The following is a 57,671-nucleotide window of genomic DNA, read 5'->3' on the forward strand; positions in this document are numbered from 1 at the left end:
CTCGGTCATCGTGATTGTCGAAGCTCATGGTGCTCTCCCATCGCCCGCACGGGGCTGACAAGCGAGGAGAGCGGAGCGGGCGACGATTTATTCCCGGCGAATGCAGGTCTTTGCGAGATGACGCGTTCGTGATCCTGCCTTTGATGGCACGCGGTTCGCATACTCAAGCATGATATCGGCCGGGCAGCGCATGGACTATACAACGGCCAGCGGCAGCGTAGCTGCTGATGTTGGATGCAAAGCCGATGCATGACCGCCTGACCCCGAATGTCCAGCAGGCCGACATGGCCAGCGGCCGCATCGTGCCGCTCGACCGCGCCCGAACCTTCATCACGCTGTCGGTCGTGCTGTATCACTCCGCCATCAACTACACTTATTTCGGCCAGGGCGGCGACCGCATGCACTGGCTCGGCTTCGATCTGGTCGCGCTGTTCAACGACAGCTACTTCATGTCGTGCATGTTCTTCCTCTCCGGCCTGTTCGTACCGGCGAGCCTGGAGAGGAGGGGCGCCGGAGGCTATCTCGGCCGCCGCACGCTGCGACTCGGCGTGCCCTACATCGTGTCGATCTTCGTGATCATGCCGATCGCCTACTACCGCTACTACGTGGCGGAGGATCAGTTCACGACGGTGTGGGAGCGCATGATATCCACGGGCCCGTGGCCGTCGGGCTCGGCCTGGTTTCTCGGCGTCTTGCTGATCTTCGACCTGTTCGCTGCCCTTGCGTGGACTGTTGTGCCTCGGGCGATCCCAGCATTCGGTCGGTGGGCCGGCACGCTGCTGCGCTCTCCACTCACGGGTTTCCTGATCTTCCTGGCCATCGCCAACGCGGCCTATCTGCCGCCGCATCTCGGCTTCGGCGACGGGCTGTGGTTCATGCCCGGCCATTTCCCGTTGCCGCTGCAGGCGAGCCGATCGCTGCTCTATCCGGCTTTCTTCATCGCCGGCATCGCCATCGGCGCAGCGGGCCTGCGGACCGGCCCCTTGGCGCAGGACGGCGCGCTGGTACAGCGCTGGGCCGTCTGGTTTGCATTCTCCTACGGCTGCTACGGCCTGATCCTGTTTCTCGCCTACGCCCACCACAATTGGATCGCCGATTTCGACTCGCCGCCGCTGTGGTGGCGGGCCGCCTATGGCAGCGCCGTGGCCAGCTTCTGCGCGTCGATGGCATTCGGCGTGCCGAGCTTCTTCCTGCGCTGGGCGCATGCGCCGCTGGCGCTGATGGACCGCATGCAGCCCTCGGCCTACGGCATCTATCTGTTGCACTTCCTGCCGCTGCTCTGGTTGCAATATCTGGTGTTCGATCCCGCGTGGCCGGCCGCGGTGAAGTTCGCCATCGTGCTGGTGGGGACGCTGATCGTGAGCTGGGGAGCGGCTGCGCTGTTGCGGCGAGTGCCGTTGGTTGCGCAGATCATCTGAAAGCAGAGAGTTGGGTTGGGCCCTGGATTGCTTCGCTTCGCTCGCAATGACGATTGTGGCGGGCACCGAGCGCCGCCACGAACGCCGTCATCGCGAGCGTAGCGACGCGATCCAGGGGCCACGGACGCGACTGTTGAATGCGTCCGGCGTTTCGTCGCCGTGGCAATCATCTGCCGTACGATGGTGGGCTCGCGCCGCTTTTCGGCGTCGCTTTGCCTACCCTACGTATTCGCGGCATAAAGTGACGACAGGCGGATGACGGCTCAGACGTTATTCCCGCTGTCCCGCATCGCGTCCGATGCTCGCGCGCTGTCAGAGACGTGTCAGCTTGGGCCGTTAAACCTCCCGTCGGTTCGCACGGCGTAAGCGTACAGCCCCTCGTCAGGAGTTCGATCTCGCGTCATGCCGCCCGTGACAGGCGGGCGGCATGGAGATCGTCAGCGCCCATCCTCCAAAATCATCGACGCTGCCTTCTCCGCGATCATCGCCGTCGGCGTGTTGGTATTGCCTGATGTAATCGTCGGCATGATCGAGGCGTCGGCGATGCGCAGGCCGTCAAGACCGCGGAAGCGCAGCCGTTCGTCGACCACCGCCATCGGATCGTCAGCAGTGCCCATCTTCGCCGTGCCGACGGGATGGAAGATCGTGGTGCCGATGTCGCCGGCGGCCTTGGCGAGCGCGGCGTCGTCGTCGCCGACAGCGGGGCCCGGCAGATACTCCTCAGGCTTGTAGGCGGCCAACGCGTTCTGCTTCATCAGTCGGCGCGTGACGCGGATGGCGTCCGCTGCCACTTGGCGGTCGTCCTCGGTCGCCAGATAGTTCGGCGCGATCGACGGCGCCTCATCCAGCTTGGCGGAGCGGATGCGCACCGTGCCGCGCGAGGTCGGGCGCAGGTTGCAGGCGCTGACGGTGATCGCCGGAAAGCGATGCAAGGGATCGCCGAACTTGTCGAGCGACAGCGGCTGGACGTGGAACTGGATGTTGGCGCGATCGCGCCGGGGGTCGGAGCGCGTGAAGATGCCGAGCTGCGACGGCGCCATGGTCAGCGGGCCGCGGCGGCGGAGTGCGTAGTCGACCCCCATCAGGCCGCGCCTGACCAGCGAGTAGTAGGTCTCGTTCAGCGTCTTCACACCCGACACCTTGTAGATCGCGCGCTGCTGCAGATGGTCCTGCAGGTTTCGACCGACCCCGGGCTTGTCGATGACGACATCAATGCCGAGTTCGCCGAGCCAGTCCGCCGGCCCGATGCCCGAGCGCTGCAGCACCTGCACCGAGCCGATCGAGCCGGCGCTCAGGATCACCTCGCCCTTGGTGCGCGCCTCGATGGTCTCGCCGTTCTGCTGGAATCGGACTCCGACCGCGCGGCCGTTTTCGACGATCAGCCGCTCGACCAGGACGTTGGTCTCGAGCCGGAGGTTTTGCCGGTTCAGCGCCGGCTTGAGGAAGCCGCGCGCGGACGACCAGCGCCGGCCGCGCTTCTGGTTGACGTGGAAATAGCTGATGCCTTCATTGTCGCCGGTATTGAAGTCCGGGATGCGGCGGATGCCCATCTGCTCGGCGGCGTCGCCGACCGCGTCCAGCACCGCCCAGGACAGCCGCGGCGCCTCGATCCGCCAGCCGCCACCCACGCCGTGGTGCTCGCTCTCGCCCAGAAAATGGTCCTCCAGCCGCCGGAACACCGGCAGCACGTCGGAATAGGACCAGCCGGACAGGCCAAGCTGGCGCCAATGGTCGTAATCGGCGGCCTGGCCGCGCATCGAGATCATGGCGTTGATCGCCGAGCAGCCCCCGATCACCTTGCCGCGGGGGTAGGCAAGGGAGCGGCCGTTGAGGCCCGGCTCGGCCTCGGTGCGAAACATCCAGTCGGAGCGGGGATTGCCGATCGCAAAGAGGTAGCCGACCGGAATATGGAACCATATCCAGTTGTCGTTGCCGCCGGCCTCGAGAATCAGCACCCGCGTCTTTGGATCGGCCGACAACCGGTTGGCGAGGATGCAGCCGGCGGTGCCGGCGCCCACCACGATGTAGTCGTAATCCCCCGCGAGCTGGCGTCCCATCGGCATTCCCTTCCCAATCTTTAGGCCAGCTTTTAGTCAGCCGGCACGGCGGCGGACAAGCGCCACGTTCATGGCTGGTTGACCGAGCCATGAGACAGGCGCAGCCCAGATCCTGGCTAGATCTTGGGCGGTGCGACTTTTGCATGCTAGAACGGCTCAAATCCCTTCTGGAGTTACGAGATTTCCCATGCCCATCGTCAACCGCGTCGCCGATCTGCAGCCCGATATCCAGGCCTGGCGGCGGGATATCCATTCGCATCCCGAGCTGCTCTATGAGGTGCACCGGACCGCGGCCTTTGTGGCCGACCGGCTGCGCGAGTTCGGCTGCGACGAGGTGGTGACCGGTCTCGGCAAGACGGGCGTGGTCGGCGTCATCAAGGGCCGCAAGCCCGGCAATGGCGATGTGAAGGTGCTCGGCCTGCGCGCCGACATGGATGCGCTGCCGATCGAAGAGATCACCGGGCTGCCTTATGCCTCCAAGGTCCCGGGCATGATGCACGCCTGCGGCCATGACGGCCACACCGCGATGCTACTCGGCGCCGCGCGTTATCTCGCCGAAACCCGCAACTTTGCCGGCGAGGTCGCCGTGATCTTTCAGCCCGCCGAGGAGGGTGGCGGCGGCGCCGATGCGATGATCAAGGATGGCCTGATCGAGCGCTTCAAAATCGACCAGGTCTACGGCATGCACAACGGCCCCGGCCTGCCGGTTGGCGCCTTCGCCATCCGCCAGGGGCCGCTGATGGCCTCCACCGATTCGGTCGACATCACCATCGAGGGCCATGGCGGCCACGCCGCCAAGCCGCACAACTGCATCGACTCGCTGATGGTCGGCGCCCAGCTCGTCACCGCGTTGCAGCAGGTCGTCGCCCGCAACGTCGATCCGCTGGAGGCGGCGGTGCTGTCGATCTGCGAGTTCCACGCCGGCAATGCCCGCAATGTGATTCCGCACAGCGCGGTGCTGCGCGGCACGGTGCGCACGCTGACGCCGAAGGTGCGCGAGCTGATGGAAAAGCGCGTGCGCGAGGTCGTCGCCGGCGTCGCCCAGATGACGGGCGCCAAGATCGACCTGGCCTACACCCGCGGCTATCCCGTGGTGGTCAATCACGCCGAGCAGACCGAGATCGCGATCCGCGCCGCCAAGGAAGTCGCGGGCGATGCCAACGTGCACGAGATGCCGCCGATGATGGGCGGCGAGGATTTTGCCTACATGCTCGAAGCCCGCCCCGGCGCCTTCATCTTCGTCGGCAACGGCGACAGCGCCGGTCTGCATCATCCGGCGTACAACTTCAACGACGAGGCGATCGTCTACGGCACCTCGTTCTTCATCAAGGTGGTCGAGAACACGCTGGCGGCGTAAGCCGCAACGCGCGGCGACACGCTCGTCGTCGCCGCATCGCTCCGACAGGATCGAAGGCCCGCGCGGAATGCGCGGGCCTTTTTTGCATCTTTATGCACGTTGATCTTCACGACTCGAGAGTGAGGCGCGGGGCGCGGCGGCGGGAACCGGATGCGACAAGATGTCATGCGACGAGCGCCAAAGACTCGATCTGCCGATGCGCAAGGCCGATCAATGGCGTGAGCTGATTGCAGTGCGTCACAGTGGTGGCAATCAGCAGGTGTATCTGAATGACTACTCTATTGTGCACCTAATAGCTTCATGTTAGCGTTTCACGACTTCGACGTTTCTGAGCATGAAGACATCGGCGAAGTCGTGAGCGTAGCAAAACGACGCTAAGGCCAGCTCAAGTGTTGCAGTCCTGTGAGTTCGGGGCGCGAAATCACAGGCGTGTACCGGGACGGTGCTATTTCCTTTCTGAATGAATGGCGGTTCTCAACCGACTGGGAGTTTTAGGAATGGCTGATCGCGATCCGGCGGAAATGCGCAAGAAGGTCGATCTGGCGCTGAAATCCGTAGTTGACTCCGAAATTGCAAGAGCGGCCCTCAAGGTCGACCAAATAGCCGATGGGGGCGTTCCGTTCTCGCGCGGTGCGATCTTCAGCAAGACCAATCCCTTCTCGCGCGGCATCGTCTTCAGCCGCCTCGCTGCGATGGAGCGTTTCGACGAAATGGAACGCGAAATCGCCAGCGACCCAGCCGTTCTCGGTGCGCTCGCGGAGCGCCTCACGCAGGTGAGAGCCGTGAAGGAGCTGAAGGGCCAATTCAGCCTGTCGCAGTCACCGGCCGCGCAGAAGTTGACACGCCGAACCGAATAATCGCCGGCAGGCCATCTGCCGACCAGAGCCTCGCACTCCGATCGTCTGATCTGACGTTGTTCCGATCTGCGTCGGGGTGAGCGCGCTCTGCCGCTTGGAGGATGCATGACGGACGCTGTCCCGTCATGCATCGATCCTCGCAATGCGCAATGGCTGATCTTTCTCGTCTTTGTTGAGGCCCGCATCGGTTGCGGTCCCGCCCGCGCGGCGGGCGCATCGCGGCCGGCTGCGTCATTGAAGTGGCGGAGGCATGCTCGATCATGAGTGACGCGTGGACCTGGCGGCCGTCGAAATCGGCTTGGCATGAGAAGCTCGGCGACAAGATCCTGCGATGGCAGCCGGAGGAACGTCTCGGCCTGGATTGCGCGCCGCTGAAGGCGTCGCTGATGGAGGCCAATGCGCGTGAGGCAAACTGGCTTCGCCATCCCTGCATGAATGCGATCACCTACGAGGGACATGACAAGAGTCCGCAGCGCGATCTCCAGGCCGCGATCTGGACGGCGGCCAATGCGACGACGGAATCCACGTCGCTGACGACGTCGGAGCCCCTGACCTTATGGTCTCCGGTCGGCGGCTATCGCATCGAGGCCGGCGCCTATGACCTTAACGAGCTCGCCGCGCTGCTGCCGATGAAAGAGTGGCCCTATGACATATCGGTCGACGTCGGTTGTCACTCTCTTGGATTTCCGATCCCCGATACCTGGGCCGAGCACGGCGATCTGTCGGACGACGAGCAGGCCCAGATGATGCGAGAGGTCACGAACTCGCTCGAGATCCTCGTGACCGCGGCGAAGAAGTTTCCCGACTGCGTGAATTGGGTGTCGGATGTGACGCGGGTGCTGATCCCGCTGCGCAGCAGCGAGCGATCGTATTTCCGCAGCGGATCGCAGGCCGACGTGCCGGGAATGGTCTATGCCGATCTGTTCGGCGGCCTGATGCAGGTGATGGAGGCGATCGTCCACGAATCCGCTCATCTTCACCTCTTCATGGCCGAAGCGTCGGGACCCCTGGTCGATCCGCAGCACCACGACCGCTACGCCTCGCCGCTGCGGCCGGAGCCGAGACCGTTGCGCGGGATCCTGCTGGCCTTCCACGCCATCGCCTATATCTGTGCCTTCTATCGCGAGGCCGAGAGGAAGGGGTTCGGCGCATATCCCGAGTTCGATGCCGAACTCGGCAATATGCTCACCAAGCTCAAGGAAGCGCAGGTCGTGCTGGACGGCGCGCGGCCGTTCCTCACCGAGCATGGCCGCATCTTCGTCGATCGCACCGCTGAGATCGCCTACCAATGACGGACGGTCCCCATCTCCATTTCGTGTTCAAGGTCGCGTCGCGTTGCAATCTGAACTGCTCCTATTGCTACGTCTACAACAAGGGCGACAACACCTGGAAGGAGCGCCCCGCGATCATGGACGACGATGTCGTCGACATCGCGATCGAGCGCATCCGCCGTCACTGCCTGAGAACAGGACAGAGCTATCTGACGATCACCTTTCACGGCGGAGAGCCCTGCCTGGTCAAGCAGGAGCGTTTCAGCTCCTGGTGCCGGGCCATCAAGGAGAGGCTCGCCGGCGTCGCGCGGGTGCAGCTCTGCATGCAGACCAACGGCACCTTGCTCGACGACGGGTGGGCCGAGATCATCAAGAGGTTCGACATCGACGTCGGCATCAGCATCGACGGAACCCCCGACGTGCACGACTCCCTGCGTGTCGATCATGGCGGACGCGGCTCCTATCGCGACGTCGAGCAGGGGCTCGCGGTGCTGCGCAGGGCAGGAATTCCGCTGCGGTTCCTCTCCGTGATCCAGCTCGGTGCGAACGGCGCCGAGGTGCATCGCCACCTCACCAGTTTAGGTCCGGCCTCGATCGACTACCTCCTGCCGGACTATACCCACGACACCATCGGTGCCGTTCGCGACCGCTATGGACCCACGCCATGCGCCGATTTCCTGATCCCGATCTTCGAGGATTGGTGGCGCGAGGGCACTCTGGATCTTCGCATCAAGATCTTCTGGAACATCGCTTGGCTGGTGCAGGGCGGCGAGAGCCGCATCGACATGCTCGGCAACCAGCCCCTAACATTCCTGTTCGTGAACACCGACGGCGAGATCGAAGGGCTCGACGTGCTGCGTGTCTGCTACGACGGTGCCGCCCGCACCGGCCTCAATGTCCGGACCTCCGACTTCATGGACGTCCGGAACGCCGGCGCGTTTCATCGCGCCGCCGTGTTCGACGGCATGAAGCGGCCCGACGGCTGCAGCGCATGCCGTGAACGGGACACCTGCGCGGGCGGCTATCTTCCGCATCGCTATTCGTCCCAGACGGAGTTCAACAATCCGTCCGTGTGGTGTGCCGACCTTCTGAAGCTGTTCGATCATGTCCGTGAACGGCTGGGCACCTCGGTCGAGGAGACCAGGCTCCGGCGGGCGCATTTCATGGATGCGGCGATGCGGCAGGCCATGAGGTTTCAGCATGATGCGCCGACGACCGGCTGACGCCGGATCGCGATCGTCGGACTTGCGCGCCGATATGAGAGCCGGCGGAAGCGGCCCGGTCGAAGGAGTCTTGCGGAAGGAGTTTGCACGATGACGATCACCCAGATGCCTGACGTCCTGCGCTGGAACGACTATGAGGCGGTGTGTGACGGCGTGCTCGCCACCTATGGCGACCGGCTCGCGGAGAAGATGGGCGAAGCGCTGGGCGAGATCTGCCGCAGCGATCCGGCGCGCGGAGAGCAACTGCGCAGCCTGATCGATCGGGTGGCGGACGAGGGCTTCATGCGGGTGCTCGACGCCCCCGAGACCTCGTTCCGCCTGCTGTCGACCCCGGGCCGCCGCTCCGATGACGAGGAGCCGTTCCTGTCCGCTTCGTTCCTGGCAGAGGCCCTGCGCCAGGGCCTCGACATCAGCGCCGACCGGGAGGTCTGGACCGCGCTCGGCGATCGCGGCTATTCGCCCACGGGGAGCTGCATCTGGCCGCAGGTCGAGGGCATGCCCGTCACCGACTATGGCAGCCCGCATGCGGTCAGCGTCGATCTGTCGGGGCAGGACAGGCCGGACCCGCCGTCACGTCCGGCGTTTTCCGAGGTCGAGATCGACCGGCTTCATCAGTTGTTGCAACGGTCACGGTCTGCGCTCGAGCGAACCGAGGCGGGGCTTCCCCGTTTCGTCACGCGCTTCAACATCGCGCTCATCCTGCAGAAGGATCCGGAGAGTCCCACCAGCTTCTCGTCGGGATCGAATGGCTACTATATCGGACGCACCTTCCTGGCCAATCCGCATCTTCCGGAGATCGACGAAGCCCACATCGCCGATGCGCTGGTCCATGAAGGCATTCATGCGCTGCTCTATATGCAGGAGTACGAACAGCCCTGGTTCCTCGATCCCGCGGCCAAGGGATCGCTGCCGCGCATCACCTCGCCCTGGAGCGGCAGCCGGCTGCCATTCCCATCGTTCCTGCAGGCGTGTTTCGTCTGGTACGGGCTGCTGCATTTCTGGAGCCTGGCGATGCAGTCCGGCGCGTTCGAGCCGGGTGTCGCGATCAAGCGCATCCAGCTCTGCCTGCGCGGTTTCTGCAGGCAGCCGCTGCTCGACAGCATCGCCGGATATTCCTCGGTGGTCGATGCCGACGTCCAGAGGGCGATCGAGACGATGCAGAACGTGGTCGTCGGCGCCTTTGCCGATGTTCGCCACGCGGGCTGAGGGAGGGCTGTGGATGGGATCGACAGCGCTGCATCGGGACCGCCTCGCTCGTCCGGTCGAAAAGGCCTTTCGGTCGGGAACGCAACGCTCGGTGCCGCCGTCGCAGACGGTCGAGCGCGTGCGTCCTTTCCTGGGCGAGATGGGCATCACCCGCGTCGCCGATGTCACCGGTCTCGATCGCGTCGGCATTCCCGTGACGATGGTCTGCCGGCCCAATTCGCGCTCGGTGTCGGTGTCGCAGGGCAAGGGGCTCACCCTGGATGCCGCCAAGGCGTCGGGACTGATGGAATCCATCGAGCTGTTTCATGCCGAGACGATCACCCTGCCGCTGAAGCTCGCAACCTATGCCGAGCTGATCCGCGACCACGACGTGGTCGAGGTCGCCGACCTGCCGTTGATTGCCGGCGGCCACTTTCATCCCGATCTGCAGATGCTGTGGATCGAGGGGCGCGATCTGATCGCGGACACCGACATCTGGGTGCCGTTCGAGATGGTGAACCTCTCGACATCGCGGCCCGAAATGCCGGCGGGCAGCTTCATCTCCTCGTCTAACGGCCTCGCGTCCGGCAATCAGCTGATCGAGGCGCTGTTGCACGGCATCTGCGAGGTCGTCGAGCGCGATGCGACCACGCTCTGGCATCTGCGCAGTCCTTCGGAGCAGCAGGGCCGCCGCATCGCCCTCGATACGGTTCGGGACGACGGCAACAGGCGGCTTCTGGAGATGTGCGAGCGCGCGGGTCTCGACGTCGTCGCGTGGGACATCAGCTCCGATGTCGGACTGGCAGTCTGCCAATGTCTGATCTTCGATCGTGACGAGGAACTGGGGCGAGATCTCTATGCGGCGCTGGGGATGGGAGCGCATCTGTCGCCGGAGATCGCCTTCCTGCGCGCGCTGACCGAAGCCGCGCAGAGCCGGCTGACGCTGATCGCGGGGGCGCGCGATGACGTGTTTCGGGAGGAGTATGACGAGAAGGCCTTGGCGGCGCAATTTCTCGACGAGCAGCGGGCGCTGCTGCGAAGCCGTCCGCCGACGCGAAGCCTGCGCGCCGCTCCGTCGCTGGCGTCGGACACGTTCAACGGCGATCTCGCGATGGTGCTCGAACGGTTGCAATCGGCCGGGATCCGGCAGGTGATCGCGGTCGATCTCACCAAGAGCAGGTTCGACATTCCCGTGGCGCGGGTCATCATTCCGGGGCTCGAGACTTTCGACAAGAATCCCGACTACAGCCCCGGCCGGAGGGCGCGAAGCTTTGCCGCCGATCAGATCTCGCGGCAGCAGGCGGCGGGGGGGCCGCAATGACTTGCATCGTGTTCACCGGGCCCACATTGCATCCGCGCGATGCGGCGCTCGAATTTGAGGCCGAGTATCTGCCGCCGGTGCAGCAGGGCGACGTCTACCGCGCCGCGCTGAAGAAGCCCGCCGCCATCGGCATTATCGACGGCTATTTCGAGCAGGTGCCGTCGGTGTGGCACAAGGAGATCCTGTGGGCGATGGCGAACGGCATCCATGTGTTCGGCAGCGCCAGCATGGGCGCCCTGCGTGCGGCCGAGCTGTGTGCGTTCGGCATGGAGGGGGTCGGCAAGGTGTTCGCGGCCTATCGCGACGGCCTGTTCGAGGCCGATGACGAGGTGGCACTGATCCATGGGCCGGCGGAGCTCGGCTTCCCCGCGCTGTCGGAGCCGCTGGTCAATATGCGCTTCACCTTGCGGAAGGCGGTGACGCATGGCGTGATCTCGGAGACGTCACGGCTGATCCTGGAGACGCTTGCCCAGGCGAGCTTCTATCCGGAGCGCAGCTATCCGGCCCTGCTGCACAGCGCGCGCGCCGATGGCCGGCTGGCCGCGCGGGATATCGATGCGCTCGAGGCCTGGCTGCCGGACCATCGCATCGATCAGAAGCGCGAGGATGCGCTGGAGATGCTGCGGACGATGCGGCGCCGGATGGCCGATGAGGTGAAGCCCAAGACGGTCGACTATGCGTTCGAGCACACGCAATTGTGGGACGGGCTGATGCGGGACGCGGAGCGATCGGCGGCCGCTTCGCCGGAGGCCGCGGGGATGGACGGAACGCCTCAACTGATGGACGAGCTGCGGCTGTTGGCTGTGCGCGGCAGCGACCTCTCGGAGAAGGCCATCGCGCGTTCTCTTGCTGCATCGGAAGCCAGGCGCCGCGGCATCAGGGTCGACGCGCAGGCGGTGAGCGCCGAGATCATCAGGTTTCGCCAGAGCAGGGACCTGATGGACCCGGCCCAGCTCGAGGCGTGGATCGCGCGCAACGGAATGAGCCGGTCCGAATTCCTGGAGCTGATGCTGGATGAAGCGCGCATTCGATCGTTCAAGAAGGGGCTCAACGGTTCCGGTCTGAGCGCGCTGGTCGACTGGGTGAAGATCGACGGCCGTTTCGAGGAATTGGTGACGCGCGCGCGCGACAAATGCGACGTGTTGAAACAGACGGAGCTCGACCGCGGCGACGGCAGTCCGGCCGACCATGGCCTGAGCGAGGACGAACTGATGGCCCGCTATCTGCCTGCCGTCGCGGACGATGGCGATAGCCAGGATGACTCGGAACTGGCCCGGTCGCTGGGGTTTTCCGATCGCGCAGCCCTGATCCAGGCCTTGCTGCGCGAGCATGTCTACCTGTCGCGCAGGGCCTGAGGGCGGAGTTGCGAGGGACGGCGGGAATCGGTCGATCCGCGGATCGCGCGGGCCGGCAGCGGGCCGCCGCGCCATTACTGCTCGGCCAGCGTCTTCGCCTTGAGCTGGATCTCGCGCTCCGAGATGACGACCGTGAAGCGGCTCAGGAACGACATGCCGAGCAGGCCGTCGACGCCATCGCCGATGCTCTTGCTGGCGATGATGGTGGGAACGCTGGAGGCGGAGACGCCGGCCAGCTTGACGCTGTCGACAGTCGCCAGATTGGCCGAGGTGGTGCCGTTGGCGGTCTGGATTTCGACCGGGTCGGTCTTGAACATCTGCGGCTTGGCCTTGTCGGCGAAGCCGCGGGTGAGCATGACGAAGCTCGCGCCGGTGTCGATGATGAAGGTGCCGGTGACACCGTTGATCTGCACCTTGGCGGTGGAGACGCCGTTGGAGCGGCGGGGGATGCGCGCGGTGCCGGTCGCATAGGCCTGGCTGCAATTGCCCTTGACGGCCAGCGCGGCGATGCGGCGGAGCAGCGGCTGGGTCGAACGTTTTTCGCTGTCCAAGGCGATATAGGTCTGGATCGGGCCGATCGCCTCGCAGGGACGGTCGAGCTTCTCGTAGCTGTCGGACATGCTGGTGAAGACGTCCGACACGATCAGCTTCGCGTCCGGCATCAGGCTGATGAGCGTCGTATAGTCGTCGATCGACGCTGCATAGCGCTTCAGCGCCTGCTCGGACCGGGCGCGGATCACATAGGGCTTCTGCACCTCGGGGCGGCGCCCGATGACGTCGGAGCTCAGCCTGATCGCCTTCTCGTAGTCGCCGAGCAGATAATACAGCTCGCCGGCGCGCCCGCGCTCGGCGGTGCTTTCCGGGCAACTGTCGGAAAAGCCGTTCAAGAGGTCGGCGGCCGCCCGGGTCTCGCGGCGTTCCTCGAGGGCGACGGAGGCCTGGAAGACGGTCTGCTTGTCGCACGGCTCCTTCTGCAGCATCGCGAGCAGGCCATTGAGCTTGGCGCCGCTCTCGATGCCCGGAGGAAGCGGCGCCAGGCCATAGCGCTGATAGAGGCCGGTGAATCTGCTTTCCAGTTTGACGTCCGGCGCCGCCGCCGGCCGGTCGGGCTCGGCGACCGCGGAGGTGCGGAAGGTCTGGATGACCTGGTCGACAGGCGCAGCGAAGTCCGGCCGCAGCAGATACAGGCTGCCGCCGCCGATCGCTGCGGCCGTGATCAGCCCGAGAAAGATCCGCGGCAGCACGCTGCGCCGCTCGATGAATTCGGTCGTACGATGGTCGCCGGGCTTGAAGTCAGGGGTTGGCGTCGCTGTCCGGCTGTCCGCCGCTTGATCGTTCGTCATCGCCCAGTCTCGACCCCAACCTCATGCGCGACCATGGTCGCGCCATCCCCACACACCTGTGAATGCCGAACGCGGTTCCCGAGATCAAGCAGGACGAGAATGTCGCCCGGGCGCGCGGCGATCTCGATCAGCCCATGGTTGCATTGTCGAGGCGAGACGATGGAGGAAAATGGACCGAACGGCGGGCAGGGGGAGGCTGGGGCCGCCGTTACGCCGCCTGCGCGCGCTTGAGCGCAGCCGCGGCGATCTTCAAATCCTTGACGAACAGCTCGTACTCCCGCGCCTTGGCGTCCGCATCGGGCAGCCGGAGCAAATAGGACGGGTGCACCGTGATCATCGCCTGGGGGCCCTCAGCCAGGTCGACGATATGGCCCCGGTTCTTGGTGACCTGGGTGATCTTGCCGAACACCGCCTGCGCGGCGGTCGCGCCCATCGCGACCACCAGGGCCGGGCGGACGGCGGCGAGCTCGCGCTCGTACCAGGGACGGCAGGCCTTGATCTCCGGCGTGGCCGGCTTCTGGTGCAGCCGGATCTTGCCGCGCGGCACGAACTTGAAGTGCTTGACGGCATTGGTGACGTAGACCTTGGAGCGGTCGATGCCGGCCTCTTCCAGGGCGCGGTCGAGCATCTGGCCGGCCGGGCCGACGAAGGGATGGCCGGCGAGGTCCTCCTTGTCGCCGGGCTGTTCGCCGACCAGCATCAGTGGCGCATGCTCAGGGCCTTCGCCGAACACGGTCTGCGTGGCGTCCTTCCACAGCGGGCAGGCGCGGCAGGCGGCAGCCTCTTCACGCAAGGTCTGAAGATCGGTCGCCTCGACATCACGTGAGGTCTGAGCAGCAGGCGCGGGCGCTTTCGGCTTGCGGGTCATCGCGGTCTCCTCGACGCGTTTCTGCGGCTTGTGCGGTTCGGTGCCGGGCTCTGCGATCATCACGGAGGTGCGCCGGCTGGCTTCGGCGATCAGCGGCTGGATCAGCCTGGCCTCAGGCAGGTTCTGCCAATATTTCTTCGGCATCTCCTTTTCCATCGCCTTCACTTTCAGCCGTGCCGGATTGAAAATGCTGGCGTAATAGCGAAGCCACACCTCTTCGAGCCGGTCTTCGGTCGGCGCTTCAGCCTTGCTCACACCCGGTGTGAAGGAGACGTGGCTGCCGTCCCAATGCGCGCAGAGTTCGGGCGTCAGGATCGACCAGGGCATGTCGGCGAAGCGGCGGGCGAAGAACGGAGCTGCGCGTTCGACGATGTGGTGCTCCGGCTCGAACCAGGCGACATAGCGCGCCTCGCGCTCGCGGCCGACCTCGCGGAAGCGGACGAAGGCGTGCATCTTGTGGACGTCGCGGCGCACGGCGCGGGCAAGCGCGTTGGCCTGGGCGACATCGGGATCGGTCGCGATGTCCATGAGATCGTGGTTGGTGCGCAGACGCCAGAGCAACCGGTAGAGCAGGGCGAAGCGGTTGGAATCGCTGTGCAGAATCGCGCTCTCGGCGAGCTCCATGAAGCTCGCCGGCACCGAGAACGCGCCCTTCGGGACATCGGGGAGCCGTGTCTCCGACTGATCGTCGAACAGATCCGCCGCCGCGCCCTTCACCCGCCAGCTCACATCGGCCGCCCTGACGTCGTTCATCGCCAGCGCCCGCGCCGCCTTGCGCCAGCCATCGAAATCGGTGTCGCTGTCGAGTGTTACGACGTGCATCTGTCTCCTTACGTCATTGCGAGGAGCGGAGCGACGAAGCAATCCAGAGTCGTCGTGTCGCCCCTGGATTGCTTCGGGCTTCGCCCCTCGCAATGACGACTTGGCTAAAATCCAAATCCGAGCTGCTGCGGTTTCGGCTGCAGCCGGGCCCTGAGGCTGGCGCCGTCCAGCAAGGACGGCGACGGCCGGTGGTCCGAGAGAACGATGAACGGCAGCGCCTTGTTCCGGATGACGTTGAGCTGGGCCAGATCCGCGAAGCGGATCGTGGTGGTGCGTCGGGTGGCGAGGATGCGCTGGACGGTGCGGGTGCCGAAGCCGGGCACGCGCAGCAGCTCCTCGCGGCTGGCGGTGTTGATGTCGAGCGGGAAGCGGTCGCGGTGGCGCAGCGCCCAGGCGAGCTTGGGGTCGATGTCGAGCGGCAGCATGCCTTCGTTCTCCTCGACGATCTCCTCGGCGTCGAAGCCGTAGAACCGCATCAGCCAGTCGGCCTGGTACAGCCGGTGCTCGCGCACGAGGGGCGGGGCCTGCAACGGCAGCGCGCGGCTGGCATCGGGAATCGGGCTGAAGGCCGAGTAATAGACCCGCTTGAGCTTGTAGGCGCCGTACAGATTGGCCGAGGTCGACAGGATGGTGCGGTCGTTGGCGGCATCGGCGCCGACGATCATCTGCGTGCTCTGGCCGGCCGGCGCGAAGCGCGGCGGCCGGGCGCGGCGCACCGTCTTCTTCGCCTCCGCCGTCTCGTCGAGCTTGAGCCGCAGGCGGCCCATGGTGCGGCGGATCGCGCGCTGGTCCTTCTCCGGCGCGAGCCTGGTCAGGCTGTCCTCGAGCGGCGTCTCGATGTTGATGCTGAGCCGGTCGGCATATCTGCCGGCCTCGGCGATCAGCGCCTCGTCGGCCTCCGGAATTGTCTTCAGATGGATGTAGCCGCGGAAGCGATGCTCCTCGCGCAGCTTGCGCGCGACGGAGACGACCTGCTCCATCGTGTAGTCGGGACTGCGGATGATGCCCGACGACAGGAACAGCCCCTCGATGTAGTTGCGGCGATAGAAGTCGATCGTGAGCTTCACCACCTCGTCGACCGTGAAGCGGGCGCGCGGCACGTTGGAGGAGGCGCGGTTGACGCAATACAGGCAGTCGAAGTTGCAGGCATTGGTCAGCAAAATCTTGAGAAGCGAGATGCAGCGTCCGTCCGGCGCATAGGAGTGGCAGATGCCCATGCCCGGCGAAGTCGAGCCGAGCCCCTTGCCGTCACGGGAATCCCGCATCTCCGTACCGCTGGAGGCGCAGGACGCGTCGTACTTGGCGGCATCGGCCAGGATCTCCAGTTTGCGCAGCAGCTCCATGCTTTTGAATCCCTTTGATTCCACTCGTTGAATCCGGACCGGGTCAATCCCGATTGACTCTCTCGGACGCGTTAGCTTTATATTAGAACGTATCATGAACAAAGAGGTTCGTCGCGGGTTCAACTGCCTGCATTCATTTTGAAGAACGGCAGCACTCGCACGATGGATTGAAAGGAGCGGCGACGGATGACCGGCGCACGCATGGATACGCTCGCGCGTCTGCGCGGCCGCATTGCCCGTCTCGAAGCGGCCGATGGCGCGCATGATCTGCGCCGGGTCGCGCTCGGCCATGACGAGGCGGACGCGGTGCTGCAGGGCGGGCTCGCCACCGGCGCGCTGCACGAGGTGTTCGCGGAAGGCGGCCGCCAGGCGGCGGCCGCGACCGGCTTCGTGTGTGGCCTCGCCGCGCGCGTCGCCGCACGGAAGCCGCTGATCTGGATCCGGCAGGACTTTGCCGAGCGCGAGGCCGGCGCGCTGTCGATGAGCGGGCTCGCCGAGCTCGGCCTCGATCCGCGCCGCCTCGTGGTCGTGCGCGCGCCCGATCTCGATCATGCCCTGCGCACCGCCGCCGATGCACTCGCCTGCGATGCGCTGGGCGGCGTGATGCTGGAGGTGTGGGGCGAGACGCAAAAGCTCGATCTCGTCGCCAGCCGCAAGCTGACCCTGGCAGCGCAGGAGTCCGGCGTGACCGCGCTGCTGCTGCGCGTCGCCGCGACGCCGGAGCCGTCGACCGCGGAGACGCGCTGGATGGTGCGCACCGCGCCGTCGTCCGAGGTCGCGCCGTGGATGGCGTGGGGCGCGCCGCGGCTCGATGCCGAGCTCATTCGTAACCGTCACGGCCAGACCGGACGATGGATCATGGAGTGGATGCCCGATGCGTGCCGTTTCAGCGAATCGGCGGCGGATCCTCAGCCTGTGGCTGCCGCGCCTGCCCATCGAGCGCATCAAGCGGAGCCGCGTCGCCGATCCGCTTGAGCAAGGCAAGCCGCAGGTCGTTCTTATCAAGGACGCCAATGCGCTTCTGATCCATTCGCTCGACGAGGCCGCGGCGCGCCATGGCGTGTCGCTCGGCCAGCCCTTGGCGAATGCCCGCGCGGTCTGTCCCGACCTCGTCGCGCATGAGGCCGATCTCGCCGCCGATGCCAGGCTGCTGGAGAGCATCGCCGACTGGTGCGACCGCTTCACGCCCTTGGTGGCGCTCGATCCGCCGCACGGGCTATCGCTCGACATCACCGGCTGCGTGCATCTGTTCGGCGGCGAGACAAAACTGATGCAGTCGGTGTGCGATGCGCTGACCGCGCACGGCCTCACCGTGTCGGCGGCGATCGCCTCCAACGCGGTCTGCGCGCGGACGCTGAACCGGCAGGTGCACGGCCGCATCGTTGCTGATGGCGAGGAGGCGGCGGCGGTCTCAGCCCTGCCGGTGGCCGCGCTCGGCGGCAGTGAGGCCATTACGCTCGGCCTGCGCCGCGCCGGCCTCAAGACCATCGGCGACGTCGCCTCGCGCGGCCGCAACGAGATCACCGCGCGCTTCGGCGCCGCCTTCACCCGCGTGCTCGCACAGGCGCTGGGCGAGGCCGATGCGCCGATCAGCCCGCGCAAGGTGCCGCCGGACTACATCGTCGACAAGCGCTTTGCCGAGCCGGTCGCGACCGACACCGTGATCGCGGCGAGCCTCTCCAGCCTTGCGGCGATGCTGGTGGCGGCGATGGCGCAGCAGGGCAAGGGCGCGCGGCGGCTCGAGGCCTGCTTCTTCCGCACCGACGGCTTGGTGCGCATCATCGCCGTCGACACCGGCCAGCCGGTGACGGACGCCGCCGTGATAGACCGGCTGTTCCGCGAGCGGCTGGAGGCCTTGAGCGATCCGCTCGATCCCGGCTTCGGCTTCGACATGATCCGGCTCGCCGCCGGCCGCAGCGAGATCGTGGTGCAGCAGCAGCGCGATCTCGACGCCCATGTCCACGACAATGACGAACTGTCGGCGCTGATCGACCGCATCGCCGCGCGTATCGGCGGCAAACGCGTCGTGGTGCATCTGCCGGTCGACACCTACGTCCCCGAGCGCGCGGCGCTGCCGCTGCCGGCCCAGCACCATCTCGCGGCCACCAGCACCGCCGCCTGGCCCGAACGTACCGACGGCGAGCCGCCGCTGCGTCCTTTGAGGCTGTTCGCGCGCCCCGAGGCCATTCAAGTGATCGCCGGCGTCCCCGACGGCCCGCCCGCCCGCTTCGTCTGGCGCCGCGCCGCGCATGCGGTGGTCCGCGCCGAAGGCCCGGAACGCATCGCGATGGAATGGTGGCGCCCCGACGGCCAGGGCCTGACCCGCGACTATTTCCGCGTCGAGGACGAACACGGCCTGCGCTTCTGGCTCTACCGCGACGGCCTGTATGACCGCGAGTTCGAGCAGCCGCCAAACGGCCCGCCGGTGCAGCCCCTCTGGTACATGCATGGACTCTTTGCATGAGGGCAGGGGACTACGATATTTGCAGCACGAAAGGTGCGCTCCCTCTCCCCGTTCTTCACGGGGAGAGGGCTGGGGTGAGGGGCAGCCACACCCACCGAGCGTGCGGAGAGCCCCCTCACCCGGATTGCATCTGGCGATGCAATCCGACCTCTCCCCGCAAGCGGGGCGAGGTAGGAGCGGCGCCAGCCGCCAGAGATGTGCTCACAATTGTAGGGCATAGCGCCACCTCAGCCTCCGCGGCCGCGCCATGACCCCCGTCGCCTACGCCGAGATCGGCGTCACCACCAATTTCTCCTTCCTGCACGGCGGCTCGCATCCCCAAGCCTATGTGCACCAGGCCGCCGATGACGGCCTCACCGCCATCGGCATCGCCGATCACAACACGCTGGCCGGCATCGTGCGCGCCTATAGCGAGCTGAATAACGACAAGCTGACCTACAGACCGAAACTGCTGTACGGCGCGCGGCTCGTCTTCACCTGCGGCACGCCGGACATTCTGGTCTATCCGCGCGACCGCGCGGCGTATGGCCGGCTGTGCCAGCTGCTGACTCAAGGCAAGCGCGGCAGCGACCTCGACAAGGTCGCCAAGGGTGATTGTCGCCTGACGTTCGAGGATCTGTTCGACTTCATCGACGGCCAGCTCGTGGTGCTGATGCCGCCGCATCGCTTCGACGAGGACGCCCTCGGCAACATCCTTGCTCGTCTGAAAGACAGCCCCGCCGAAGGCGTATGGCTCGCCGGCAGCCTGCTGTACCGCGGCGACGACCGCCGCCGGCTGGCGCGTCTCGCAAGGCTCGCGGCGTCAGCCAAGGTGCCGCTGATCGCCACCAACGACGTGCTGTATCACCACCCTAGCCAGCGCATGCTGCAGGACGTGCTGACCTGCATCCGCGAGAAGGCCTCGATCGAGAGCATCGGCCGCCGCCTGCAGGCCAATGCCGAGCGCCATCTCAAGCCGGGACATGAGATGGCGCGGCTGTTCCGCGATCATCCCGACGCCATCACCGAAACTCTCCGTTTCGCCGACCGCATCAGCTTCTCGCTCGACCAGCTCAAATACCAATATCCCGACGAGCCGGTACCGCCCGGCAAGACCGCGCAGGGCCATCTGGAGGACCTGACCTGGGCCGGCGCCAAGAGCTATTTCGGCGACAACCTCGATGACAAATTGCGCGCCGTCCTCAACAAGGAGCTGGCGCTGATCGCCGAGCTCAACTACGCGCATTACTTCCTCACCGTCCACGACATCGTGCGCTACGCCCGCAGTGAGGGCATCCTGTGCCAGGGCCGCGGCTCCGCGGCGAATTCGGCGGTCTGCTACGTGCTCGGCATCACCTCGGTCGATCCGACCAAGATCGACCTGTTGTTCGAGCGCTTCATCTCCAAGGAGCGGCTGGAGCCGCCTGATATCGACGTCGATTTCGAGCATTCGCGGCGCGAGGAGGTGATGCAATATGTCTATCGCCGCTACGGCCGCCACCGCGCCGCGATCATCGCCACCGTCATCCATTATCGCCCGCGCAGCGCCATCCGCGACGTCGGCAAGGCGCTCGGCCTGACCGAGGACGTCACCTCCGTGCTCGCCGACACCGTGTGGGGCAGCTGGGGCGACGGCCTCTCGGACATGCAGGTGCGCCAGGCTGGGCTCGATCCGAAAAATCCGATGATCCGCCGCGCGGTGGAGCTCGCCTCGGAGCTGATCACCTTTCCGCGCCACCTCTCGCAGCATGTCGGCGGCTACGTGCTGACGCAGGACCGGCTCGACAGCTACGTGCCGATCGGCAACGCCGCGATGGACGACCGCACCTTCATCGAATGGGACAAGGACGATGTCGACGCGCTCAGCATGATGAAGGTCGACGTGCTCGCGCTGGGCATGCTGACCTGCATCCGCAAGAGTTTTGCGCTGATCGAGCAGCACAAGGATATTCATTACGATCTGGCGTCGGTGCCGCGCGAGGACCCGAAGGTCTACGACATGCTGTGCAAGGGCGAGTCGCTCGGCGTGTTCCAGGTCGAGAGCCGGGCACAGATGAACATGCTGCCGCGGCTGAAGCCGCGCACCTTCTACGATCTCGTCATCGAGGTCGCGATCGTCAGGCCCGGCCCGATCCAGGGCGACATGGTGCATCCATACTTGCGCCGTCGCAACGGTCTCGAGAAGGTCAGCTATCCGGCGCCTGCGAATGGTCCGAAAGACGAGCTCTACAAGGTCCTGCACAAGACGCTCGGCGTGCCCCTATTCCAGGAGCAGGCGATGCGGATCGCGATCGAGGCCGCAAAGTTCTCGCCCGAAGAGGCCAACGGCCTGCGCCGCGCGATGGCGACGTTCCGCAACGTCGGCACCATCGGCTCCTATGAGGAGAAGATGGTCTCGAACATGATCGCGCGCGGCTATGATCCGGCCTTCGCCAAGAGCTGCTTCGACCAGATCAAGGGTTTTGGCTCCTACGGCTTCCCGGAAAGCCATGCCGCGAGCTTCGCGCAGCTGGTCTATGTCTCGTCCTGGCTGAAGCGCTTCCATCCCGACGCGTTCTGCTGCGCGCTGTTGAACTCGCAGCCGATGGGCTTCTACGCGCCGGCCCAGATCGTCGGCGACGCCTACAAGAACGGCGTCGAGATCCGCGACATCGATGTCTCCCACAGCTTCGCCGACAACACGCTGGAAAAAACCGACGGGAAATACTGCGCCGTCCGCCTCGGCTTCCGCCAGATCGACGGCTTCCGCTGGATCGACCGCGACGAGGAGCGGATCAGGAAGTTGTCCGAGGCGGTGCGAAGGGAGGCGAGGGCTGTTTCCACACATTCCTTGCCAGCCATCCCCTCGCTGTCATTCCGGGGCGCGCGCAGCGCGAGCCCGGAATCCATAACCACGATCGGGAGTATGGATTCCGGGCTCGCCCTCCGGGCGCCCCGGAATGACAGCGGGGAGAGAGTGTTGTCCAACTCACAATTCATTGATGGATTGCGCGACGCTGTCGCATCGCCCCGGAATGACAACGAACAACAAACCCACATGTTGCTCTCGAATGCCGACCGCGAGGACGACTGGGCCGACCGCATCATCCGCGCGCGCCAGCGCCGCCCGTTCACCTCGCTCGAGGACTTCGCCCGCGACACCGCGTTGCCCAAGCGCGCGCTGCTGCTGCTGGCCGATGCCGACGCGTTCCGCTCGCTCGGGCTCGACCGTCGCGCGGCACTCTGGGCCGTACGCCGGCTGCCCGACGATGTGCCGCTGCCGCTGTTCGAGGCGGCAATCGCCCGTGAGCAGCCGGACGAGGGCGCACAGCCGCTGCCCGAGATGCCGCTGCCGGAGCATGTCGTCGCCGACTATCAGACCATCCGCCTGTCGCTGAAGGGCCACCCGATGGAGTTCCTGCGCCGGCGCTTCGCCGCCGAAGGCGTGCTGGCCTGCCGCGACGTCAACGACGCCAACGACCGCCGCCGCATCCGCTGCGCCGGCGTGGTGCTGGTGCGGCAGCGGCCGGGCAGCGCCAAGGGCGTCGTGTTCATGACCCTGGAGGACGAGACCGGCATCGCCAACATCGTGGTCTGGCCGAAGGTGATGGAGACCTTTCGCAAGGAGGTGATGGGCGCGCGCCTGGTGCTGGTCGAGGGCCGCATCCAGAGCAGCCCCGAAAAGGTCGTGCATCTCGTCGCCGAGCGCCTGGTCGACCGCACCGCCGATCTCGCGCTGCTGTCAGACGACCGCCTCGGCGCCATCCCGCAGGGGCAGATGCCCGCCGAGCCGCTCAACGACGACCGCCGCGACCACCCCGACAATCCCTCCCAGCGCGTCAGCCATCCCCGCAACGTCCGCATCCTGCCGCGCTCGCGGGATTTTCATTGAGGCCGGCGCGCAAGGCGACCTCTCAGCCGGCCCGCGCGATCACGACCCGCGCACCTGCTTCCGCAAACGCCGCGCGTTGTGCCTCCGACGCGCCGTCGTCCGTCACCAGGGTCCAGCGCGGCGGCAGCGGGGCCCAGGCGTCCTGTTCGGCGCGGCCGAGCTTGCCGGCATCGGCGAGCACGATCAACTCGCGGGCCTGCTGCATCATCAGCGATTTCAGCGCCACCTGGTCGAGATCGGCCTCGCACAGGCCGCGGCCGGTCACCACGCCGTCGGCGCTCATGATCGCGCGGTCGGCCGTGATCCGCCGCAACGCGTCGCTCGCCAGCGGCCCCATCGTGCTCATGCTGGTGGTGCGCAGCGCGCCGCCCAGCACCACGATCTCGATCGCCGGCGCCTTGGCGAGAAACGGCAGCAGCGCGAGATTGTTGGTGATGATGCGCAGCCGCCGCTGCAGCAGCAGCCGGCCGAACGCGGCGACCGTCGAGCCGGCGTCGAGGATCAGGGTGTCGCCGTCCTCGATCAGCTCGGCCGCCGCGCGCGCGATCGCCTGCTTCTCGCGGCCCTGCACCGCCAGCCGCTGCTCCAGCGTGGCCTCGGCGACGTGGCCGGTGAGAATCGCGCCGCCATAGGTGCGGCGCACGGCGTTGCTCTTCGACAGATGCTGCAGGTCGCGGCGAACGGTCGAGGCGGAGACGTCGAAGCGCCGGGCGAGATCGTCGACATCGATCTCGCCGGCGTTCAGGGCTTCCAGGAGCCGGGCATGCCGCTCCTTGCTGCGCATCGACATCGGCCTCTCACCCTCACTGCCGCGCCATGCTCATTGGCGCCGGTTGATGGGTGGACGCCATAGCATGCCGGCGCACCTGCGCAATGCGTCAGGCCGCCGGCCTCGGCGCGAGATCCGCCGCCTGGCGCAGCGCCTCGATCAGGCTGCGCTCGTCGGCGATGCCCTTGCCGGCAATGTCGAACGCCGTGCCGTGGTCGACCGAGGTGCGGATCACCGGCAGGCCGACCGTGATGTTCACGCCGGCCTCCAGCCCCAGCACCTTGATCGGGCCGTGGCCCTGATCGTGATACATCGCCACCACCATGTCGTAATCGCCACGGCCCGCGAGGAAGAACAGCGTGTCGGCGGGCAGGGGGCCGCGCACGTCCCAGCCCTTGCGCTGGCAGGCTTCCACGGCCGGCGTGATCTTGGCGGCCTCCTCGCCGCGGCCGAACAAGCCGTTCTCGCCGGCATGCGGATTGATGGCACAGACGCCGATCTTCGGATGTTTGATTCCGGCGCGCACCAGCACGTCATGCCCGCGCGTGATCACGCGCTCAACGAGCCCAGGCTCGATCTTCTCGATCGCGTCCAAGAGGCCGATATGCGTGGTGACGTGGATGACGCGCAGCTTCGGCGACACCAGCATCATCGAGACTTCCGGCGTGCCCGTGAGATGCGCCAGCAGTTCGGTATGCCCCGGGAATTTGTGCCCGGCCGCATGCAGCGCCTCCTTGGAGAGCGGCGCGGTGCAGATCGCCTGCGCGGTCCCCGCCTGGACGATCTCGACAGCCTTCGCGATGTAGCGATAGGCGGCTTCGCCGGCCACCGGCGACACCTGGCCGAACGGCAGGTCGTCCGGCACGATCTTCAGGTCGACGCATTGCACGGCGCCCGAGGCGAAATCGGCCTCGCTGGCCGCGCCGAGTGCGTCGACGTCGCGGGCCGTACCGACGATCCGGCCGGCCTTGCGCAGCCGCGTTGCGTCGCCGATCACCAGCGGGTTGCAGATCGACCGCGTCTCCGGATGGTTCAACGCCTTCATGATCACCTCGGGCCCGATGCCGGCCGGATCTCCCATGGTGATTGCGATGGTCGGACGGGTCATGAGAAGCTTCCTCTGGTTCGGATCGCGCGCAGGCGCTCGCTGATGCGGATCAGGCTGTGCGCGTCGCCGAACGCGCCGGCCTTGGTGGCAATCGGGACGGCGATCTGGCCGAGCGTGAGGCCGAGCGATACGCCCGGCTCGATCTCGTCGGCGAGGCGGATGCCGTTGACGCCGAAGCGCGCGAGCAGGGCGGCCGCGGTCTCGCCGCCGGTTGCCGCGAAAGCGCCGATGGCGGGTGCCACCGTCTGCAGCGCGTCGGCGAGACTGTTCGCAAGCTGGGTGCCGAGCCGCATGTCCGGGTGATCGTTCATCGTGATTTCGACGAGCGCATCTCCGCCTTGCGCGAGATGCGCGGTGACGTCGGCCGCGAGCACGGCGCGGGCGTCGTGATCCTGGCCGAGCAGCATCTCAGGCGCGACCGGAAAATGCCTCACGGTGCCGCTCGCCTGCAGCGCACGCGCCGCACTGCGCGAGGCTCCCGCCAGCGAGCCGACCACGATCAGGGTGCCGCAGGCGCTGGCCGGAATCCGCAACGTCTCGCCAGTCTCTGCGGCCTCGAGACCGGCCAGCGCATGCGCGAGGCCGGCGCTGCCGATGAAGAACGGCGCCGGCGAGACGTCGCTGCTCGCGGCCGCGATCAGGTGCAGATCGTGCTCGGTCTCGGCATCGCAGATGGCGATGATGTTGCCCTCGGCCGCGAGCCGGGCCAGTGTGCCGTTCAGGCCGGGGCCGCGCACCGCGGCGAGCGCCACCTTCTCGGACCTCACGCCGGCCGTCGCGAGCACGTCGGCCAGATCGGCGTTGGGATAGCTGTGGTCACGCTGCCAGACCTCGGCCTGTTCCAGCGGCCGTCCCTGCACCAGGATGCGTCCGTCCACAGTGGTGCGGCCGGTCGCCGGGAACGCCGGCGCGAACACGCCGAAGGCCGGGCCCGATTGCGCGAGATGCGCCATTGTCGCCGCCGTCTCCGCTGCCGGCTGTCCGCGCAGGGTCGAGTCGATCTTCTTGAACAGCCGCAGCCCCGGCCGGGCGAGCCGCGCCAGCACGTCGCCGTGCCGGCGCGCGGCGTCCTCGGCCGAGAGGCCGCGGCTCGCCGCGTCATAGGCGAGCACCGGCAGCCGGTGATCGGACGCGTCCTCTCCCCAGGTCACCGCGGCGGCGCGTCCGCGCCGGCCGAAGGCGATCGCGCAGTCTGCTGCCCCGGTGAGGTCGTCCGCGACGATCAGCCAGCCTGCCATGGAATCAGTGACCTGCCGGACGTGGCGTGGGTGTCAGTGCAGCGGCGGTCGCCACCTCTTCCTCGCTCTCCGTGTCCACGCCAGGGCCGACCTTGCGGCTGACCCAGGCGGTCAGCAGCGGCGTCAGGATGGCGGTGACGACGACGCAGGCCGCGATCAGGATGGTGGCAGGGCCTGCCGCCGGAGCATAGGCCGGATTGGCTGCGGCCACGATGGCCGGAACGGCCGCCGCATTGCCTGCAGTGGAAGCCGCGGCGACGCCGGCGACGCCCGTGCCGCCGGTGATCCGGTCGGCGAGGAACAGCGGAATGCCGGTCACGATCACCACCGCGACGCCCATGCCGAGGCCGAGCAGGCCGGCCTGCCAGACCTTCGACAAATCGAGCCCGGCGCCGAGCGCGAAGGCGAAGAACGGGATCATCACCGGGATCGCACGGCTCAGGAAGGCGCGCATCTCACGGTCGAGATTGCCGATGATCATGCCCACGACCAGCGGCAGGATGGCGCCGACCAGCGCCTGCCACGGAAAGGCCGACAGACCGGCGACGCCGAGCGTCAGCATGGTCAGGAACGGGCCGCTCTCCAGGGTCATGATCGTATAGGCGCCGACGTCGCGCGGCCGTCCATACTGGCCCATCAGCGCCATGTAGAGGCCGCCATTGGTGTCGTTCATCGCGGCCACGATGGCGAGCGTCGAGATGCCTGCGAACATTCCGGAGGTCACCGGCGTCTCGCCGAGAATGCGGCCGAAGATCACGCCGAGGATCACGGCGACGCCGACCTTCACGACCAGCAGGGTGCCGCCCTTCTTGACGATGTAGGGCGTGGCGCGGAAGTCGATGCTGGCGCCCATGCAGACGTAGAACACGGCGAGGATGGTCAGCGATCCCGAGAACAGCGCACCGGTGAAGGAGCCGAAGAATTTCGGCGTCTCGGGGAAGAACGTCGCGATCAGCGCGCCCACCAGCAGCGGCACCACCATCATCCCGCCCGGCACCTTCTCGATCGTCTGCTTGATGGGCACCTGCATGTCCCGCGTCCTTCCCTGACAACGTCAAATTCTACGTATTTTGCGCAATCTTTTGAGAAGAAGATGCGCGCTTTGGTCAGATAGGCGCGAAATGCGCAGAATGCAAACGATATTTGCGCGATTTGCGCATTTTTAGAGCCGTTATGAGCCGGAGCGCGCCGCTGCCGAGTGCGTCCCGCTCGCTGCTGTCGGTCGGAGAGTCTCCCGGGCACCTGCGGGTTCGTAGCGGTCAGGCCAGCCCTGGCCCAACCCCCAATGCAACCCGAAGATCCATCGAGATGGGCGGCAGCCGTTTGAGTGCTCGACGATTGAGGCTCGACAATCTGCATTCGAGGACGGCCCAGCGGAAAATGCGCGTGCTGCTGCACGATCCCTTCAACGCGACGAGATAAGTACAAGCCCACCTTCGTGCTTGTTAGTTTGTAGGATCAAACCGCGCCTTGTAGGGCAGGGCAATCCCATGTGGACATTCCAGGCTGTCGTGACGAACGATTCTGCAAGTTAGTTACTCCGTCATGCCCGGGCTTGTCCCGGGTATCCACGTCGTTCTCAGCATGCCGGCGGACGTGGATGGCCGGGACAAGCCCGGCCATGACGATGTGGAGAGAGACGAGCACAAAACGGCGATCGCCACACGCGATTGCCCTGCCTTTGTAGGGTGGGCAAAGACACGGCGCGCCTCGCGCGACGTGACGTGCCCACCGGCCGCAGGCGCGATGGACGTGTAGCCGCTGTGAGGGGGATCGCTGGCTCGTAACAAGAACGGTGGGCACGTCGCGTCGTGCGATGCTGCGCATCGCCCGACGCGCCTTTGCCCACCCTACACCGCTCCTTCGCGGGCCATCTTGTGGCCTTCATCGCCACGATATCAATTCTCGTCGTCCAACACGCCACGAAACCTCTCCCCATGCAACTGTCCGATCGCTCTCTCCTCATCCTCAACATGGTGTTCGTCATCATCGGCGTGCTCGTGCTGCCGTCGAAACCGGATGTCGGAATCGTCACCATCGCGTTCTTCGGATCCGGCGCCGTGCTCGCCGCCAGCATCATCATCCGCAAACAACGCTCGGCACCGAAGGCCGAGCGGGTCATGATCACCGGCGGTGTCCCCATGCGCCCCTCGCGCGTGTTGATCGGCGGCCTCGGTGCCTGGCTGGCGGCGCTCGGCGTGATCCTGACCGTGTTCGGCTGGCCCTACGGCATCGTGTTTCGCTGCCTGTCGATCGCCTCGCTGATGTTCGGCTGCTATCTGCTGGCCGCCGTCCTGATCGGCTGGCTGCCGAGCACTTTCATCCAGTTCGATGTGTCGGGGATCACCTTCGGCTATCGCGGCTTCTCCTATGTCGTCGCCTTCGACAACATCTCGGATCTGGCGGTGGCGGAAATGAACCGCAATCCCTTCCTGTGCATCCGGCTGCATCAACCCGATGCCGTCGCGGTGACGCCGCCCGCAAGATATGTGGACGCGCTCAAGCAGATCGGCCGATGCGAAGGTCTCATGGGCGCTCACATCGCCATTCCGACCCAGCAATACCTGATGGATGCCGGGCTGCTCTCCCAGGCCATCGCGCGCTACATCACCGAGCCGGCGGCACGCCGCGAGCTCGCTGTGAGGTCGCTGGCCGATGTGAGATGAGATCATCTCAGACGAGCGCTTCCTTAGACCGTTGCTTCAGACCGTTGCTTCCGTGACGATGTCTCGCCAGTTCCACCGCCGTCATGCTCCGCGAAAGCGGGGCATCCAGGACTCCGAGGCAGAAGAGATTCACCGAGGTGTCACGGCGTACTGGATCGTCAGCTTTCGCGGACGATGACAGCCAGGGGGGCAATGATCAATGTGCCAGAACTTCGGAAATGGTCGCCCGGACGCTGCGTCGCCGCCTGAAAAAAAACGCTTTACATTTTTCCGAATTCATGTTCTATTCTCGCGCATCCCGTCCCATCGAGAAGGGGCGTAGCGCGCGATCGTCCCGACACGCGGGGCGGGGAGCGATGGCCGTGGTGTTGCCGCAGCGTGCTTGGCACGTGGACGAACGGCAGCGCGCGGACGTGAAATCGCAGCGTGCTGGCACCCCGATGCTGGTGCTACGTTCGTGACGGCGTTCGTGACGGCGTTTGCGCGCCGCGCGGGCAATGGTGGCCAACAAGCCCGGCGCACCAGGCAGACTGCGTATAAGCGTGAAGACCATCGCGCAGGGAAGGCCGGGCGTTCTCCGGCTGCACCTGTGGTACCTGCCGCCTGCATTTTTGTTAGCAGGCGGGCCGCAGGCGCCAGTCGGCGCCTGGCCTTCCCTGCGCCCTCCTCACGAGAGGGTGAAGCGATCAGCATAACTCGGGCGCATCTGCGCCGCGAGGCTGCGTTCGAATGTCTGGAGCGATCAGTCTGATCCTCGGCGCAGCTGTCGAACAAGGGTTCGGGAAGAGAGTAGGCGCGTACCCGCAGAGGTTGTCTCACAAAGAAACATCATCGTATTCGCGATTCCTTACGTGGAGATGACGTCATGGTGCGTCGCGAAGAAAATAGGGATTGGCCAAAACGAGCTGAATGCAAGCTGAACGGCTGTCGTTGAGCTTTCAAATTTTTGAAGCAAAACAACGGCGAGTTGGGCGATTTTTAGGTTGTTTAAAGCTCCAGTTCCGCACTATTAGCGGCAATGATGAGCCCGCGAATGCCGGAATCGTCGACGGATACAACGAGCCATGGCGTCTGAACCGAACGCATATCCGCAGCTGATGAGCACCAAGCGGTTGGTGATGGGCCTGGCCGTGTTGGCGGTCGCCGGAGCGGGGGCCTATGGCTACATCCAGATCGGTTCCACGCCGTCCAAGGACAACATCGAGCTCTCCAGCCAGTCCAAGCGCAACGGCACGACCTTCACCCCGTCGGCTGCGGAATGGGCAACGCTGACGATCGAGCCGGTCTGTGAAAAGATCTTCCGCGCCGAGCATATCACAGAGGGCAAGGTTGCCGTTGACGAGGACCGCTCGACCCCGGTGTTCTCTCCCTATGCCGGCCGTGTCACCAAACTGCTGGCTCGCCCGGGCGAGACCGTGCGCCAGGGCCAGCCGCTGTTCGTGATCGAGGCCGCCGACACCGTGCAGGCCCAGAACGATTTCATCACCGCCATCACCTCGATGAACAAGGCGAAGTCCGCGCTCGACCTCGCCGACATCCAGTACAAGCGTGCCAAGGATCTGTTCGAAGGCCGGGCGATCCCGCTGAAGGATTTTCAGCAGGCGGAGGCGACCTCCGTTCAGGCCCAGAACGACATGCGGTCGTCACAGACCGCGCTTGAGGCCGCCCGCAACAAGCTGCGTATTCTCGGCTTCACTGATGCCGCCATCGGCAATTTCCAGAGCAAGGGCGTGATCGACCGCGAGATCACGATCTATGCGCCGATCGGCGGCACCGTCGTCCAGCGCAAGGTGGGGCCTGGCCAGTACGTCAACGCGGGTGCGAGCGATCCCGTGTTCGTGATCGGCGATCTCTCGACCGTCTGGCTGACCGCCTTCGTGCGCGAGAGCGATGCGGCGCTGGTGAATATCGGCGAAGAGATCCTCGTTAACGTCTTGGCGCTGCCGGGCCGGCCGCTCAAGGCCAGCATCAACTATGTGGCGGCCTCGATCGACCCGGCGACACGGCGACTTCTGGTGCGTGCCACGATCGACAACAAGGACGGCCTGCTCAAGCCGGAGATGTTTGCCAACGTCACGATCTATTCGCCCGGCGAGCAGCCCGCGGTCGCGGTGCCGCGTCAGGCGCTGATCTACGAAGGCAACCAGGTTCGCATCTGGGTCGCCCGTCCGGACAAGTCGATCGAGCTGCGCAAGATCAAGACGGGCCTGATCAATGGTGACCAGGTCGCCGTCGAGAGCAATCTGAACGCCGGCGAGCAGATCGTGACCAAGGGCAGCCTGTTCATCGATCGCGCCGCCTCGGGCAGCTGAGATGCGGCCCTCCTGCCTGACGTACTGAAAGTTCCGACCTGATGGGCCGCCTCGTTTCCATCGCCGTGCAGCGGCGCTTCCTGATGGTTGGAATGTTCGTCGCGGTGCTGATCGGTGGCCTGATCGCCTTCCGCCAGCTCAACATCGAGGCCTATCCCGACCCGACCCCGCCGATGGTCGACATCGTGACCCAGAGCCCGGGGCTCTCAGCCGAGGAGATCGAGCGCTACATCACGATCCCGATCGAGACCCAGGTCGCCGGCATCAAGAACCTGCGGACCATCCGGACAATCTCGCTGTACGGCCTGTCCGACGTCAAGCTGCAGTTCTCGTTCGACTACACCTATGACGAGGCGCTGCAGCAGGTGCTGAACCGGCTGTCGCAGTTGTCGCCCTTGCCCGGCAACGTCACCCCGCAGATCTCGCCGCTCAGCGCGGTCGGCGAGATCTATCGCTACCGGCTGCGCGGTCCGCCCGGCTACAGCGTGCTCGACCTCAAGACCCTGCAGGACTGGGTGCTGCAGCGGCGCTTCCGCGCCGTGCCCGGCGTGATCGATGTCACCGGCTGGGGCGGCAAGACCAAGACCTATGAGATCCAGGTCGACTTCAACAAGCTGGTCGCCAACGGCCTGACCCTGCCGCAGCTGCTGCAGGCGGTCGGCAACTCCAACATCAATGTCGGCGGCAACACGGTCGAGATCGGCACGCAGTCGGCGGTGGTGCGTGGCGTCGGCCTGATCCGCTCGATGGACGACCTCGCCAACACGATGGTGTCGCAGAGCGGCGGCAATCCGGTGCTGGTGAAGGACGTCGCCAACGTCACCGTGGCGGAGAAGCCGCGCCTCGGCATTGCCGGCCTCAATAACAATGACGACATCGTCCAGGGCATCGTGCTGATGCGGCGCGGCGAGCAGAGCTCGCCGACCATCGCGCGCGTCGAGCAATTGGTCGACCAGATCAACAATTCGACGATCCTGCCGCCGGGCGTGCGGATCGAGCGCATCTATGACCGCAAGGACCTGATCGACACCACGACCCACACCGTGCTGCATAACATGGTGGTCGGCATCGGCCTCATCGTGCTGCTGCAATGGGTGTTCCTCGGCAATCTCAGAAGCGCGCTGATCGTCGGCGCCACGATTCCGTTCGCGCTGTTCTTCGCCGTCATCATCCTGGTGCTGCGCGGCGAGTCCGCCAACCTGCTGTCGGTCGGCGCGATTGATTTCGGCCTCATCGTCGACGCTACCGTGATCATGGTCGAGGCGATCTTCCGGCGCCTCACGCAGACCACGCCCTTGTCGGAAGCGGAGTCGAGCCACATCTCGCCCGAGACAATGATGGGCATGAAGAGCCACGCGATCCTGTCGGCGGCCGCCGACGTGTCGCGCTCGATCTTCTTTGCCGCGGCGATCATCATCGCCGCCTTCCTGCCGCTGTTCACCCTGAGCGGAGTCGAGGGCAACATCTTCGGGCCGATGGCGCGCACCTATGCTTATGCGCTCGCCGGCGGTCTGCTCGCGACCTTCACGGTGACGCCCGCGCTGAGCGCCATTATCCTGCCGGCGCATGTCGAAGAGACCGAGACGCGGCTGATGCGGATGCTGCACGCGATCTATGCCCCGGTGCTACGCTGGGCGGTGGGTAACCGCAATCTGGTGATGACCGGCGCGATCGGCCTCGTGCTGTTGACGGTGGTGGTCGGACGGCTGCTCGGCCTGGAATTCCTGCCCAAGCTGGAAGAGGGCAACCTCTGGATCCGCGCCACCCTGCCGCCGACGATCTCGCTGCAGGAAGGCAACGCCTACGTCAACGAGATGCGCAAGATGATCCGCGCACGTCCAGAGGTCGAGGCGGTGGTCTCGCAGCACGGCCGTCCCGACGACGGCACCGATGCCGCCGGATTCTTCAACGCCGAGTTCTTCGCGCCGCTGAAGCCCGTGAAGGACTGGCCCGGCACCAAGGACAAGGACCAGCTCACGGCCGAGCTCTTGAAGCAGCTCGACGACCGCTTTCCCGGCGTCGAGTTCAACTTCTCGCAATATCTGCAGGACAACGTCTCAGAGGCCGTGTCCGGCGTGAAGGGCGAGAACTCGATCAAGCTGTACGGCAACGATCTGCAGGCGCTGACCGACACCGCCAACAAGATCAAGCAGGTGCTGTCGACGGTGCAGGGCGTCACCGATCTTGCGGTGTTCACCTCGCTCGGCCAGCCGACGGTGCAGATCGACATCGACCGCGCCAAGGCAGCCCGCTACGGACTCGCGCCCGGCGACATCAACGCCACCATCAAGGTCGCGATCGGCGGCGATACCGCGGGCGATCTCTACGAGCCGGGCTCCGACCGGCATTTCCCGATCATCGTCCGCCTCGCGCCGGAATATCGCAAGAGCGCGGAGGCTATCGAGAATTTGCGGATCGGCGCGCAGGGGCCTAACGGCATCACGCAGATTCCGCTGAGCGAGGTCGCGACCATCAAGCTGGTGTCGGGCGCGGCCTATATTTATCGCGAGCAGCAGGAGCGCTATCTCCCGATCAAGTTCTCGGTGCGCGAGCGCGATCTCGGCAGCGCCATCCAGGAGGCGCAGCAGAAGGTGGCCGAGCAGGTGCAGCTGCCGGCCGGCTCGCGCGTGGAGTGGGTCGGCGAGTTCGGCAATCTGCAGGACGCCATCAAGCGGCTGTCGATCGTGGTGCCGATCAGCCTGGCGCTGATCGGTGTTCTCCTGTGGTTCAATTTCGGCTCGATGGCCGACACTCTGCTCGCCATGAGCGTGATTCCGATGGCGATCTTCGGCGGCGTCGTGGGCTTGGTGCTGACCGGCATTCCGTTCAGCGTGTCCGCGGCGATCGGCTTCATCGCACTGTTCGGCATCGCCGTGATGGACGGCATCATCATCCTGTCGCAGTTCAACCAGCTGATCGACGAGGGCGTCGAGCGCATCGAGGCCGTCATCCGCACCGGCGAATTGCAGCTGCGGCCGGTGCTGATGACTTGCGTCGTCGCCGGCATCGGCCTGCTGCCGGCGGCGCTGTCGAGCGGCATCGGCTCCCAGGTGCAGAAGCCGCTCGCGATCGTCGTGGTCACCGGCATGATGCTGGCGCCCGTCGTCATCCTGATCACATTGCCGGTGCTGATCTCGCTGTTCTCCCGCCGGAGGGTCCGCTAGATGCGCATATGCTCGTCGATCCGTGCGGCGGCTCCGCTATCGACCACCGCGGCATCGACGATCTCGCCGCGCTTGAACACGAGGTAGCGGTCGCTGATCGACAGGGCAAAAGGCAGATGCTGCTCGACCACGATCATCGAGGTGCCAATCTCGCGGCGGACGCGGACCAGTACCTCGGAGAGGCGATCGACGACCGAGGGCTGCAGGCCTTCGGTGACTTCGTCGAGCAGCAGCACGTCGGGCTTGGCCATCAGCGCGCGGGCCACGATCAGCATCTTCTGCTCGCCGCCCGACAATGTTCCGGCGCGCTGGCCGAGCCGTTTCGTCAGCACGGGAAACCAGCCGCCGACCTGCTCGAACAGCGCGTCGATGTCCTTGTCCGACAACAGCCCGAGCCGGAGATTGTCGCGCACGGAGAGGTCCTGGAACAGCGCATGCTCCTGCGGCACATAGACCAGCCCCATCTTGCGCTTGAGATGCGGCGCCACCCGCGTCACGTCCTTGCCCGCGAGCCTCACGCTGCCGCGCCACGCCGGCAGGAAGCCGAGAATGGCCTTGAGCAGCGAGGTCTTGCCCATGCCGTTCTTGCCGACGATCGCGAGCGTCTCGGCCTTCGCCAGCGCAAAGCCGACATTGCTGATCACCTCCGAGGAGCCATAGCCGCTTGCGAGTTCTTTGACTTCGAGCGTCGTGCTCACGCCGGCACCTCCGCATGCGCCACGTGCTGACCGGTGTAGATCTCGCGAACCAGCTCGCTGTTGACCACCTCGTCGACCGAGCCGTCGAGCGCGAGGCGGCCCTGGTGCAGGACGATGATGCGCGAGGAGATCTCGCGGACGAAATCGAGATCGTGCTCGACGAGGAGAATGCAGAGCCGGTCGCGGCGGGCAAGGGAGGTGAGGATATCGGCGAACCCCTGGCGCTCGGCGCGGGTGAGGCCGGCAGTGGGTTCGTCGAGCAGCAGCACGTCGGGCTCGAGCGACAGCACCATCGCGAGCTCGAGCGCCTGCTTCAGCCCGTGGCTGAGATTGCGGGCCTCTTCGTCGAGCCGTTCAGCGAGCCCGGAGCGTTCGACCACCGACATCGCCGCGGGCGGCAGCGCCAGCGTGGCGGAGCGCGACGTGAGAGCAGGCGGATCGGCATGCGTCCGCGCCACGCGCAGGCATTCGGCGACGGTCAGCGTTTCGAACACCGACGCGGTCTGGAACTTGCGCCCCAGGCCGAACCGCACGACGCGATCCGGCGGCAGCTTGGCAATGTCGTGCCCCGCGATGGCGACGTCCCCGGTCGAGCGCTCGCGCCCATCCGACAGGCAGCGGATCAACGTGGTCTTTCCGGCGCCGTTGGGACCGACCAGGCTCAGCAGCTCGCCGCGATAGGCCGTGAACTGCACGCCGTCCAGCACGGCAAGACTGCCGTAGTGCTTGCCGAGCGCGCGCACTTCGATGGCGACGGCATCAGGATTGCTGACGGCGGTGGCGGCCGCAGCGGGCTGCAGAAGCGTCGTGGCACCTGCCGAACGTCCGCGGTTGATGAGGCGCATGACAGCGCCGAGCAGACCATCAGGGAAGACGAGGATCACCACGATCAGCGCGAGGCCAACGATCAGCTCCCAGACGTAAGGCAGGCTGTTGGCGAGATAGGCGCTGGCGACCTCGATGCAGAGGGCGCCGATCACAGGGCCGATCACGGTGCCGCGGCCGCCGAGGGCGACCATGATCACCAAGTTGGTGCCGAAGGTGAAGCTGGCGTTCTCCGGCGCGGCGACCGCGCCGAAGCCGGCATAGAAGAAACCGGCCAGCGCGGAGACCATCGCGGACAGTACCAGCACCACGATGCGCAGGCGCGACGTGTCGATACCAAGATAGGTGCAGCGCGAGTCATTGTCGCGCAGCGCCGACAGCAACCGGCCGGTATCGCTGCGCATCACCACCAGCGCGAGCACAGCGGTTGCGAGCAGTCCGAGGCCGGCGAGGCGCAGCCAGGTCTCGATCTCCAGGTCGAAACTCTCGAAGCCGACGAGGCCGCTCGACGAGCCCGTGAACGTGCCGCCGGAGTAGAGAATCTGCACCAGCACGATCGGCACCACCAGCGAGATCACGGAGGCGTAGAGTGGGGTCGAGCCGGGATAGAACGACAGCCAGCCGGTGAGGGCGGCGACGGCCGCAGCAACGGCGACCGCGGCGCCGATCGCCGCGAAGATCTGCCAGGTGCCGAAGCCGTATTCGGTGAACATGATCGCGAGCGCGTAGGCGCCGATGCCGAAGAAGGCGGACTGGCCGAAGGTCAGCGTGCCGCAATAGCCCCACATGATGTCGACGGTGATCGCCGCGATCGCCACGAAGCAGGCGCGCACCAGGATGTTCACGAGGTAGGTGTCGAGCAGCAGCGGCGCGACGAGGATCACCCCGGCGGCGAGCGCCACCAGCAATGCGGGGACGATCAGGCGCGGCATCGCGCGGCTCGTTGGGGAGGTCGCGGGAGAGGCGAGGGGGCGCGCATCACGCACGGGCAAAACCCTCCGGCCGGATCCGCAGCACGATCGCGGCGCAGATCGCAATCGTCAGGCCGCCGAGGATCGGATTGACGAAGGTCGAGACCAGCACCTGCAACGTCCCGAGTACGGCGCAGGAGCCGGCGAGCGCCAGCAGCGAGCCGCCGGACACCATGACGAGCATGAAGGCGCCGATCAGCCAGGGCACGCCCATGTTCGGGTCGACGCTCGATAGCGGCGTGATCAGCGCGCCGGATAGCGCGGCGAGCCCGCTGCCGAGCGCGAAGGTGATCAGCCGGACGCGCGAGGAATCGACGCCGAGTCCCTGCGCCAGCATCTCGTTCATGATCACGGCCTTGGTCGACAAGCCAAGCCGCGTGCCGTTGAGCAGGGCAGTAAAGAGCAAACCGACGACGATGGCCGCGACGATCATCACCAGCCGATAGGCGGAGTAGTCGGCGCTGAACAGATGCACGGTGCCGGAAATCGGCGCCTGGACGAACTGGACCTCGCGGCCGAACATGAGGGTGATGAGCTGACCCAGGACGATGCCTAGACCCCATGTCGCAAGGATCGCATCGAGCGGGCGCTTGTAGAGGCGACGAACGATCACGATTTCGGTGATGCCGCCACAGATCGCGCCGGCGATGAAGGCCAGCGGCAGGACCAGGAACCAAGGCAGGCCCAGTTGCGCGCCGACGAGGGCCGAGTAGGCGCCGACGGTGAGGAAGGCGGCGTGGGCGAAGTTGATGATCTTCATCACCCCGAATACGATCAGGAGACCGGCGGCGATGATGAAGAGCATGGCGGCCGTCGTGACGGCATCGAGGGCGACGGTCAGCATGGTGACTTCCACTTGAGAGAAGCGGGGCGGGCTGTCGTCCGCCCCGCGGGATCATACGCGATCAGGCGTGCTGTTTCACGATTTGCCCGGGCACTGCGCGCCCGGATCGACGTCCTTGAAGCTCTGGATCACCTTGACGCTGCCGTCGGGCTGGACCTGGCCGAGATACATGGTCAACGGCGCGTGGCGCTGCTTGTCCATCTTGATCGTGCCGCGCGGACCATCGACCGAGACCTCGGCGAGTGCCTTCAGCACCTTGTCCTGGTCGGTGCTGCCGGCCTTCTCGACCGCGGCCTTGTAGGCGTAGACGGCCTCATATTGCGGGACCGAGAGATCGTTCGGGGTCTTCAGCTCGGCTCCGAACTTCTTGGCCATCGAGGCCAGGAAGGTCTTGTTGGCCGGCGTGTCGATGCCGGTCACGTAGGAGGCGGACAAATAGATGCCGGCAGCGTCAGCGCCCATGCCCTTGGCGGTGCCCTCGTCGACGGCGAGGTTGCCGTAGGGCAGGTTCACGCCGGCGGCGCGCAGCTGCTTGGTCAAGGTGACGTTCGGCGCGCCGCCCGCCGTCGAGGTGATCAGCGCATCGGCGCCGGAGGCCTTGAGCTTGGAGATGATCGAGGTCCAGTCCGAGCCGTCCATCGGCAGATATTCCTCGCCGACGACCTTTCCGCCCGTCTTCTCGATATACATCTTCGTGAACGCCAGCATGCCGCGGCCGAAGGCGTAGTCGGAGCCGATCAGGAAGTAGTTCTTCGCCTTCTTCTCCTTGTTGAAGTAGTCGACGATCGGCGGCACCTGCTGGTCCGGCACCCAGGCGTTGACGTAGAGATAGGGGCTGCAGGACTTGCCCTCGTAGAACGAGGTGTAGATGTAGGGCGTCTTGCCGCGGGCGACGATCGGCAGGCCGGCGTTGCGGGCGGCGCTGGTTTCCATCGAGATCAGCACGTTGACCTTCTTCTGGAAGATCAAGGCGTCGAACGCCTTCTGCGCGCCGGCCGCGCCGGAGGCGTCGTCGGCGACCTCCAGCTCCAGCTTGCGGCCGAGCACGCCGCCCTTGGCGTTGATCTCCTCGACCGCCAGCTCGGCGGACTGCACCACCGACGGCGCGACCACGGAGTTGGCGCCGGACAGGCCGACGGGAACGCCGATCTTGATCGGATCGGCGGCAAAGGCAGACGAGAGTGCGGTCGCCGCAAGGGCGAGCGCGATTGAGGTGGTGAGCAAACGCGATGTCATCGATGGTCCTCCGTGAATGGTCGAAACAGAAAGGCTAAGTTGTCAGTACCAGCCGCGCTTGACCTCGCTGCCGAGCATCTCGTCGTAGACGTCGGAGCGGCGGTCGCGCAGGACCTGGTTGAAGGCGTTCCAGTTGCGGGCGCGGCGGGCTTCGCCGAGCGCCACGTCGGCGATCACGATCTCCTCCTTGTCGCGGCTCGCGGGGCCGGCAACCGGCCAGCCGGTGTAGCTGACGATCAGGCTCTGCCCCTCGAACGGCTGGCCGCGCTCGACGCCGACGCGATCGGCGCAGGCGATGAAGATGGAGTTGGAATGAGCGGCCGCCATCGCCAGGATGTTGGCCATGGCCTCGCGTCCCGGCGCCTGGCCGGGGATCGGCACCCAGTTGGTCGGCACGCAGACGATGTCGGCGCCCTGCAGCGCGTTGAGGCGGTAGCTCTCGGGGAACCAGCCATCGTAGCAGATCGCCATGCCGATGCGGCCGATCTCGGTGTGGTAGACGGGGAAGCCGAGATTGCCGGGTTCGAAGTACAGGTTCTCCTCGTTCCACAGATGCACCTTGCGGAACGTGCCGATATAGCCCTTCGGCCCGATCAGCACTGCGCTGTTGTAGAGCTTGGTCCCCTCGCGCTCGCAAATGCCGGCGACCAGATGCAGGCCGTGCTTCGCCGCGATCTCGCTCCATGCGGTCACGGCGGGGCCGCCGGGAATGGTCTCGGAGGCAGCGAAGGCCTCCTCGCGGGATTTGAACACATAGCCGGAGGAGGCGAGCTCGGGGAGCACCACGAGCTTGGCGCCTTGCGCCACCGCCTGTTGAATCAGATCGAGGCTGTGGGCGAGGTTGGTGGCCAACTCGCCGACCATCGGCTGCATCTGGATGCAGGCGATCCGCAGTTTGCTGTCGTCATCCGTCGTCAAGGCACGAGTCTCCGTTGCGTTCGCGAGGATCGCGCGCGCCAAACAAAAAGCCCCCGACTGCGCCTTGCGGCGCAATACGAGGGCTGCATAGCCTGATGTGAAATGGCCAACCGGCCATTGGCGGACATCCGATGTCCGCGCCGGCGGCAAGTAACTCAAATGCGCGAAGCGAAGTCAACGCCGTCGCTTGCAAAAATTTGAGGCCGCCGCTGCCCAACGCGTGGGCGCGACAATTGGCCCTCAGCGTGACACCGGCGCATCCAGCACCCCCAATCCGCCCAAGGTCTCCTGTGCATTGATGATCGAGATCGCGATGTCGGCCATCGCGACGCGCTTCTGCGTCGCCTGGGCGCGGATCAGCTCATAGGCCTCGACCTCGCCGACCTGCTTCAATCCCATCAGGATCTTCACCGCCTTGTCGACGTCGCGCCGCGCCTTCAACGTCTCCTCGAGCTTCTGCACCTTGCCTTCGAGCCGGCGCGTGTAGCCGCGCAGCGAGCGCGCCAGCACGAGCGAAGAGAGAATACCGAACGAGCGGATCGGCTTGTTGACGACGCCATGCGCATTGCTGTCGAGCAGGCGCTTCAGGATCGTCGGATTCTCGTAGTCGACGATGGCGATGAAGGTGAGCGGATGCTCGGTCGTGCCCTCGGGGAAGATCATCTCCTCGGAGGTCTCGATCAGCTGGAACACCGTGTCGATGTCGTGCGGGATCGCGGCCGGCGGCGGCCACACGCCGCGGACGTTGCAGCCGATGCGCTTGAGCTGGTCGATCAGCGCGTCGCCCTCGGCGTCGCGCGGATGGATCACCAGCACGCGGGCGCCGCGCAACTCCTCGATCAGGCGGCGCACGCCGGGCTTCATGCGGTCATCCGGCCTCATGCTGACAGCGCCTCTTCGCTCAGCCAGCGGCCGCCGATCGGCGACACCGACAGATACGGATCAGGCTTGATCGGGCTCTTGCTCTCCCACACGATGTCGAACTGGCCGTCGGCGCGGACGCGGCCGATGCGCGGCGTGGTCCAGACGTGGTTGTTGTCGGGATCGATCCGGATCGGTCCCTCTGGCGCCTCGAGGCTGAGGCCGAGCGCGGCCTCCACCAGCTTCTGCGTGTCGAGGCTGCCGGCCTGTTCGAGCGCGCGCGCGAACAGCTTGATCTGCGCATAGGCCGAGGCGCTCCACATGCTGACCGGCGTGTCGGCCCCGAAGGTGGCCGCGAACGCCGTCTTGAAGCGGTCGTTGCTGTCGCGCGCGAGCGTGCCGAAATAGCTCGCCGCGGTGAGATGTCCCGCGCAATATTCGGCGCCGATGGCGCGTACCTCGCCCTCGGCCATGGTGAGGCTCGCGATCGGCAACCGCTTCGGATCGAAGCCGGCCTGCGCATACATGCGATAGAAGCGCTGCGCGGTGCGGCCGACGATGGTCGAGAATACGACGTCGGGCGCGGCGTCCCTGATCGCGTCGAGGCCGCGCGTCAGCTCGGCGTCGGTGGCTTCCATCGTCACATACTGCTCGCCGACGACGCGGCCGGCATAGGACTCGACGAGGTCGCGCATGATGCGGTTGGATTCGCGCGGATAGATGTAGTCGGAGCCGATCAGATAGACGCGCGGGCCGTGCTTGCGCACGATGTATTCGGCGAGCTGAAATGCGTTCTGGTTCGGCGCGGGCCCCGTATAGATGACGTTCGGTGAGTATTCGAAACCTTCGTAGAGCGAGGGATACCACAGCAGCCCGTTGCGGCGCTCGATCGCCGGCAGCACCGCCTTGCGTTCCGCCGATGTCGAGCAGCCGAAGATGACGGAGGCGCCGTCCTCGGTCAGCAGGCGGTCGGCGAGCTTGCGGAAGGTTTCGGGCTGCGACCCCGGATCATAGGCGATGACCTCGATCTCGCGGCCGAGCACGCCGCCTTCGGTGTTGATCTCCTGGATCGCGAGCGCGGTGCCGAAGAAGTGCTCGGACTCCGTGACCTGCATCAGGCCGCTGCGCGAGAACAGCACGCCGACGCGCCAGACATCCTTGTCGGATGATTTTGCGGCCGGTCTCGTCGTCATCATTATGCCTCCAGGTCGACGGGCCGGCGCGGCCGGCTCGGAAAGCGCGGACTATTGCCACTCGGCGCGCGGTTGGCAACGGGGGCCGCAGGCGAGGTTCCGTCTCGGGACAAGCTCCAGCATCGCCGCGACGCAGGGAGCGTCCGGATCATGCATCAGGCAGGCCCCCGAAATGATGAGGGCGCAGGGAATGCCGGGCGCTGGCCGCACCCATGGCCCGCCTGCAGACAAAAAAGCAGGCGGCAGTCACCACAGGTCAGCCGAGACATCCCGGCATTCCCTGCGCGGTGGGCTTCACGCTTATACGCGCTCTCCTCGGGGACCGGCTGGTTGACCCCGTCGGCCGCGGAGCTCGTCAGACCTCCGCATACCTTGGCCTCAGCACCGGGAGGCCAGGACCACGCGACTTCACGTACGCCAGTGCATCGCTCGTCCGCACATCACGCGCGCCGATGCCCCGACGTCCACCGCATTGCCGGCCCAACGTGTCGTGACGACGCGTACGCCCCTCATCCGGACCGGAACGCGGATGTTATACACATGATTTGCTGATTTTCGGAAGTGATTTATTTTTCGCGGAGGCTCTTGAAACGGGCTTTGTGGTTGATTGCGTGGCTGAAATCCGCGTTTTGGCGCAGCAGGGGTCACCACGATCTCCGCCGTCATTCCGGGGCAGCCGCGCAGCGGCTGAGCCCGGAATCCATACTCACGAACTGCAGTGCGGGGCGAAGTGGCTGTCACGCGCAGTTCGCTCCACCTCGGGCGGTCGTGGTTATGGATTCCGGGCTCGCGCTGCGCGCGCCCCGGAATGACGATGGGGGACGCTGTGTGTCCCCATGCTCAGGGTGATATGAGCAGCAAACGATCTTGGATGTCGCCGGCCGCGTCGCTTGATCCGCGACGAGATTGGAGCCCGATTGGCGCGTTCGTGCGTTGACGTTAAGAATGCGGCGATGTCCGGCTCACGAGCCTCCCTGAAACCTGGGCGCGTGAACGGAAGTCGCGGCCAGACGAAAGATTGACATGCGCAGTTTCGAAGACCGAGTTCTCCTGTTTCTGCTGGCTGTGATCACGCTCGCGCTCGGCTGGATCCTGCTGCCGTTCTACGGCGCGCTGCTGTGGGGCGTGGTGGGCGCCATCGTGTTCGCGCCGCTCCATCGCCGGCTGTCACAGTCGATGCACGGTCGTGACGGGCTCGCGGCAGCCATCGTCGTGCTGCTGGTCGTTCTGATCATCATCATTCCATTCTCGCTGATCGCGGCGGCGCTGGCGCAGCAGGCGGCCGGCGTCTACGGGCAGGTGCAGGGCGGCCAATTGGACGTCACGCAGTATTTCCAGAAGATGCTGGACGCGCTGCCCAGCTGGATCGTCGATCTGCTGAACCGGTTCGGGCTCGGCAGCCTGGCGGGACTGAAGGACCGGCTGTCGGCGCTGCTGTTGCGAGGCAGCCAGGTGATCGCGGGTCAGGCACTCAACATCGGGCAGGGCACGTTCGAGTTCTTCGTCAGCCTGTTCCTGATGCTCTATCTGCTGTTCTTCCTGCTGCGCGACGAGGAGACGCTGTCGCGACGGATCGCGGAGGCCATCCCGCTGCGCGACGAGCAGCGCGACGCGCTGCTTTCGAAATTCATCATCGTTATCCGCGCGACGGTGAAGGGCAATCTGGTGGTCGCTCTGGCGCAGGGCGCGCTCGGCGGCCTGATCTTCTGGTTCCTCGGCATCACCGCGCCGCTCTTGTGGGCGGTGGTGATGGCGTTCATGTCGCTGCTGCCGGCGGTGGGCGCGGGCATCGTGTGGTTTCCGGTCGCGCTGTATCTCTTGGCGACCGGCTCAATCTGGCACGGCGTGATCCTGATCGCCTATGGCGCGCTGGTGATCGGCCTCGTCGACAATCTGCTGCGCCCGATTCTGGTCGGGCAGGATACCAAGATGCCGGACTACGTCGTGCTGCTGTCGACGCTCGGCGGCATCGAGGTGTTCGGGTTGAACGGTTTCATCATCGGGCCGGTGATTGCGGCGATGTTCATCGCGGTGTGGGAGATGTTCACGGTGGTGCGCAGCGAGAATCGCGCGGTGGCTGATGTGACACGTCCGGCGGATTAGCGCAGCGTCATACGCTTTTGCGAGCCAAGCTCGTTGTCACGCAAACGGTCGTCATTCCGGGGCGGCCGCGTGAGCGGCTGAGCCCGGAATCCATAACCACGAATGGTCATCGTTGTGCGAGCTTTGGCCACATTCATCGCGCTTCGATCGAGACAGTTGTGGTTATGGATTCCGGGCTCGCGCTACGCGCGCCCCGGAATGACGAAAGGTGTGTAGCCCGGGCGAGCGAAGCAACCCCGGGTTCTCAAAGCACAGCGCGTGAGACCCCGCATGTCGCTGCGCTCATGCGGCTACGGCAAAGCATACGCGGCAAGAACGCGGTGTCATGCCCGCGCAGGCGGGCATCGAGTACGCCGCGACGTCTCGGGTTGATCAAGATCGTCCCGGCGTACTGGATCGTCCGCCTTCGCGGACGATGACGGCGGAGTTTGTAGTCCACCGCTTGCGCTCGCAATGACGGGCGCAAGGTCAGTGCACGGCTCAAAATCCGTAGAGCCTTGCCGGATTGTCGACCAATATCTTCTTCCTGATCGCCGCATCCGGTGCCCACACCGGGAGCTGGTTCATCAGGCGGCCGTCGTCGATCGGATAGAACGGCCTGACGTCGGTCACCTTCAGCTCCGGATGCGGCGACGAATCCGGGTGCGGCCAGTCGGTGCCCCAGACGATGCGGTCGGGGTTGGCGGCGATGAGGGCTTTCGCGAACGGGATCACGTCGGTGTAGTCGGGGCCCTTGGTCGAGGCGCGATAGGCGCCGGAGATCTTCACATAGGCCTTTCCGCTGCGGACGAGCTCAACGAGGTCGGAGAAGCCGGGCTGCTCGAGGCCGAGTTCGGCCTGCGCGCCGCCGAAATGGTCGAACACGGCCGGCACCGGTGATTGCAGCACGAGGTCCTTGATGGCCGCGATCATCGGCGTGTTGGTGTAGAGCTGGACGTGCCAGCCGCGCGCGGTCATGCGCTCGACGGCGGCCTGGAAGCGGGCGCGGCCGATAGTGGGATCGTTGATGCCGCCGGTCGCGAGGTTGAGGCGGATGCCGCGGAAGCCCTCGGCGTTCATCTGATCGAGCTGCGCCTCGGTGGTCTTTTCGTCGATCACGGCGACGCCGCGGGCGTCGTTGCCCCTGGCCTTCATGCCGTAGAGCGTCGACGAATTGTCGGTGCCGTAGACGCTCGGCGTCACGATCACCACGCGCTGGATGTGCAGCGCCTTGTGAAGGGCGGCCATCTCTTCAGGCAGGGCCGGCTCCGGCGTGTAGACCCGGCTGGCCGCGAACGGGAATTTGTCAGGATCGCCGTGGATATGGGTGTGGCAGTCGCAGGCCCCGGGCGGTACGTCGAAGTCGACCGGCGTCGAGGGCTGCGCGGGCTTGGCGCGCGTGGCTGTCGTGGTCATCGTCACTCCGGCGGCGAGCGAGGCGAGCAGCAGGCTGCGGCGGTTCAACATGGCGGTCCTTCCCCGGAGATCAGGGCGCGTGCGTAATGGTCGACGCGCCTTTGGACAGGAAGGGTGAACCTGCTCGCGCGAGGGGGCAAGAGCGAAATAAGCGAGAGTTGCGAAGTCACCCGAAGTGTCGTCCGTGGCCCCTGGATCGCGTCGCTGCGCTCGCGATGACGGAGTGCGTGGAGGGGACGGTGCTCGCCACACCCGTCATTGCGAGCGGAGCGAAGCAATCCAGGAATGGCGGACCAGGCGACGGTCTGAGTTATGGCCCGTCGGCAGCGACTCGTAGATACACATTCGCTACCCGTTGAGGGCGGCAGCGCCAAGCCGATCAGGTTGGCGCCGCCGCTCTCTGTCAGACTCAGTCCTTCACGATGCGCACCGCACCCTTGGCGGCGCTGCTCGCGAAGGCGGCGTAGGCCTTCAGCGCGGTCGAGACCTTGCGGGCGCGGGTCTTCGGCTTCCAGGCCTTGTCCCCCTTCGCCTCCATCGCCGCGCGGCGCTGCGCGAGCTCTTCATCCGACACCGCGAGATGAATCGTGCGGTTCGGAATGTCGATCTCGATGCGGTCGCCGTCCTGCACGAGGCCGATCAGGCCGCCATCGGCGGCTTCCGGCGAGACGTGGCCGATCGAGAGGCCCGAGGTGCCGCCGGAGAAGCGGCCGTCGGTGATCAGCGCGCAGGCCTTGCCGAGGCCCTTCGACTTCAGATAGCTGGTCGGATACAGCATCTCCTGCATGCCGGGGCCGCCGCGCGGGCCTTCATAGATGATGACGACGATGTCGCCTTCCTTGATCTTGTTGGTCAGGATCGCCTCGACCGCCGCGTCCTGGCTCTCCATCACCCGCGCCGGGCCGGAGAATTTCAGGATCGAGGCATCGACGCCCGCGGTCTTCACGATGCAGCCGTCGCGCGCGATGTTGCCGGTCAGCACGGCGAGGCCGCCGTCCTTGGAGTAGGCATGGTCCAGATCGCGGATGCAGCCTTTTTCACGGTCGAGATCGAGCTCCTGATAGCGGCGGTCCTGGCTGAAGGCGACCTGGGTCGGCACGCCGCCGGGCGCGGCCATGTAGAAGTTCTTCACGCTCTCGCTGGACGTCTGGCGGATGTCCCAGCGCTCCAGCGCGGCCGCGAGCGAGGCCGAATGCACGCTCGGCAATTCCGTGTGCAAGAGGCCGGCGCGGGCGAGCTCGCCGAGGATGCCCATCACGCCGCCGGCGCGATGCACGTCCTCCATGTGCACGTCGGCCACGGCGGGCGCGACCTTGCACAGGCAGGGCACCTTGCGGGACAGGCGGTCGATGTCGGTCATCGTGAACGGGATCTCGCCCTCATGCGCGGCGGCGAGCAGATGCAGCACGGTGTTGGTCGAGCCGCCCATCGCGATGTCCATGCTCATCGCATTCTCGAACGCCTTGAAGTTGGCGATCGAGCGCGGCAGCACGCTCGCATCATCCTGCTCGTAGTAGCGGCGGGCGAGGTCGACGATCAGGTGGCCGGCCTCGACGAACAGGCCGCGGCGGTCGGCATGGGTCGCCAGCACCGAGCCGTTGCCGGGCAGCGACAGGCCGAGCGCCTCGGTCAAACAGTTCATCGAGTTGGCGGTGAACATGCCGGAGCAGGAGCCGCAGGTCGGGCAGGCCGAGCGCTCCATCACCTCGACATCGGCGTCCGAGACCTTGTCGTCGGCGGCTACGATCATCGCATCGATCAGGTCGACCTTGCGCAGCTTGCCCTGGATGTTGACCTTGCCGGCCTCCATCGGGCCACCGGAGACGAACACCGCGGGGATGTTGAGCCGCATCGCGGCCATCAGCATGCCGGGGGTGATCTTGTCGCAATTGGAGATGCAGACCATGGCGTCGGCGCAATGCGCGTTGACCATGTATTCGGTGCTGTCGGCGATCAGCTCGCGCGACGGCAGGCTGTAGAGCATGCCGTCATGGCCCATCGCGATGCCGTCGTCGACGGCGATGGTGTTGAACTCCTTGGCGACGCCGCCGGCCTTCTCGATCTCGCGCGCGACCAGCTGGCCGAGATCCTTGAGGTGGACGTGGCCCGGCACGAACTGGGTGAAGGAGTTGACGACGGCGATGATCGGCTTGCCGAAATCCTCGTTGGTCATGCCGGTGGCGCGCCACAGGCCGCGGGCGCCGGCCATGTTGCGGCCATGGGTGGAGGTGCGGGAGCGATAGGCGGGCATAACGGGTTCCTTCGGCGTTCCTCGGATCAGGGCAATCTTGGTCCGGCGGGCAGGGCGACTGGCCGCGACGGCCGGACGGGCGGCAATGATGGGGCGAGGCATACAGCGAAGTCCTTGACGATTCGACCCTAAATTTCGCCGCAGCGGGGATGCGGGACGGGCAGGGCAGGCGTCGGCCGGTGCGCGCCAAACTGGCTGTCCACAGCTCCGCTCACGGCATTGTGGTGAGGTATGGAACGGGCGGCTGCCATAGATTAGAACGGAATCGTTCTTTTCTCTGGGCGCAGCTCTTGCTTGCGGGACGCTGTGCATCCTCAGATGTCGGCAATCATCCCATGCTCGCCCTGCGACTTCGCCTCGTGCTGCCCCTGGCCGTCCTCGCCTTGCCCGCCACAGCCTCCGCCCACGCCATCATCGTCTCGTCGCAGCCCGCCTCGGGCGCGACCATCGACAAGGACGCGCTGGCGATCCGGCTGCGCTTCAACAGCCGCATCGATCACGCGAGGTCGCGGTTGAAGCTCAAGGCGCCCGATGGTGCCGAGCAGGCCTTGACCCCTGCGGCGGACGCACCGGCCGACGAGATCGATGCGCAGGCGAGGGCGCTCAGCCCCGGCGCCTGGCACCTGCAATGGCAGGTGCTCAGCGTCGACGGCCACATCACCCGCGGCGACATTCCGTTCACCGTGCGCTAACCGGCGTGCTCGTCTCATGGCGCTGTTCCTCGATATCTTCGGCTATCTCACGGTGGTGCTGCGCGGGCTGACCCTGCTGGCGCAGTCGTTCACCATCGGCGGCATTGCGTTCCAGCTCCTGCTGCTGCGGCCGCTGCAGGACAAGCTGTCTGCCGATGCGCTGGTGGTGGGGAAGCGGGCGCAGCGGTTCCTGCGCCGCAGCGCTACCGCCTGGTTCGCCGTGGTCGCGATCTCGCTGGCCGTCAACATGGCGGCGCTGACCGGCACGCTGGATCTGTCGCTGCGCGAGGCCGTCGGCGCGGACTTCGCGCGCTCGGGGCTTGTGGTTGCCGCCTGCGCGCTCGGCATCGCCGCGCTGGCGCGCACCGGCACCTGGGTGACGTGGCGCGCCGCGGCGCTGCTCGCGCTGATGGGGCTGGCGCTGGCGATGCAGCTCAACCTGACGCATGCGGCGAGCCGGCTCGACGTGCGCTGGCCGCTGCTCGCGGCGGATTTCCTGCACATGCTCGGCGCCGGCGTGTGGATCGGCGGCCTGCCGTATTTCCTGCTCGCGCTGAACGGCTGCACGGCGGAGGACGACCAGCGCCGCATCGGCCGGCGCTACTCGCTGATGTCGATGGCCTCGGTGGCGGCGATCGTGCTCGGCGGCACCATCATGGCAATCGCCTATCTCGGCTCGTTCGAGGCGATCTACGGCACCGCCTATGGCGTGATGACCTCGGCCAAGGTCGCGATGCTCGTGATGCTGCTCGCGCTCGGCGCCGGCAACTTCTTCGCCGTCGAGCGGCTGCGGCGCGGCGATCCGTCAGCGCCCTTGCTGCGGATGAAGCGCTTCGTCGAGGTCGAGCTCGGCATCGGCCTGACGGTGCTGCTCACCGCGGGCTCGCTGACCTCGCTGCCGCCCGGCATCGATCTCAGCCAGGACCGCTTGAGCTGGTCGGAGATCGTCGAGCGCGCCGCGCCGCAATGGCCGCGTCTGACGAGTCCTTCGGTCGACCAGCTCACGGTCTCGCAGCTCCAGGCCAAGATCGATGCCGCCGACGCGCAGCGCGTGACCGCGCCGCAGGCCTATGTGCCGGGCGAGGGCGTGATCCTGCCGCGCAGCGCCGCCGACATCGCCTGGTCGGAATACAACCACCACTGGGCCGGCATCTTCGTCGTGCTGATCGGTCTGCTCGCGCTGATCGAGCGCTTCTCCTGGGGGCGGTGGGCGCGGCACTGGCCGCTGCTGTTCCTGCTGATGGCGGCGTTCCTGTTCCTGCGCGCCGACGAGATGGCCTGGCCGCTCGGGCCGATCGGCTTCTGGGCGTCGTGGCGCGACCCGGAAGTGGCGCAGCACCGGCTGTTCGTGGTGCTGATCATCCTGTTCGGCCTGTTCGAATGGCGCGTCCGGCTGCGCGGGCAGCAGGCGGGCCGCGCCGCGCTGGTGTTTCCACTGACGGTCGCCGCCGGCGGCGCGCTGCTGATGACCCACTCGCACGCCATTGCCAACATCAAGGACCAGCTGCTGATCGAGATGAGCCACACGCCGCTGGCGCTCTGCGGCATCACCGCCGGCTGGGCGCGCTGGCTGGAGCTGCGGATGGACGGCCGCATCAGCCGCGCCGCCGCCTGGGTCTGGCCGGTGGCCTTCGTGCTGGTCGGGCTGATCCTGCTGGATTATCGCGAGGCGTGAGGCGCTTTACGTCACGCAGTTCACCCAGAGCACGACGGCTTTGGCATCGTCGGCCGGATTGGAGAAGCGGTGCGGGCGGCGACTGGCGAAGCGGAAGCTGTCGCCGGTCTTGAGCGACCACGTCTCGGCATCGACCGTGAGGATCATCTCGCCTTCGAGCACCAGGCCCGCTTCCTCGCCGTCATGGGTGTAGAGCTCGTCGCCGGTCGAGCCGCGGGGCTCCAGATGCACCAGGAACAGATTGAGCTTGTTGTCGGCGCCGGCCGCGCTGAGCAGCTGCTTGGACACGCCGGTGCGCCACAGCTTGAGCTCCGGCCGCTGCGCGCCGCGCGTGACCACGGCGTCGGACGCCGCATCGCCCCCCGGGCTGGTGCCGAACAGCGCGGCGATGCCGACGCCGAGCACGTCGGCGAGCGTCGCCAGTACGCGCAGCGACGGTGACGACAGGCCGCGCTCGATCTGGCTGAGGAAACCGATCGAGAGCTCCGTCTGCGCCGCGACGGTCTCGAGCGACAATTTCCGCTCGCGCCTGAGATCGCGGATGCGCCCGCCGACCGCGACGTCCATCGCCGGCTCGACCGCCGTCGCGGCCGTCTGCGACGGCGCCTTGCGCTTTCGCGAAGGTGCGGCTGCGCTGGGTTTGCGCAATCTCTTGCCTCCACTCACGTCAGACCGCTTCCTTCATGTGCATGAAAACCGCTTGCAACATCCGCCGAAGTATGCCCAAATTTTCATATTGGTGAAAATAGGCCGAAACCGCGCGGCCCGCAACGGTTGCCATTGCAACTGATGAGGCACGCTGCGGCCGGCAGGTCCGAAGGGGGATGTGATGCTGTTGAAGCGTTTTGTTCGGGCCGCCTGCGCGGCCCTGGTGTTGGCGGCGGTCGCGCCTGTCTCGGCGCAGCAGGTGCTGAAGGTCGGCTCGACCCCGACCGGCATTCCCTTCACTTTCCTCGACACCAAGACCAACCAGATCCAGGGCGTGATGGTCGATCTCATGACCGAGATCGGCAAGGACGCCGGCTTCAACGTGCAGATCGAGCCGATGCAGTTCTCGGCGCTGATCCCGTCCTTGACGTCCAGCAAGATCGACATCATCGCCGCCGCGATGTTCATCACCCCGCCGCGCAAGGAGGTGGTCGATTTCTCCGATCCGATCTACACCTATGGCGAGGGCCTGATCGTGCCCAAGGCCGACACCAAGGCCTACGCCTCGCAGGAGGATCTCAAGGGCGAGGTGGTCGGCGCGCAGGTCGGCACGGCGTTCGTTGATGCGCTGAAGAAGTCCGGGCTGTTCTCCGAGGTCAAGGCCTACGACACCATTCCCGACATCCTGCGCGACGTGAACACCGGCCGCCTCAAGGCCGGCTTCGCCGACTATCCGATCCTAGCCTATAATCTCAAGCAGGGCGCTTTTCCCGACGCGCGGCTCGTCGCCAGCTACAAGCCGGTGACGGTCGGCTCGGTCGGCATCGCCGTGCGAAAGGGCGAGGCGGAGCTGCTCGGCAAGGTCAACGCCTCGCTGGCCAAGCTGAAGGCGAACGGGACGGTCGACAAGATTCTCGACAAATGGGGCCTGAAGGGCTGACCGGATCATGAATCGATTCTGGCACGATGCCGTCGAGTTCTTTCCGATCCTGCTCAACGGCGTGGTGCTGACGATCATCGTCACCCTGGGATCGCTGCTGCTCTCGACCGTGCTCGGGCTGGTCTGGGCGATGATGCGGGTGTCGGGCATCCGCGTGTTGTCCGGCCTGAGCGCGGCGCTGATCAATCTGATCCGCGGCATCCCGATCATCGTGCTGCTGTTCTATCTCTACTTCGTGATGCCAGACCTCGGCGTCACCCTGTCGGCGTTGCAGGCCGCCATTCTCGGCCTCGGCATCGCCTATTCGGCCTACCAGGCGGAGAACTTCCGCGCCGGCATCGAGGCGATCGACAAGGGGCAGATCGAGGCGGCGCAGTCGATCGGCATGGGCTGGTGGATGACGATGCGCCGCGTGGTGCTGCCGCAGGCGGTGCGCATCGTGCTGCCGCCCTATGGCAACGTCATGATCATGATGCTGAAGGATTCCTCGCAGGCCTCGACCATCACGGTCGCCGAGCTGGCGCTGCAGGGCAAGCTGATCGCGTCCTCGACCTTCAAGAACTCGAGCGTGTTCACGCTCGTGGCGCTGATGTATCTCACCATGAGCATCCCGCTGATCCTGCTGGTCCGGCACTTCGAGAAGCGGGCGTCACGCCGATGATCGAGCTCGTCGACGTCCACAAAAGCTTCGGCAAGGTCGAGGTGCTCAAGGGCATCACGGCCTCGGTCGAGAAGGGCGAGGTGGTCTGCATCATCGGGCCGTCCGGCTCCGGCAAGTCGACCATCCTCCGCTGCATCAACGGGCTCGAAAGCTACGATCGCGGCACGATCAGCGTCGAGGGGCTGCGGGTCGATCGCGACGCGCGATCGATCGTGGCGATCCGCACCCAGGTCTCGATGGTGTTCCAGCGCTTCAACCTGTTCCCGCACCGGACCGCGCTGGACAACGTCATCGAGGGCCCGCTCTACGTGAAGAAGGAGCCGCGCGCAGCCGCCGTGGAGCGCGGCCGGGCGCTGCTCGCCCAGGTCGGGCTCGCTGACAAGGCCGACATGCATCCGCCTCAGCTCTCCGGCGGCCAGCAGCAGCGCGTCGCGATCGCACGCGCGCTCGCGATGCAGCCCAAGGCGATCCTGTTCGACGAGCCGACCTCGGCGCTCGATCCCGAGCTGGTCGGCGACGTGCTCGGCGTGATGCGCAAGCTCGCCGATGACGGCATGACCATGGTGGTCGTCACCCATGAGATCGGCTTTGCCCGCGAGGTCGCCGACCGCGTGCTGTTCATCGACGGCGGCGTCATCGTCGAGCAGGGGCCGGCGAAGGTGATGCTCAATCAACCGCAGCACCCGCGCACGCAGGATTTCCTGCGCCGCGTGCTGCATCCGCTGTGACGCAAGCGAGACCGCCATGACACGTCCCGATCGCCTTCCGCTGCCGCCGTCGGTCTATGCCGTGACGGCCGTTGCGCCCGCGGCGACCCCGCCGCTCTACGTCGACCGCAGCGTCTCGGTTGCGATCATCGGCGGCGGCTTCACCGGCCTGTCGACCGCGCTGCATCTGGCGGAGCAGGGCACCGACTGCGTGGTGCTCGAGGCGCAGGAGCCCGGCTGGGGCGCCTCCGGCAACAATGGCGGCCACACCAATCCCGGCCTCAAGCATGACCCTGATCAGATCGAGGCCGATTTCGGCGCCGAGCTCGGCCGCCGCATGATCGACTTCGCCTACGGCACGACCAACTTCACCCACGACCTGATCCGCCGCTATCAGATCCCCTGCGAGGCCCGGCAGCAGGGCACGCTGCGCGCTGCCTATCATCCCGCCAGCGCCACGGCGATCGAGCGTACCGCCGAGCAGTGCATCCGCCGCGGTATGCCGGTCGAGCTGTATGACCGCGACAAGCTGCGCGAGGTCACCGGCAGCGACCGCTATGTCTGCGCCATGTTCGACGCGCGTGGCGGCGATCTGCATCCGCTGAACTACGCGCGCGGGCTGGCGCGGGCGGCGATCTCGACCGGCGCCGCGGTCCATGGCGACACGCCGGCGCTGTCGTTGCGCCGCGACGGCGCGCGCTGGCGGATCGAGACGCCGCGGGCCGTGGTGCACGCCGACAAGGTGCTGATCGCGACCAACGGCTTCACCGGGGATCTCTGGCCGGAGCTGCGCCAGACCGTGATTCCGGTGTTCTCCTCGATTGCAGCCACCGCGCCGCTGTCGGAGGATGTGGTCCGCGCGATCATGCCGACGCGCTCGGTGCTGTATGAGAGCGGCCACATCACGGTCTACTACCGCATCGACCAGAACAACCGCCTCTTGATGGGCGGCCGCGGCCCGATGCGCTGGATCAATTCGCCTGGCGACGTCGCCTATCTCATGCGCTACGCCGAGCGGCTGTGGCCGAAGCTCAATGGCGTGGCCTGGACGCATGGCTGGAACAGCCGGCTGGCCATCACCAAGGACCACTATCCGCATGTCCATGAGCCGGCCGAGGGCATCCTGATCTCGCTCGGCTGCAATGGCCGGGGCGTGGCGCTGTCCACGGCGATGGGCGCCCAGCTCGCGCGTCGCCTCATCGGCGGCGCCAAGGCGGAGATCGACATGCCCGTGACCGGCATCAAGCCGATCCCGCTGCACGGCCTGTGGCCCGTCGCGGTGACCGGTGCCGTCATCGCGGGACGGGTGCGGGACCGGCTCGGGCTGTGAGCAGGCCGCGCGTCGACGGGCCTCACTCCTTTTTCAGGAACACATAGTCGGCGGCGTAGGCGACGCTGCGGAATTGCCCGGCGGTGTCGCAGGCGCCCTCCAGCTTGCCGCCGGCGGTGTTGATCCGCTGTACCGTGGTGACGTCGGCGAGGAGGCCGGAGCCTTTGTGCGCGGTCGCCGCGAGCTTGAGCCAGGGGATGTCGTTGTCGGTGGCGCCGATCGCGGTCCCGACGACGCGGCCGGTCACGCCCGAGCCGTCCTGATGCTCCCAATTCGGCCCGGCGTAGTGCCGGCCGACGGTCTTGCCGCCATCAAACAACGTGGCGATCGGCTCGCGGAACGCCCAGGCGAGCTTGCCGTCCTTGTCGGTCTTGCACTCGTAGACCTGCGCACCCTCGGCATGCAGCGTCAGCACCGGCTTCTCGCCGGCGGCCACCAGAGCATCGGGAATAGTGGTCTCGGCGGCCTGGACGGGGATGGAGACGGCGCCCAACAGGAGCAGCGACAAATTCGGGATCACGCGCATGGTCAAGTCCTCGAGGGTGGCGGCGGAAACGAAACGGGCCACGCTGGTGGCGCGGCCCGTTGATAGGTGACGAATTTGAAGGGCGAAAGTGGCGAAACTTACGCCGCCATCGCCTTGGTCAGGTTCTCGGCGATCTTGTCGAGGAAGCCGGTCGTCGACAGCCAGCGCTGGTCGGCGCCGACCAGGAGCGCGAGGTCCTTGGTCATGTAGCCGGCCTCGACGGTGTCAACGCAGACCTTCTCCAGGGTGGACGCGAACTTGGCCAGCTCGGCATTGTTGTCGAGCTTGGCGCGGTGCGACAGGCCGCGGGTCCAGGCGAAGATCGAGGCGATCGAGTTGGTCGAGGTCTCCTTGCCCTTCTGGTGCTCGCGGAAGTGGCGGGTCACCGTGCCGTGGGCGGCCTCGGCCTCCACCGTGTTGCCGTCCGGGGTCAGCAGCACCGAGGTCATCAGGCCGAGCGAGCCGTAGCCCTGGGCCACGGTGTCGGACTGCACGTCGCCGTCATAGTTCTTACAGGCCCAGACGTAGCCGCCCGACCACTTCAGCGCCGCGGCGACCATGTCGTCGATCAGTCGGTGCTCATAGGTGATCTTCTTGGCCTCGAACTTGTCCTTGAACTCCTTGTCGAACACTTCCTGGAACAGGTCCTTGAAGCGGCCGTCATAGACCTTCAGGATGGTGTTCTTGGTGGAGAGGTAGACCGAATAGTTCTTGGCCAGGCCCATGTTGAACGAGGCGCGGGCGAAATCGACGATCGAGTCGTCGAGATTGTACATCTCCATCGCGATGCCCGGACCCGGCGCCTTGAACACCTCGCGCTCGATCACGGTGCCGTCCTCGCCGACGAACTTCATCGACAAAGTGCCCTTGCCGGGGAATTTGAAGTCGGTGGCGCGGTACTGGTCGCCATAGGCGTGGCGGCCGATGATGATCGGCTTGGTCCAGCCGGGGACGAGGCGCGGCACGTTCTTGCAGATGATCGGCTCGCGGAACACGACGCCGCCGAGGATGTTGCGGATGGTGCCGTTCGGCGACTTCCACATCTCCTTGAGGCCGAATTCCTTCACCCGGGCTTCGTCGGGGGTGATGGTGGCGCACTTGACGCCGACGCCGACCTTCTTGATCGCGTTGGCGGCATCGATCGTGATCTGGTCGTTGGTCTTGTCGCGGCTCTCCATCCCCAGGTCGTAATATTGCAGATCGATGTCAAGGAACGGGTTGATCAGCTTGTCCTTGATGTACTGCCAGATGATCCGGGTCATCTCGTCGCCGTCGAGCTCGACGACCGGATTGGTCACCTTGATTTTTGCCATGATCGATGGGGCCTTCTTGGGAACAGCGCGCCAGGAATGGAAAGCGCTTGTGAAATCAAGCGCGTCATAGCACTGCTGCACCGCATGCGGAAGCGTACCCGGTAGGCTCCCGGTGCTGATTTTCGCAGCCCGCTCATGCAGCGGGCAAGGGAGCGGGACCGGCCGCCTGCCATTTCGAGCAAACTGCAAAATTCCGGCTTAAGCCGATTATTTTGCTTGAGAATTCTTGTCCGCCGGGCCAACGGAGCGGGCAGGGCGCCGCAGCGGCGCTCATCTGACATGGAAGTTGAGGACCGATCGTGTCGGGCACCGACAAGACCAAGGCAGGAATTGAGATCGCAGGACCGGTGGTGATCCTGGTCGAGCCGCAGCTCGGCGAGAACATCGGCATGGCCGCGCGCGCGATGGGCAATTTCGCGCTGACCGAGCTGCGCCTGGTCAACCCGCGCGACGGCTGGCCGAACATCGCCGCCCAGCGGGCGGCGGCCGGGGCCGACCATATCATCGACCATGTCCGGCTGTTCGATACGCTGCCGGAGGCGATCGCCGACCTCGACCTGGTGTTCGCGACGACGGCGCGCTCCCACGACCAGGCCAAGCCGGTGATGGGGCCGGAGGCGGCCGCGAAGGAAATGCAGGGCCAGATCGCCGCCGGCGGCCGGGCCGGCATCCTGTTCGGCCGCGAACGGTCCGGGCTGACCAATGAGGAGGTCGCCCGCGCCAACCGCATCATCACCTATCCGGTCAATCCGGGCTTCGCCTCGCTCAACCTCGCCCAGGCCGTGCTGCTGATGGGCTATGAATGGTTCAAGCTGGTCACATCAGGCGCGCTGCCGTTTGCGATGCCCGAGCGCTCCGAGCGCGCCACCCAGGAGCAGCTGGAGGCGTTCTTCGAGAACCTCGTGCGCGAGCTCGACCGGGTCGAATTCCTGCGCCCGGCCGAGAAGCGCGAGACCATGCTGGTGAATTTGCGCAACATCTTCTTCCGGATGGAGCCGACGAAGCAGGACATGCATACGCTCCACGGCGTGATCATGGCGATCGCCGAGGGGCGGAAGGGTCCGGCCAAGGGCGGCGTGCTCGACAGCACGCAGGCGACGCGGCTGCGCGCGCTGATCGCCGAGCAGGGTACGGTCGCCAATCTGCCGGATTCGCGGGGATCGCTGCGCGGGCTGGCGCGGCTGCTCCGCCGCAATCCGACCGACGCTGAGCGCGCGCTGTGGCACGCGCTGTCCCGCGACCGCCGCTTCGCCGGCCAGTTCAAGCGCCAGACCCCGGTCGGCCGCCACATCCCGGATTTCGTCTCCTTCATCCATCGCCTCGCGATCGAACTGGTGGGCACCGACGAGAGCGAAGGCGTGGTGGCGGACCGCGCGCAGCGCAAGGCGTGGCTGGAGAGCCGCGACTATCGCGTGACCGAAGTGCGGACGGCGGACGTCGAGGCGGACCTGGAGGCCGAGCTGGTCAGGCTGCAGGTGCTGATTGCCGAGGCGAAGTAGCTGATCGTGTTTTCGCTTGGGTCTTGCCCGGCAGAATCGATCGCCTGTCCGCCTGCGACCCCACAACGATGACGGATCATCATCTCGCTGCGAACGGACGACTCCGCGAAGCCGTTAACACCGGCTGAACGATGATCCGTGAATGCAATTACCGATTGTGGTTCGTCTCGTCGGCCCAGGTAACATCCCCGTACCACAACAACAACAGGGGGACACACATGGCGATGCGACGATGGTGCCTGCTCATAGGTCAGGCGCTGGTCATCTGTCTGATCTTCAACTTATCAGCGAACGCAGCTGCAGCGCGGTGCACGAACCGAGCGAACGTCGATTCGCGCATTGCCGGCTGCACGATCATGATCGAGCAGAGCAGGTCGGCGGCCGCGCAACTGAT

The 57,671-nt window shown here is 66.1% G+C and carries 44 protein-coding genes (2 of these 44 cut by a window edge); 23 read left to right on the plus strand and 21 right to left on the minus strand.

Translation table 11 applies throughout. From position 1 onward, the window contains the following. Positions 1–28, minus strand: partial view of a metallophosphoesterase family protein gene (locus ACQR1L_RS13165; protein ID WP_434858391.1) — the 5' end (the start) only. It extends 917 nt beyond the left edge of the window; only the first 28 of its 945 coding nucleotides appear in the window; the start codon lies at positions 26–28; its stop codon lies off the left edge, out of view. A gap of 217 nt (positions 29–245) precedes the next feature. Between ACQR1L_RS13165 and ACQR1L_RS13170 the strand changes: the two genes are divergently transcribed. Beyond that, positions 246–1,418, plus strand: a complete 1,173-nt coding sequence (locus tag ACQR1L_RS13170) for an acyltransferase family protein (RefSeq protein WP_434858392.1) — start codon at positions 246–248, stop codon at positions 1,416–1,418. Between the two features lie 437 nt (positions 1,419–1,855). Here ACQR1L_RS13170 and ACQR1L_RS13175 read toward each other — a convergent pair whose 3' ends face one another. Further along, positions 1,856–3,475 (minus strand): GMC family oxidoreductase, encoded by a 1,620-nt coding sequence (locus ACQR1L_RS13175; RefSeq protein WP_434858393.1) that lies wholly within the window; start codon positions 3,473–3,475, stop codon positions 1,856–1,858. A 187-nt stretch (positions 3,476–3,662) separates the two neighbouring features. Here ACQR1L_RS13175 and ACQR1L_RS13180 point away from each other — a divergent pair, with 187 nt between their 5' ends. The 7 genes from ACQR1L_RS13180 to ACQR1L_RS13210 all read left to right on the plus strand — a co-directional run bounded on the left by ACQR1L_RS13180 (position 3,663) and on the right by ACQR1L_RS13210 (position 12,044). Further along, a complete protein-coding gene (locus tag ACQR1L_RS13180; protein WP_434858394.1) occupies positions 3,663–4,832 on the plus strand; it encodes a M20 aminoacylase family protein in 1,170 nt (389 codons plus the stop codon). Between the two features lie 497 nt (positions 4,833–5,329). Further along, positions 5,330–5,689, plus strand: a complete 360-nt coding sequence (locus ACQR1L_RS13185) for a hypothetical protein (protein WP_434858395.1) — start codon at positions 5,330–5,332, stop codon at positions 5,687–5,689. Positions 5,690–5,949: 260 nt separating this feature from the next. Further along, complete coding sequence (locus ACQR1L_RS13190) at positions 5,950–6,981, plus strand: aKG-HExxH-type peptide beta-hydroxylase (RefSeq protein ID WP_434858396.1); 1,032 nt, start codon at positions 5,950–5,952, stop codon at positions 6,979–6,981. After that, positions 6,978–8,183 carry a radical SAM protein gene (locus ACQR1L_RS13195; RefSeq protein WP_434858397.1) on the plus strand — a complete coding sequence of 402 codons (1,206 nt, stop codon included), beginning with the start codon at positions 6,978–6,980 and terminating at the stop codon, positions 8,181–8,183. The genes ACQR1L_RS13190 and ACQR1L_RS13195 overlap by 4 nt, the downstream gene beginning before the upstream one ends. Positions 8,184–8,273: 90 nt before the next feature. Beyond that, positions 8,274–9,389 carry an aKG-HExxH-type peptide beta-hydroxylase gene (locus ACQR1L_RS13200; protein ID WP_434858398.1) on the plus strand — a complete coding sequence of 372 codons (1,116 nt, stop codon included), beginning with the start codon at positions 8,274–8,276 and terminating at the stop codon, positions 9,387–9,389. Positions 9,390–9,402: 13 nt separating this feature from the next. Continuing rightward, on the plus strand, positions 9,403–10,689 hold the full coding sequence (locus tag ACQR1L_RS13205) for a YcaO-like family protein (protein WP_434858399.1): 1,287 nt from the start codon (positions 9,403–9,405) through the stop codon (positions 10,687–10,689). After that, entirely contained in the window at positions 10,686–12,044 is a 1,359-nt protein-coding gene (locus ACQR1L_RS13210; protein ID WP_434858400.1) for a TfuA-like protein, read from the plus strand. Before ACQR1L_RS13205 ends, ACQR1L_RS13210 begins: the two co-directional genes overlap by 4 nt. A 74-nt stretch (positions 12,045–12,118) precedes the next feature. Here ACQR1L_RS13210 and ACQR1L_RS13215 read toward each other — a convergent pair whose 3' ends face one another. The 3 genes from ACQR1L_RS13215 to ACQR1L_RS13225 form a co-directional block, all read right to left on the minus strand. After that, positions 12,119–13,387, minus strand: coding sequence for a TIGR02281 family clan AA aspartic protease (locus ACQR1L_RS13215; RefSeq protein ID WP_434858401.1), 1,269 nt, complete (start codon positions 13,385–13,387; stop codon positions 12,119–12,121). Between the two features lie 208 nt (positions 13,388–13,595). Next, positions 13,596–15,077 (minus strand): UdgX family uracil-DNA binding protein, encoded by a 1,482-nt coding sequence (locus ACQR1L_RS13220; RefSeq protein ID WP_434858402.1) that lies wholly within the window; start codon positions 15,075–15,077, stop codon positions 13,596–13,598. 104 nt (positions 15,078–15,181) lie between these two features. Beyond that, positions 15,182–16,420: a putative DNA modification/repair radical SAM protein gene (locus ACQR1L_RS13225; protein ID WP_434858403.1), complete on the minus strand. Its 1,239-nt coding sequence runs from the start codon at positions 16,418–16,420 to the stop codon at positions 15,182–15,184. Positions 16,421–16,606: 186 nt separating this feature from the next. Here ACQR1L_RS13225 and ACQR1L_RS13230 point away from each other — a divergent pair, with 186 nt between their 5' ends. The 3 genes from ACQR1L_RS13230 to ACQR1L_RS13240 all read left to right on the plus strand — a co-directional run bounded on the left by ACQR1L_RS13230 (position 16,607) and on the right by ACQR1L_RS13240 (position 22,734). Further along, positions 16,607–17,395: an ImuA family protein gene (locus ACQR1L_RS13230; RefSeq protein ID WP_434858404.1), complete on the plus strand. Its 789-nt coding sequence runs from the start codon at positions 16,607–16,609 to the stop codon at positions 17,393–17,395. Further along, positions 17,295–18,884, plus strand: a complete 1,590-nt coding sequence (locus tag ACQR1L_RS13235; RefSeq protein WP_434858405.1) for a Y-family DNA polymerase — start codon at positions 17,295–17,297, stop codon at positions 18,882–18,884. Before ACQR1L_RS13230 ends, ACQR1L_RS13235 begins: the two co-directional genes overlap by 101 nt. A 247-nt stretch (positions 18,885–19,131) precedes the next feature. Further along, positions 19,132–22,734 carry an error-prone DNA polymerase gene (locus tag ACQR1L_RS13240; protein WP_434858406.1) on the plus strand — a complete coding sequence of 1,201 codons (3,603 nt, stop codon included), beginning with the start codon at positions 19,132–19,134 and terminating at the stop codon, positions 22,732–22,734. Between the two features lie 22 nt (positions 22,735–22,756). Here the strand turns inward: ACQR1L_RS13240 and ACQR1L_RS13245 are convergent, their stop codons facing one another. The 4 genes from ACQR1L_RS13245 to ACQR1L_RS13260 form a co-directional block, all read right to left on the minus strand. Continuing rightward, on the minus strand, positions 22,757–23,524 hold the full coding sequence (locus ACQR1L_RS13245) for a DeoR/GlpR family DNA-binding transcription regulator (RefSeq protein WP_434858407.1): 768 nt from the start codon (positions 23,522–23,524) through the stop codon (positions 22,757–22,759). An 88-nt stretch (positions 23,525–23,612) separates the two neighbouring features. After that, positions 23,613–24,611, minus strand: a complete 999-nt coding sequence (gene pdxA, locus ACQR1L_RS13250; protein WP_434858408.1) for a 4-hydroxythreonine-4-phosphate dehydrogenase PdxA — start codon at positions 24,609–24,611, stop codon at positions 23,613–23,615. Beyond that, positions 24,608–25,849 (minus strand): four-carbon acid sugar kinase family protein, encoded by a 1,242-nt coding sequence (locus ACQR1L_RS13255; protein ID WP_434858409.1) that lies wholly within the window; start codon positions 25,847–25,849, stop codon positions 24,608–24,610. The genes pdxA and ACQR1L_RS13255 overlap by 4 nt, the downstream gene beginning before the upstream one ends. Before the next feature lie 4 nt (positions 25,850–25,853). Further along, positions 25,854–26,879, minus strand: a complete 1,026-nt coding sequence (locus tag ACQR1L_RS13260) for a 2-keto-3-deoxygluconate permease (RefSeq protein WP_434858410.1) — start codon at positions 26,877–26,879, stop codon at positions 25,854–25,856. A 907-nt stretch (positions 26,880–27,786) separates the two neighbouring features. On the opposite strand from ACQR1L_RS13260, the gene ACQR1L_RS13265 reads away from it, so the two are divergent. The 3 genes from ACQR1L_RS13265 (at position 27,787) to ACQR1L_RS13275 (ending at position 33,991) form a co-directional block, all read left to right on the plus strand. Beyond that, positions 27,787–28,515 carry a hypothetical protein gene (locus tag ACQR1L_RS13265; RefSeq protein WP_434858411.1) on the plus strand — a complete coding sequence of 243 codons (729 nt, stop codon included), beginning with the start codon at positions 27,787–27,789 and terminating at the stop codon, positions 28,513–28,515. Between the two features lie 1,097 nt (positions 28,516–29,612). After that, on the plus strand, positions 29,613–30,827 hold the full coding sequence (locus ACQR1L_RS13270; protein ID WP_434858774.1) for an efflux RND transporter periplasmic adaptor subunit: 1,215 nt from the start codon (positions 29,613–29,615) through the stop codon (positions 30,825–30,827). A 41-nt stretch (positions 30,828–30,868) separates the two neighbouring features. Further along, positions 30,869–33,991, plus strand: a complete 3,123-nt coding sequence (locus ACQR1L_RS13275) for an efflux RND transporter permease subunit (RefSeq protein ID WP_434858412.1) — start codon at positions 30,869–30,871, stop codon at positions 33,989–33,991. Here the strand turns inward: ACQR1L_RS13275 and ACQR1L_RS13280 are convergent. The 7 genes from ACQR1L_RS13280 to ACQR1L_RS13310 form a co-directional block, all read right to left on the minus strand. Continuing rightward, on the minus strand, positions 33,988–34,689 hold the full coding sequence (locus tag ACQR1L_RS13280; RefSeq protein WP_434858413.1) for a branched-chain amino acid ABC transporter ATP-binding protein: 702 nt from the start codon (positions 34,687–34,689) through the stop codon (positions 33,988–33,990). The two genes, ACQR1L_RS13275 and ACQR1L_RS13280, sit on opposite strands and share 4 nt — an antisense overlap. Beyond that, entirely contained in the window at positions 34,686–36,446 is a 1,761-nt protein-coding gene (locus ACQR1L_RS13285) for a branched-chain amino acid ABC transporter ATP-binding protein/permease (protein ID WP_434858414.1), read from the minus strand. Before ACQR1L_RS13285 ends, ACQR1L_RS13280 begins: the two co-directional genes overlap by 4 nt. A gap of 46 nt (positions 36,447–36,492) precedes the next feature. Next, complete coding sequence (locus ACQR1L_RS13290; RefSeq protein WP_434858415.1) at positions 36,493–37,329, minus strand: branched-chain amino acid ABC transporter permease; 837 nt, start codon at positions 37,327–37,329, stop codon at positions 36,493–36,495. A 75-nt stretch (positions 37,330–37,404) separates the two neighbouring features. Next, complete coding sequence (locus ACQR1L_RS13295; RefSeq protein WP_434858416.1) at positions 37,405–38,565, minus strand: substrate-binding protein; 1,161 nt, start codon at positions 38,563–38,565, stop codon at positions 37,405–37,407. A gap of 42 nt (positions 38,566–38,607) precedes the next feature. Continuing rightward, positions 38,608–39,483 (minus strand): nitrilase family protein, encoded by an 876-nt coding sequence (locus ACQR1L_RS13300; protein ID WP_434858417.1) that lies wholly within the window; start codon positions 39,481–39,483, stop codon positions 38,608–38,610. Positions 39,484–39,723: 240 nt separating this feature from the next. After that, entirely contained in the window at positions 39,724–40,347 is a 624-nt protein-coding gene (locus ACQR1L_RS13305) for an ANTAR domain-containing response regulator (RefSeq protein WP_011925683.1), read from the minus strand. A 14-nt stretch (positions 40,348–40,361) separates the two neighbouring features. After that, positions 40,362–41,537 carry a transporter substrate-binding domain-containing protein gene (locus ACQR1L_RS13310; protein WP_434858418.1) on the minus strand — a complete coding sequence of 392 codons (1,176 nt, stop codon included), beginning with the start codon at positions 41,535–41,537 and terminating at the stop codon, positions 40,362–40,364. Positions 41,538–42,560: 1,023 nt separating this feature from the next. Here ACQR1L_RS13310 and ACQR1L_RS13315 point away from each other — a divergent pair. Further along, complete coding sequence (locus ACQR1L_RS13315) at positions 42,561–43,640, plus strand: AI-2E family transporter (RefSeq protein WP_434858419.1); 1,080 nt, start codon at positions 42,561–42,563, stop codon at positions 43,638–43,640. A gap of 480 nt (positions 43,641–44,120) precedes the next feature. Here the strand turns inward: ACQR1L_RS13315 and ACQR1L_RS13320 are convergent, their stop codons facing one another. Both ACQR1L_RS13320 and ilvD read right to left on the minus strand, forming a co-directional pair. Then, positions 44,121–45,086 (minus strand): amidohydrolase family protein, encoded by a 966-nt coding sequence (locus tag ACQR1L_RS13320; RefSeq protein ID WP_434858420.1) that lies wholly within the window; start codon positions 45,084–45,086, stop codon positions 44,121–44,123. A gap of 358 nt (positions 45,087–45,444) precedes the next feature. Then, the gene (gene ilvD, locus ACQR1L_RS13325; protein WP_434858421.1) at positions 45,445–47,286 is read right to left on the minus strand and encodes a dihydroxy-acid dehydratase; all 1,842 of its coding nucleotides are present in this window, start codon (positions 47,284–47,286) and stop codon (positions 45,445–45,447) included. Between the two features lie 335 nt (positions 47,287–47,621). Between ilvD and ACQR1L_RS13330 the strand changes: the two genes are divergently transcribed. Further along, positions 47,622–47,978: a copper resistance CopC family protein gene (locus ACQR1L_RS13330; RefSeq protein ID WP_434858422.1), complete on the plus strand. Its 357-nt coding sequence runs from the start codon at positions 47,622–47,624 to the stop codon at positions 47,976–47,978. 16 nt (positions 47,979–47,994) lie between these two features. Next, on the plus strand, positions 47,995–49,653 hold the full coding sequence (locus ACQR1L_RS13335) for a copper resistance D family protein (RefSeq protein ID WP_434858423.1): 1,659 nt from the start codon (positions 47,995–47,997) through the stop codon (positions 49,651–49,653). Positions 49,654–49,659: 6 nt separating this feature from the next. Here ACQR1L_RS13335 and ACQR1L_RS13340 read toward each other — a convergent pair whose 3' ends face one another. Continuing rightward, on the minus strand, positions 49,660–50,301 hold the full coding sequence (locus ACQR1L_RS13340) for a cupin domain-containing protein (RefSeq protein ID WP_434858424.1): 642 nt from the start codon (positions 50,299–50,301) through the stop codon (positions 49,660–49,662). A 181-nt stretch (positions 50,302–50,482) separates the two neighbouring features. Between ACQR1L_RS13340 and ACQR1L_RS13345 the strand changes: the two genes are divergently transcribed. The 4 genes from ACQR1L_RS13345 to ACQR1L_RS13360 are packed head-to-tail and all read left to right on the plus strand — an operon-like array spanning position 50,483 to position 53,939. Next, on the plus strand, positions 50,483–51,241 hold the full coding sequence (locus ACQR1L_RS13345) for an ABC transporter substrate-binding protein (RefSeq protein ID WP_434858425.1): 759 nt from the start codon (positions 50,483–50,485) through the stop codon (positions 51,239–51,241). A 7-nt stretch (positions 51,242–51,248) separates the two neighbouring features. Continuing rightward, the gene (locus ACQR1L_RS13350; RefSeq protein WP_434858426.1) at positions 51,249–51,902 is read left to right on the plus strand and encodes an amino acid ABC transporter permease; all 654 of its coding nucleotides are present in this window, start codon (positions 51,249–51,251) and stop codon (positions 51,900–51,902) included. Further along, positions 51,899–52,630: an amino acid ABC transporter ATP-binding protein gene (locus tag ACQR1L_RS13355; protein ID WP_434858427.1), complete on the plus strand. Its 732-nt coding sequence runs from the start codon at positions 51,899–51,901 to the stop codon at positions 52,628–52,630. The genes ACQR1L_RS13350 and ACQR1L_RS13355 overlap by 4 nt, the downstream gene beginning before the upstream one ends. 16 nt (positions 52,631–52,646) lie before the next feature. Further along, positions 52,647–53,939, plus strand: a complete 1,293-nt coding sequence (locus ACQR1L_RS13360) for an NAD(P)/FAD-dependent oxidoreductase (protein WP_434858428.1) — start codon at positions 52,647–52,649, stop codon at positions 53,937–53,939. Positions 53,940–53,961: 22 nt separating this feature from the next. On the opposite strand, the gene ACQR1L_RS13365 is transcribed toward ACQR1L_RS13360, so the two are convergent. Together ACQR1L_RS13365 and ACQR1L_RS13370 are read right to left on the minus strand one after the other, a co-directional pair. Beyond that, positions 53,962–54,465, minus strand: coding sequence for a DUF3455 domain-containing protein (locus tag ACQR1L_RS13365; RefSeq protein ID WP_434858429.1), 504 nt, complete (start codon positions 54,463–54,465; stop codon positions 53,962–53,964). 98 nt (positions 54,466–54,563) lie between these two features. Beyond that, positions 54,564–55,778, minus strand: a complete 1,215-nt coding sequence (locus ACQR1L_RS13370; protein ID WP_006614518.1) for an NADP-dependent isocitrate dehydrogenase — start codon at positions 55,776–55,778, stop codon at positions 54,564–54,566. Positions 55,779–56,077: 299 nt separating this feature from the next. Between ACQR1L_RS13370 and ACQR1L_RS13375 the strand changes: the two genes are divergently transcribed. Together ACQR1L_RS13375 and ACQR1L_RS13380 are read left to right on the plus strand one after the other, a co-directional pair. After that, entirely contained in the window at positions 56,078–57,277 is a 1,200-nt protein-coding gene (locus ACQR1L_RS13375) for a TrmJ/YjtD family RNA methyltransferase (protein WP_434858430.1), read from the plus strand. 131 nt (positions 57,278–57,408) lie between these two features. After that, positions 57,409–57,671, plus strand: partial view of a tetratricopeptide repeat protein gene (locus tag ACQR1L_RS13380; RefSeq protein ID WP_434858431.1) — the beginning only. 655 nt of this gene lie beyond the right edge of the window; only the first 263 of its 918 coding nucleotides appear in the window; it begins with the start codon at positions 57,409–57,411; the stop codon falls past the right edge of the window.

This window comes from Bradyrhizobium sp. HKCCYLR20261, from assembly GCF_051168435.1.
Taxonomy (GTDB): domain Bacteria; phylum Pseudomonadota; class Alphaproteobacteria; order Rhizobiales; family Xanthobacteraceae; genus Bradyrhizobium.

Bases quoted from the DNA above. Each gene is read 5' to 3' on its own strand.
- ACQR1L_RS13170 (WP_434858392.1), top strand. From the start codon at position 246: ATGCATGACCGCCTGACCCCGAATGTCCAGCAGGCCGACATGGCCAGC.
- ACQR1L_RS13175 (WP_434858393.1), bottom strand. From the start codon at position 3,475: ATGGGACGCCAGCTCGCGGGGGATTACGACTACATCGTGGTGGGCGCC.
- ACQR1L_RS13180 (WP_434858394.1), top strand. From the start codon at position 3,663: ATGCCCATCGTCAACCGCGTCGCCGATCTGCAGCCCGATATCCAGGCC.
- ACQR1L_RS13185 (WP_434858395.1), top strand. From the start codon at position 5,330: ATGGCTGATCGCGATCCGGCGGAAATGCGCAAGAAGGTCGATCTGGCG.
- ACQR1L_RS13190 (WP_434858396.1), top strand. From the start codon at position 5,950: ATGAGTGACGCGTGGACCTGGCGGCCGTCGAAATCGGCTTGGCATGAG.
- ACQR1L_RS13195 (WP_434858397.1), top strand. From the start codon at position 6,978: ATGACGGACGGTCCCCATCTCCATTTCGTGTTCAAGGTCGCGTCGCGT.
- ACQR1L_RS13200 (WP_434858398.1), top strand. From the start codon at position 8,274: ATGACGATCACCCAGATGCCTGACGTCCTGCGCTGGAACGACTATGAG.
- ACQR1L_RS13205 (WP_434858399.1), top strand. From the start codon at position 9,403: ATGGGATCGACAGCGCTGCATCGGGACCGCCTCGCTCGTCCGGTCGAA.
- ACQR1L_RS13210 (WP_434858400.1), top strand. From the start codon at position 10,686: ATGACTTGCATCGTGTTCACCGGGCCCACATTGCATCCGCGCGATGCG.
- ACQR1L_RS13215 (WP_434858401.1), bottom strand. From the start codon at position 13,387: ATGACGAACGATCAAGCGGCGGACAGCCGGACAGCGACGCCAACCCCT.
- ACQR1L_RS13220 (WP_434858402.1), bottom strand. From the start codon at position 15,077: ATGCACGTCGTAACACTCGACAGCGACACCGATTTCGATGGCTGGCGC.
- ACQR1L_RS13225 (WP_434858403.1), bottom strand. From the start codon at position 16,420: ATGGAGCTGCTGCGCAAACTGGAGATCCTGGCCGATGCCGCCAAGTAC.
- ACQR1L_RS13230 (WP_434858404.1), top strand. From the start codon at position 16,607: ATGACCGGCGCACGCATGGATACGCTCGCGCGTCTGCGCGGCCGCATT.
- ACQR1L_RS13235 (WP_434858405.1), top strand. From the start codon at position 17,295: ATGCGTGCCGTTTCAGCGAATCGGCGGCGGATCCTCAGCCTGTGGCTG.
- ACQR1L_RS13240 (WP_434858406.1), top strand. From the start codon at position 19,132: ATGACCCCCGTCGCCTACGCCGAGATCGGCGTCACCACCAATTTCTCC.
- ACQR1L_RS13245 (WP_434858407.1), bottom strand. From the start codon at position 23,524: ATGTCGATGCGCAGCAAGGAGCGGCATGCCCGGCTCCTGGAAGCCCTG.
- pdxA (WP_434858408.1), bottom strand. From the start codon at position 24,611: ATGACCCGTCCGACCATCGCAATCACCATGGGAGATCCGGCCGGCATC.
- ACQR1L_RS13255 (WP_434858409.1), bottom strand. From the start codon at position 25,849: ATGGCAGGCTGGCTGATCGTCGCGGACGACCTCACCGGGGCAGCAGAC.
- ACQR1L_RS13260 (WP_434858410.1), bottom strand. From the start codon at position 26,879: ATGCAGGTGCCCATCAAGCAGACGATCGAGAAGGTGCCGGGCGGGATG.
- ACQR1L_RS13265 (WP_434858411.1), top strand. From the start codon at position 27,787: ATGCAACTGTCCGATCGCTCTCTCCTCATCCTCAACATGGTGTTCGTC.
- ACQR1L_RS13270 (WP_434858774.1), top strand. From the start codon at position 29,613: ATGAGCACCAAGCGGTTGGTGATGGGCCTGGCCGTGTTGGCGGTCGCC.
- ACQR1L_RS13275 (WP_434858412.1), top strand. From the start codon at position 30,869: ATGGGCCGCCTCGTTTCCATCGCCGTGCAGCGGCGCTTCCTGATGGTT.
- ACQR1L_RS13285 (WP_434858414.1), bottom strand. From the start codon at position 36,446: ATGCCGCGCCTGATCGTCCCCGCATTGCTGGTGGCGCTCGCCGCCGGG.
- ACQR1L_RS13290 (WP_434858415.1), bottom strand. From the start codon at position 37,329: ATGCTGACCGTCGCCCTCGATGCCGTCACGACGGCCGCCATGCTCTTC.
- ACQR1L_RS13295 (WP_434858416.1), bottom strand. From the start codon at position 38,565: ATGACATCGCGTTTGCTCACCACCTCAATCGCGCTCGCCCTTGCGGCG.
- ACQR1L_RS13305 (WP_011925683.1), bottom strand. From the start codon at position 40,347: ATGAAGCCCGGCGTGCGCCGCCTGATCGAGGAGTTGCGCGGCGCCCGC.
- ACQR1L_RS13310 (WP_434858418.1), bottom strand. From the start codon at position 41,537: ATGACGACGAGACCGGCCGCAAAATCATCCGACAAGGATGTCTGGCGC.
- ACQR1L_RS13315 (WP_434858419.1), top strand. From the start codon at position 42,561: ATGCGCAGTTTCGAAGACCGAGTTCTCCTGTTTCTGCTGGCTGTGATC.
- ACQR1L_RS13320 (WP_434858420.1), bottom strand. From the start codon at position 45,086: ATGTTGAACCGCCGCAGCCTGCTGCTCGCCTCGCTCGCCGCCGGAGTG.
- ilvD (WP_434858421.1), bottom strand. From the start codon at position 47,286: ATGCCCGCCTATCGCTCCCGCACCTCCACCCATGGCCGCAACATGGCC.
- ACQR1L_RS13330 (WP_434858422.1), top strand. From the start codon at position 47,622: ATGCTCGCCCTGCGACTTCGCCTCGTGCTGCCCCTGGCCGTCCTCGCC.
- ACQR1L_RS13335 (WP_434858423.1), top strand. From the start codon at position 47,995: ATGGCGCTGTTCCTCGATATCTTCGGCTATCTCACGGTGGTGCTGCGC.
- ACQR1L_RS13345 (WP_434858425.1), top strand. From the start codon at position 50,483: ATGCTGTTGAAGCGTTTTGTTCGGGCCGCCTGCGCGGCCCTGGTGTTG.
- ACQR1L_RS13350 (WP_434858426.1), top strand. From the start codon at position 51,249: ATGAATCGATTCTGGCACGATGCCGTCGAGTTCTTTCCGATCCTGCTC.
- ACQR1L_RS13355 (WP_434858427.1), top strand. From the start codon at position 51,899: ATGATCGAGCTCGTCGACGTCCACAAAAGCTTCGGCAAGGTCGAGGTG.
- ACQR1L_RS13360 (WP_434858428.1), top strand. From the start codon at position 52,647: ATGACACGTCCCGATCGCCTTCCGCTGCCGCCGTCGGTCTATGCCGTG.
- ACQR1L_RS13365 (WP_434858429.1), bottom strand. From the start codon at position 54,465: ATGCGCGTGATCCCGAATTTGTCGCTGCTCCTGTTGGGCGCCGTCTCC.
- ACQR1L_RS13370 (WP_006614518.1), bottom strand. From the start codon at position 55,778: ATGGCAAAAATCAAGGTGACCAATCCGGTCGTCGAGCTCGACGGCGAC.